General features: G+C 66.1%; 58 protein-coding genes (1 of these 58 only partly in view). 25 read left to right on the forward strand and 33 right to left on the reverse strand.

Features of this window, described 5'->3' with window-relative positions:
• Window positions 1–149 precede the first annotated feature (149 nt).
• From ACXAJT_RS00005 to ACXAJT_RS00015, 3 genes are read right to left on the reverse strand one after another with little or no spacing between them, the layout of a single operon-like run.
• Window positions 150–1,076 carry a site-specific tyrosine recombinase XerD gene (locus ACXAJT_RS00005; protein WP_475231596.1) on the reverse strand — a complete coding sequence of 309 codons (927 nt, stop codon included), beginning with the start codon at window positions 1,074–1,076 and terminating at the stop codon, window positions 150–152.
• Entirely contained in the window at window positions 1,073–2,704 is a 1,632-nt protein-coding gene (locus ACXAJT_RS00010; protein ID WP_475231599.1) for a hypothetical protein, read from the reverse strand. The genes ACXAJT_RS00005 and ACXAJT_RS00010 overlap by 4 nt, the downstream gene beginning before the upstream one ends.
• A 19-nt stretch (window positions 2,705–2,723) precedes the next feature.
• The gene (locus ACXAJT_RS00015) at window positions 2,724–2,873 is read right to left on the reverse strand and encodes a hypothetical protein (protein ID WP_193789503.1); all 150 of its coding nucleotides are present in this window, start codon (window positions 2,871–2,873) and stop codon (window positions 2,724–2,726) included.
• 94 nt (window positions 2,874–2,967) lie between these two features.
• Here ACXAJT_RS00015 and ACXAJT_RS00020 point away from each other — a divergent pair, with 94 nt between their 5' ends.
• Together ACXAJT_RS00020 and aroB are read left to right on the forward strand one after the other, a co-directional pair.
• On the forward strand, window positions 2,968–3,540 hold the full coding sequence (locus tag ACXAJT_RS00020) for a shikimate kinase (RefSeq protein WP_475231605.1): 573 nt from the start codon (window positions 2,968–2,970) through the stop codon (window positions 3,538–3,540).
• Window positions 3,540–4,670 (forward strand): 3-dehydroquinate synthase, encoded by a 1,131-nt coding sequence (gene aroB, locus ACXAJT_RS00025; protein ID WP_475231609.1) that lies wholly within the window; start codon window positions 3,540–3,542, stop codon window positions 4,668–4,670. Before ACXAJT_RS00020 ends, aroB begins: the two co-directional genes overlap by 1 nt.
• A 228-nt stretch (window positions 4,671–4,898) precedes the next feature.
• Here aroB and ACXAJT_RS00030 read toward each other — a convergent pair whose 3' ends face one another.
• Window positions 4,899–5,126, reverse strand: coding sequence for a YjiS-like domain-containing protein (locus ACXAJT_RS00030; RefSeq protein ID WP_475231612.1), 228 nt, complete (start codon window positions 5,124–5,126; stop codon window positions 4,899–4,901).
• A gap of 70 nt (window positions 5,127–5,196) precedes the next feature.
• On the opposite strand from ACXAJT_RS00030, the gene ACXAJT_RS00035 reads away from it, so the two are divergent.
• The 4 genes from ACXAJT_RS00035 to ACXAJT_RS00050 all read left to right on the forward strand — a co-directional run bounded on the left by ACXAJT_RS00035 (window position 5,197) and on the right by ACXAJT_RS00050 (window position 8,906).
• Window positions 5,197–6,624 carry an aminotransferase-like domain-containing protein gene (locus tag ACXAJT_RS00035; protein ID WP_475231614.1) on the forward strand — a complete coding sequence of 476 codons (1,428 nt, stop codon included), beginning with the start codon at window positions 5,197–5,199 and terminating at the stop codon, window positions 6,622–6,624.
• Window positions 6,625–6,803: 179 nt separating this feature from the next.
• A complete protein-coding gene (gene rplM, locus ACXAJT_RS00040) occupies window positions 6,804–7,262 on the forward strand; it encodes a 50S ribosomal protein L13 (protein WP_066100519.1) in 459 nt (152 codons plus the stop codon).
• Window positions 7,263–7,264: 2 nt separating this feature from the next.
• The gene (gene rpsI / locus ACXAJT_RS00045; protein WP_475231616.1) at window positions 7,265–7,753 is read left to right on the forward strand and encodes a 30S ribosomal protein S9; all 489 of its coding nucleotides are present in this window, start codon (window positions 7,265–7,267) and stop codon (window positions 7,751–7,753) included.
• A gap of 115 nt (window positions 7,754–7,868) precedes the next feature.
• Window positions 7,869–8,906: a glycosyltransferase family 2 protein gene (locus ACXAJT_RS00050; protein WP_475231618.1), complete on the forward strand. Its 1,038-nt coding sequence runs from the start codon at window positions 7,869–7,871 to the stop codon at window positions 8,904–8,906.
• On the opposite strand, the gene ACXAJT_RS00055 is transcribed toward ACXAJT_RS00050, so the two are convergent.
• The 5 genes from ACXAJT_RS00055 to ACXAJT_RS00075 form a co-directional block, all read right to left on the reverse strand.
• The gene (locus ACXAJT_RS00055; protein ID WP_475231620.1) at window positions 8,893–9,753 is read right to left on the reverse strand and encodes a sulfotransferase family protein; all 861 of its coding nucleotides are present in this window, start codon (window positions 9,751–9,753) and stop codon (window positions 8,893–8,895) included. The genes ACXAJT_RS00050 and ACXAJT_RS00055 overlap by 14 nt on opposite strands.
• A 95-nt stretch (window positions 9,754–9,848) precedes the next feature.
• On the reverse strand, window positions 9,849–10,466 hold the full coding sequence (locus ACXAJT_RS00060; protein ID WP_475231622.1) for a TetR/AcrR family transcriptional regulator: 618 nt from the start codon (window positions 10,464–10,466) through the stop codon (window positions 9,849–9,851).
• The gene (ppk2, locus tag ACXAJT_RS00065; protein WP_475231624.1) at window positions 10,459–11,328 is read right to left on the reverse strand and encodes a polyphosphate kinase 2; all 870 of its coding nucleotides are present in this window, start codon (window positions 11,326–11,328) and stop codon (window positions 10,459–10,461) included. The genes ACXAJT_RS00060 and ppk2 overlap by 8 nt, the downstream gene beginning before the upstream one ends.
• A 54-nt stretch (window positions 11,329–11,382) precedes the next feature.
• Window positions 11,383–12,327: an alpha/beta fold hydrolase gene (locus ACXAJT_RS00070; RefSeq protein ID WP_475231627.1), complete on the reverse strand. Its 945-nt coding sequence runs from the start codon at window positions 12,325–12,327 to the stop codon at window positions 11,383–11,385.
• Window positions 12,328–12,330: 3 nt separating this feature from the next.
• Window positions 12,331–13,290, reverse strand: coding sequence for a homoserine O-succinyltransferase (locus ACXAJT_RS00075; protein ID WP_475231629.1), 960 nt, complete (start codon window positions 13,288–13,290; stop codon window positions 12,331–12,333).
• Window positions 13,291–13,592: 302 nt separating this feature from the next.
• Between ACXAJT_RS00075 and ACXAJT_RS00080 the strand changes: the two genes are divergently transcribed.
• From ACXAJT_RS00080 to ACXAJT_RS00100, 5 genes are all read left to right on the forward strand, one after another.
• On the forward strand, window positions 13,593–14,630 hold the full coding sequence (locus tag ACXAJT_RS00080; RefSeq protein WP_475231632.1) for a zinc-binding dehydrogenase: 1,038 nt from the start codon (window positions 13,593–13,595) through the stop codon (window positions 14,628–14,630).
• Window positions 14,631–14,679: 49 nt separating this feature from the next.
• Complete coding sequence (purQ, locus tag ACXAJT_RS00085) at window positions 14,680–15,348, forward strand: phosphoribosylformylglycinamidine synthase subunit PurQ (RefSeq protein WP_475231636.1); 669 nt, start codon at window positions 14,680–14,682, stop codon at window positions 15,346–15,348.
• Between the two features lie 46 nt (window positions 15,349–15,394).
• Entirely contained in the window at window positions 15,395–17,158 is a 1,764-nt protein-coding gene (locus ACXAJT_RS00090; protein ID WP_475231638.1) for a sensor histidine kinase, read from the forward strand.
• A 63-nt stretch (window positions 17,159–17,221) separates the two neighbouring features.
• Entirely contained in the window at window positions 17,222–18,556 is a 1,335-nt protein-coding gene (locus ACXAJT_RS00095; RefSeq protein ID WP_475231641.1) for a sigma-54-dependent transcriptional regulator, read from the forward strand.
• A 171-nt stretch (window positions 18,557–18,727) separates the two neighbouring features.
• On the forward strand, window positions 18,728–20,566 hold the full coding sequence (locus ACXAJT_RS00100; protein WP_475231643.1) for a putative bifunctional diguanylate cyclase/phosphodiesterase: 1,839 nt from the start codon (window positions 18,728–18,730) through the stop codon (window positions 20,564–20,566).
• A 9-nt stretch (window positions 20,567–20,575) separates the two neighbouring features.
• On the opposite strand, the gene ACXAJT_RS00105 is transcribed toward ACXAJT_RS00100, so the two are convergent.
• Together ACXAJT_RS00105 and mnmA are read right to left on the reverse strand one after the other, a co-directional pair.
• The gene (locus ACXAJT_RS00105; protein ID WP_475231645.1) at window positions 20,576–20,908 is read right to left on the reverse strand and encodes a DnaJ family domain-containing protein; all 333 of its coding nucleotides are present in this window, start codon (window positions 20,906–20,908) and stop codon (window positions 20,576–20,578) included.
• 76 nt (window positions 20,909–20,984) lie between these two features.
• Window positions 20,985–22,127: a tRNA 2-thiouridine(34) synthase MnmA gene (gene mnmA, locus ACXAJT_RS00110; RefSeq protein ID WP_475231649.1), complete on the reverse strand. Its 1,143-nt coding sequence runs from the start codon at window positions 22,125–22,127 to the stop codon at window positions 20,985–20,987.
• Window positions 22,128–22,548: 421 nt separating this feature from the next.
• On the opposite strand from mnmA, the gene sciP reads away from it, so the two are divergent.
• From sciP to ACXAJT_RS00135, 5 genes are all read left to right on the forward strand, one after another.
• On the forward strand, window positions 22,549–22,833 hold the full coding sequence (gene sciP, locus ACXAJT_RS00115; RefSeq protein WP_475231651.1) for a CtrA inhibitor SciP: 285 nt from the start codon (window positions 22,549–22,551) through the stop codon (window positions 22,831–22,833).
• A 254-nt stretch (window positions 22,834–23,087) separates the two neighbouring features.
• Window positions 23,088–23,795, forward strand: coding sequence for a response regulator transcription factor CtrA (gene ctrA, locus ACXAJT_RS00120; RefSeq protein WP_475231653.1), 708 nt, complete (start codon window positions 23,088–23,090; stop codon window positions 23,793–23,795).
• Between the two features lie 63 nt (window positions 23,796–23,858).
• Window positions 23,859–26,297, forward strand: coding sequence for an NAD-dependent DNA ligase LigA (gene ligA, locus ACXAJT_RS00125; RefSeq protein WP_475231655.1), 2,439 nt, complete (start codon window positions 23,859–23,861; stop codon window positions 26,295–26,297).
• 22 nt (window positions 26,298–26,319) lie between these two features.
• On the forward strand, window positions 26,320–28,410 hold the full coding sequence (gene recG, locus ACXAJT_RS00130) for an ATP-dependent DNA helicase RecG (RefSeq protein WP_475231657.1): 2,091 nt from the start codon (window positions 26,320–26,322) through the stop codon (window positions 28,408–28,410).
• A 211-nt stretch (window positions 28,411–28,621) separates the two neighbouring features.
• Window positions 28,622–28,768, forward strand: coding sequence for a hypothetical protein (locus ACXAJT_RS00135; protein WP_475231659.1), 147 nt, complete (start codon window positions 28,622–28,624; stop codon window positions 28,766–28,768).
• Window positions 28,769–29,049: 281 nt separating this feature from the next.
• Here ACXAJT_RS00135 and ACXAJT_RS00140 read toward each other — a convergent pair whose 3' ends face one another.
• Window positions 29,050–29,514, reverse strand: a complete 465-nt coding sequence (locus tag ACXAJT_RS00140; protein ID WP_475231663.1) for an iron-sulfur cluster assembly scaffold protein — start codon at window positions 29,512–29,514, stop codon at window positions 29,050–29,052.
• A 69-nt stretch (window positions 29,515–29,583) separates the two neighbouring features.
• Between ACXAJT_RS00140 and hisI the strand changes: the two genes are divergently transcribed.
• Complete coding sequence (gene hisI / locus ACXAJT_RS00145; RefSeq protein WP_475231666.1) at window positions 29,584–29,943, forward strand: phosphoribosyl-AMP cyclohydrolase; 360 nt, start codon at window positions 29,584–29,586, stop codon at window positions 29,941–29,943.
• A gap of 178 nt (window positions 29,944–30,121) precedes the next feature.
• Here the strand turns inward: hisI and gluQRS are convergent, their stop codons facing one another.
• From gluQRS to ACXAJT_RS00215, 14 genes are all read right to left on the reverse strand, one after another.
• On the reverse strand, window positions 30,122–30,997 hold the full coding sequence (gluQRS, locus tag ACXAJT_RS00150) for a tRNA glutamyl-Q(34) synthetase GluQRS (protein ID WP_475231669.1): 876 nt from the start codon (window positions 30,995–30,997) through the stop codon (window positions 30,122–30,124).
• Between the two features lies 1 nt (window position 30,998).
• Window positions 30,999–31,223, reverse strand: a complete 225-nt coding sequence (locus tag ACXAJT_RS00155; protein ID WP_475231671.1) for a hypothetical protein — start codon at window positions 31,221–31,223, stop codon at window positions 30,999–31,001.
• Window positions 31,220–32,572 carry a methylenetetrahydrofolate--tRNA-(uracil(54)-C(5))-methyltransferase (FADH(2)-oxidizing) TrmFO gene (trmFO, locus tag ACXAJT_RS00160; protein ID WP_475231673.1) on the reverse strand — a complete coding sequence of 451 codons (1,353 nt, stop codon included), beginning with the start codon at window positions 32,570–32,572 and terminating at the stop codon, window positions 31,220–31,222. The genes ACXAJT_RS00155 and trmFO overlap by 4 nt, the downstream gene beginning before the upstream one ends.
• A gap of 73 nt (window positions 32,573–32,645) precedes the next feature.
• Window positions 32,646–33,860, reverse strand: a complete 1,215-nt coding sequence (gene hemA, locus ACXAJT_RS00165; protein ID WP_475231675.1) for a 5-aminolevulinate synthase — start codon at window positions 33,858–33,860, stop codon at window positions 32,646–32,648.
• 2 nt (window positions 33,861–33,862) lie between these two features.
• Window positions 33,863–34,306 carry a DUF302 domain-containing protein gene (locus tag ACXAJT_RS00170; protein WP_475231677.1) on the reverse strand — a complete coding sequence of 148 codons (444 nt, stop codon included), beginning with the start codon at window positions 34,304–34,306 and terminating at the stop codon, window positions 33,863–33,865.
• A 173-nt stretch (window positions 34,307–34,479) separates the two neighbouring features.
• Entirely contained in the window at window positions 34,480–35,718 is a 1,239-nt protein-coding gene (locus tag ACXAJT_RS00175) for a c-type cytochrome (protein ID WP_475231679.1), read from the reverse strand.
• The gene (soxC, locus tag ACXAJT_RS00180; protein WP_475231682.1) at window positions 35,702–36,958 is read right to left on the reverse strand and encodes a sulfite dehydrogenase; all 1,257 of its coding nucleotides are present in this window, start codon (window positions 36,956–36,958) and stop codon (window positions 35,702–35,704) included. The genes ACXAJT_RS00175 and soxC overlap by 17 nt, the downstream gene beginning before the upstream one ends.
• A 31-nt stretch (window positions 36,959–36,989) precedes the next feature.
• Window positions 36,990–38,687, reverse strand: a complete 1,698-nt coding sequence (gene soxB / locus ACXAJT_RS00185) for a thiosulfohydrolase SoxB (protein WP_475231684.1) — start codon at window positions 38,685–38,687, stop codon at window positions 36,990–36,992.
• 81 nt (window positions 38,688–38,768) lie between these two features.
• Window positions 38,769–39,623, reverse strand: a complete 855-nt coding sequence (soxA, locus tag ACXAJT_RS00190; protein WP_475231687.1) for a sulfur oxidation c-type cytochrome SoxA — start codon at window positions 39,621–39,623, stop codon at window positions 38,769–38,771.
• 89 nt (window positions 39,624–39,712) lie between these two features.
• Complete coding sequence (soxZ, locus tag ACXAJT_RS00195) at window positions 39,713–40,042, reverse strand: thiosulfate oxidation carrier complex protein SoxZ (RefSeq protein WP_475231690.1); 330 nt, start codon at window positions 40,040–40,042, stop codon at window positions 39,713–39,715.
• A 15-nt stretch (window positions 40,043–40,057) separates the two neighbouring features.
• The gene (gene soxY, locus ACXAJT_RS00200) at window positions 40,058–40,474 is read right to left on the reverse strand and encodes a thiosulfate oxidation carrier protein SoxY (protein WP_475231692.1); all 417 of its coding nucleotides are present in this window, start codon (window positions 40,472–40,474) and stop codon (window positions 40,058–40,060) included.
• A 13-nt stretch (window positions 40,475–40,487) separates the two neighbouring features.
• Complete coding sequence (soxX, locus tag ACXAJT_RS00205) at window positions 40,488–40,967, reverse strand: sulfur oxidation c-type cytochrome SoxX (RefSeq protein WP_475231694.1); 480 nt, start codon at window positions 40,965–40,967, stop codon at window positions 40,488–40,490.
• A gap of 168 nt (window positions 40,968–41,135) precedes the next feature.
• On the reverse strand, window positions 41,136–41,738 hold the full coding sequence (locus ACXAJT_RS00210) for a thioredoxin family protein (protein WP_475231698.1): 603 nt from the start codon (window positions 41,736–41,738) through the stop codon (window positions 41,136–41,138).
• A gap of 38 nt (window positions 41,739–41,776) precedes the next feature.
• On the reverse strand, window positions 41,777–42,511 hold the full coding sequence (locus ACXAJT_RS00215; RefSeq protein WP_475231700.1) for a cytochrome c biogenesis CcdA family protein: 735 nt from the start codon (window positions 42,509–42,511) through the stop codon (window positions 41,777–41,779).
• Window positions 42,512–42,597: 86 nt separating this feature from the next.
• On the opposite strand from ACXAJT_RS00215, the gene ACXAJT_RS00220 reads away from it, so the two are divergent.
• The 4 genes from ACXAJT_RS00220 (at window position 42,598) to ACXAJT_RS00235 (ending at window position 45,514) form a co-directional block, all read left to right on the forward strand.
• Window positions 42,598–42,957 (forward strand): hypothetical protein, encoded by a 360-nt coding sequence (locus ACXAJT_RS00220; protein WP_475231704.1) that lies wholly within the window; start codon window positions 42,598–42,600, stop codon window positions 42,955–42,957.
• 5 nt (window positions 42,958–42,962) lie between these two features.
• Window positions 42,963–43,310 carry an ArsR/SmtB family transcription factor gene (locus tag ACXAJT_RS00225; protein ID WP_475231707.1) on the forward strand — a complete coding sequence of 116 codons (348 nt, stop codon included), beginning with the start codon at window positions 42,963–42,965 and terminating at the stop codon, window positions 43,308–43,310.
• A 42-nt stretch (window positions 43,311–43,352) separates the two neighbouring features.
• On the forward strand, window positions 43,353–44,390 hold the full coding sequence (locus tag ACXAJT_RS00230; RefSeq protein WP_475231710.1) for a YeeE/YedE family protein: 1,038 nt from the start codon (window positions 43,353–43,355) through the stop codon (window positions 44,388–44,390).
• A 167-nt stretch (window positions 44,391–44,557) separates the two neighbouring features.
• Window positions 44,558–45,514, forward strand: coding sequence for an MBL fold metallo-hydrolase (locus tag ACXAJT_RS00235; protein WP_475231713.1), 957 nt, complete (start codon window positions 44,558–44,560; stop codon window positions 45,512–45,514).
• A gap of 70 nt (window positions 45,515–45,584) precedes the next feature.
• On the opposite strand, the gene ACXAJT_RS00240 is transcribed toward ACXAJT_RS00235, so the two are convergent.
• From ACXAJT_RS00240 to hpt, 4 genes are all read right to left on the reverse strand, one after another.
• Window positions 45,585–46,481 (reverse strand): c-type cytochrome, encoded by an 897-nt coding sequence (locus tag ACXAJT_RS00240; protein WP_475231715.1) that lies wholly within the window; start codon window positions 46,479–46,481, stop codon window positions 45,585–45,587.
• 3 nt (window positions 46,482–46,484) lie between these two features.
• Window positions 46,485–46,943, reverse strand: coding sequence for a c-type cytochrome (locus ACXAJT_RS00245; RefSeq protein ID WP_475231717.1), 459 nt, complete (start codon window positions 46,941–46,943; stop codon window positions 46,485–46,487).
• Window positions 46,944–47,185: 242 nt separating this feature from the next.
• Window positions 47,186–47,371 (reverse strand): hypothetical protein, encoded by a 186-nt coding sequence (locus ACXAJT_RS00250; RefSeq protein WP_475231720.1) that lies wholly within the window; start codon window positions 47,369–47,371, stop codon window positions 47,186–47,188.
• The gene (gene hpt, locus ACXAJT_RS00255) at window positions 47,368–47,934 is read right to left on the reverse strand and encodes a hypoxanthine phosphoribosyltransferase (protein ID WP_475231722.1); all 567 of its coding nucleotides are present in this window, start codon (window positions 47,932–47,934) and stop codon (window positions 47,368–47,370) included. The genes ACXAJT_RS00250 and hpt overlap by 4 nt, the downstream gene beginning before the upstream one ends.
• A gap of 70 nt (window positions 47,935–48,004) precedes the next feature.
• On the opposite strand from hpt, the gene ACXAJT_RS00260 reads away from it, so the two are divergent.
• Window positions 48,005–48,451: a type II toxin-antitoxin system RatA family toxin gene (locus tag ACXAJT_RS00260; protein ID WP_475231724.1), complete on the forward strand. Its 447-nt coding sequence runs from the start codon at window positions 48,005–48,007 to the stop codon at window positions 48,449–48,451.
• Between the two features lie 35 nt (window positions 48,452–48,486).
• Here the strand turns inward: ACXAJT_RS00260 and ACXAJT_RS00265 are convergent, their stop codons facing one another.
• Genes ACXAJT_RS00265 through ACXAJT_RS00275 form a run of 3 tightly spaced genes read right to left on the reverse strand, consistent with a single transcriptional unit; the run spans window position 48,487 to window position 50,629 of the window.
• The gene (locus ACXAJT_RS00265) at window positions 48,487–48,960 is read right to left on the reverse strand and encodes a CinA family protein (RefSeq protein WP_475231726.1); all 474 of its coding nucleotides are present in this window, start codon (window positions 48,958–48,960) and stop codon (window positions 48,487–48,489) included.
• Between the two features lie 8 nt (window positions 48,961–48,968).
• The gene (locus ACXAJT_RS00270) at window positions 48,969–49,454 is read right to left on the reverse strand and encodes a phosphatidylglycerophosphatase A family protein (RefSeq protein WP_475232735.1); all 486 of its coding nucleotides are present in this window, start codon (window positions 49,452–49,454) and stop codon (window positions 48,969–48,971) included.
• Window positions 49,455–49,459: 5 nt separating this feature from the next.
• The gene (locus tag ACXAJT_RS00275) at window positions 49,460–50,629 is read right to left on the reverse strand and encodes a bifunctional 2-C-methyl-D-erythritol 4-phosphate cytidylyltransferase/2-C-methyl-D-erythritol 2,4-cyclodiphosphate synthase (RefSeq protein ID WP_475231728.1); all 1,170 of its coding nucleotides are present in this window, start codon (window positions 50,627–50,629) and stop codon (window positions 49,460–49,462) included.
• Between the two features lie 175 nt (window positions 50,630–50,804).
• Here ACXAJT_RS00275 and dusB point away from each other — a divergent pair, with 175 nt between their 5' ends.
• The 3 genes in view from dusB to ACXAJT_RS00290 are tightly spaced (each overlapping or abutting the next) and all read left to right on the forward strand, a layout consistent with a single transcriptional unit that may run on beyond the window.
• Window positions 50,805–51,788: a tRNA dihydrouridine synthase DusB gene (gene dusB, locus ACXAJT_RS00280; protein WP_475231730.1), complete on the forward strand. Its 984-nt coding sequence runs from the start codon at window positions 50,805–50,807 to the stop codon at window positions 51,786–51,788.
• Window positions 51,785–52,876, forward strand: a complete 1,092-nt coding sequence (locus ACXAJT_RS00285) for a two-component system sensor histidine kinase NtrB (RefSeq protein ID WP_475231734.1) — start codon at window positions 51,785–51,787, stop codon at window positions 52,874–52,876. Before dusB ends, ACXAJT_RS00285 begins: the two co-directional genes overlap by 4 nt.
• Window positions 52,877–54,075, forward strand: partial view of a response regulator gene (locus tag ACXAJT_RS00290; protein WP_066100390.1) — the 5' portion only. 175 nt of this gene lie beyond the right edge of the window; the window shows 1,199 of its 1,374 coding nt (coding positions 1–1,199); the start codon lies at window positions 52,877–52,879; its stop codon lies off the right edge, out of view.

Raw genomic sequence — 54,075 nt, forward strand, 5'->3', positions numbered from 1 at the left:
GGGGGGGGGGGGGGGGGGGGGGGGGGGGGGGGGGGGGGGGGGGGGGGGGGGGGGGGGGGGGGGGGGGGGGGGGGGGGGGGGGGGGGGGGGGGTTTGTTCCCCCCCCCCCCCACCCCCGGGATATTTTGGTCTAGACGAAGCGCCGGACTTCAGTCCCGTGCCAGCGGATGGTGATCCAGCACCAGCTCGCGCAGGCGCTCTTCCAGCACATGGGTATAGATTTCGGTGGTCGCCACATCGGCGTGGCCGAGGAAGGTCTGGATGGCGCGCAGGTCGGCGCCATTGGCCAGAAGATGCGTGGCGAAAGCGTGGCGCAACGTGTGCGGCGTCACCTTTGCCGGCGAGACCCCTGCGGCCACCGCGATATCCTTGATCATCACATAAAACGCATGCCGAGTCAGGTGTCCGGCCTTGCCGCGCGACGGGAAGAGAAAGCTCGACGCGGGCTTTCCCTCGGCCTTGTGCATCGCCTCGCGCGCATCGCGTCGCTCCAGCCAGATCGCCAGCGCCTCGCGCGCGGGCGTCGACAGGGGCACCATACGCTCCTTGCCGCCCTTGCCGCGGATCAGCAGCATCCGCGGATCGCCGCGCGCCGCCGAAAGCGGCAGGGTCACAAGCTCGCTCACCCGCATGCCCGTGGCATAGAGTAACTGCATCAGGCAGCTGTTGCGCAGCTTGTCGTCGGCGCTGCGGCCGTGGGTTTCGGCGGCCTCCAGCAGCCGATCCACCTCTTCGGTGCTCAGCGTCTTGGGCAGGCGCTTGGGTCGTCCCGGACCGGCGATCTGCACCGCCGGGTTGTCGCCGCGCAGGCCTTCCTCGAAAGCAAAGCGATAGAGTTGCTTGATCGAGGAGAGCCGCCGCGCGCGGGTCGAGACCGCAAGCCCGTCGGCCTCGCAGGTGATCAGGTAATCTTCGACATCGCCGCGTTCGGCGCTGGCCAGATCGCGTTCCCGCGCCGCCAGCCAACTGGTGAAATCCGCAAGATCGCGGGCATAGGCCGAGCGGGTGTTGTCGGCGGCGCCGCGCTCCGCCGCCTGCGCCTCGAGAAAGGAGGAGACCCAATATGCGGCGCTCATAGCGGGGCACCTTCGTCGGAGAGGATCAACTGCTGGATCGCCGCGCGCCGGGCGGTGTCTTCCAGCCCGACGCGGCGCAGCGTCGCCAGCGCGCCGGTCAGATCGGCGTGGTTGCCCTGCGCGCCGGACTCGAACAGCGCGATGGCACGCAGCACCGTCTCGCCCAGTTTGTTCTGCTGCAGCAGCGCCGCAAGATCGGCGGGCACCTCGGCATCGGGGCGCCACGCCTCGGCCACGGCCTGCGCGGCGGCGCTGCGCGGCATGGCCTCGGGCGTATTGCCCTGCGCCACGGCGGTGACGGTGTCCATCAGCCCAGATTGTGGCGACATGCTGCGCGCCGCGGCCTCGTAATCGGGCGAGAGCAGGGCGGCGCGGCGGGCAAGCCCGGCGGCCCGGCCCTCAAGGTCGATGCGGCTGAGGCGCGGCGCGTAAAGCTCGGCGAACGGCACCAGCAGCCCGGCGCTGCGCATCTGCGGCCAAGCCGCGAGCAGCGCCGGGCCGATGAGGTCGGTGCGGCGCCCCTGCAGAGCGCTTTCGAGGTCTTGGATCGCCGCGACCCGGTCCCAGACACCGCCCGAGGCGGCGGGCTGCCGGTCGGTGTAGATGCCCAGCAGGCGATTGCCCGACAGCGTGCCACGCCGCGCCAGCCGTTCCGCCGCGAGGATCTGCGCGCGCCAGCCGCGGTTGCCCGACAGGTCGGCGGCGGCGAACATGCGGGGCAGCGGCTGCGTCGGCAGCGCCTCTCCGATGGTCTCGAACAGCCGGAACTCCAGCGGCGTGGGGCGGGCCGGCGGGTTGAGCGGCACCGAGGCGTCGACCAGTTCAGGGTCGAGGTGCCGCGCCAGAAGCTCGGCGTCGCGCCCGTCGATCTGTTCAAGCGCTTCCGCAGAGCCGAACACGGTGACCGCGTGCTCCCAGTTGCCGATCCGCGCGTCGCAGTAGATGCGCGTGGGAATATCGTCTGACAGGTAGGGCTGGCGCATCAGCGTGGCGCAGGGCGGGGAATCATCCCCGGCGATCAGCGCCAGATCGAGCCAGCGCTGGAAAATCTCGGGGCTGGAGGCACCGCCGGCCTGTTCCACAAGCGCCAGCGCGGCATCCACCGCGCCTTCTTCGATCAGACGGTCGATGCGCGCCACCAGCAGCGAGGGTTGGCCCTGCGGCGCGTCGGCCTCGGCCAGCAGCAGGGTGAGCATCTGCGCCGACAGCGCGGGCACGCCGGGATCGACGCGGGCGATGAGCCGGGCCAAGTCGGCCGCGTCGGAGGCGGACCAGAGCGTGCGCGGCAGCCCGGTCATCGCCGAGGACAGCAGCCCGGCGGCCTCTGCCGACGGCGCGTCGAGCGTGGTGCTTTCGACCGCCGGCGCGTTGCCGGAACTGGCGATCGGCGGCTCGTCAATCGGCAGGGCGTCGGGTGGCGACGTGCGTCCGGGAAACGCGCGCCGCGCAGAGCCGGGCGCGGGCGCCTCTGGCAGCGGATGCGGCACGCGCCGCGCGCCTTCGCTGGGCGCGGGCAGCGGCATGGCGGCGCTGACCCCCGGCACGCCGGACACACCGGGGCTGCGCTTGAGCCAGTCGATGGCGGCAAGCGGGGCCTCGGCGGCGGCGAGCGTCGGGGCGCCCAGCACCAGGGCGCACAGGAGTAGCCTAGTTCGCATCAAGCTCCACGGGCTGGCGGATTTCCGTCTGCGGCGGCGAGAAGTCGGCGCCGAAATACGGGCCGACGTAGGCGTAGGCCACCAGCGCGATCGCCGCGAGGACGAGAAGGAAGAAAAGGGGTTTGAGGAGTCGTCCCATATGCTCGTTAGTCCTGCCTCATGTTTTTTGTCACTTATACCTAGCCTTTTTGGCAACGACACGTCATTCACGGCCTCAGGAGGCAGAATTGGCGATGCATGGCCGAGAAACAAGGGGAATGCACCCGAAGTTGAAAAAGACAGTAGTGCTGGTGGGCATGATGGGAGCAGGGAAATCGGCCGTTGGCCGGGCGCTCGCTTCTGCCCTGAACGTGCCGTTTCGCGATTCGGATGCCGAGATCGAGAAAGCGGCGAACATGACGATCGCCGAGATCTTCGCCCGCGACGGCGAGGCCTTCTTTCGGCGTAAGGAAAGTCAGGTGATCGAGCGTCTGCTCGACGCCCGCCCGGCGGTGCTTTCGACCGGGGGCGGTGCCTATATGGCCGAGGCCAACCGCCGGATGATCACCGACAAGGGCGTTGCCGTCTGGCTCGACGCCGATCTCAAGGTGCTTTGGGGGCGGGTGCGCCACAAGGACACCCGGCCGTTGCTGCGCACCCCCGATCCGCTCGCCACGCTGACCGAGATCTACGAGCGCCGCGTGCCGATCTACGCGCAGGCCGATCTGGCGGTGCGCTCCGAGCAGGGGTTGGCGGTGGAGGCCATGGCGCTGAAGGTGATCGAGACGCTGAAGACGCGCCCCGACGTATTGGAGGAATGCAGCTGATGAGTGATGCGGCGCAGCCGGAAACGGTACATGTAGATTTGGGCGCGCGCGCCTATGACGTGCGCATCGGCGCCGGACTGCTGGCGCGGGCCGGTGCCGAGATCGCGCCGCTGCTGGGCAGCCGCAAACGGGTGGTGGTGGTCAGCGACGAGACCGTTGCCGCCGCGCATCTGCTGGCGCTTCGCGACGGTCTGGCCGCCGAAGGCATCGCCTGCGAGGCGCTGAGCCTGACGCCGGGCGAGGCCACCAAGTGCTGGCGCGAATTGGAACGTGTCACCGAATGGCTTCTGGCGCAGAAAGTCGAACGGCGTGACGTCGTGGTGGCGCTTGGCGGTGGGGTGATCGGCGATCTCGTCGGCTTTGCCGCCGCGATCCTGCGCCGCGGCGTGCGTTTCGTGCAGATCCCCACCTCGCTGTTGGCGCAGGTCGACAGTTCGGTGGGCGGCAAGACCGGGATCAACTCGCCGGCGGGCAAGAACCTGATCGGCGCCTTCCATCAGCCCGCGCTGGTGCTGGCCGACATCGGCGTGCTGGACACTCTGACGCCGCGCGATTTTCGCGCGGGCTATGGCGAGGTGGTGAAATACGGGTTGCTCGGCGATGCCGCCTTCTTCGACTGGCTTGAGGCGAACGCCGATGCGCTCGTGGCGCGCGAGCGTGGCGCGCTGGCGCATGCGGTGACCCGCTCGGTGCAGATGAAGGCCGAGATCGTCGTGCGCGACGAGACCGAGCAGGGCGACCGCGCGCTGCTCAACCTTGGGCACACGTTCTGCCATGCGCTGGAGGCGGCGACCGGCTATTCGGACCGATTGCTGCACGGCGAGGGCGTGGCGATCGGCTGCGCGCTGGCGTTCGAGCTTTCGGCGCGGCTCGGGCTCTGCCCGCAAGAGGACCCATCGCGGCTGCGCGCGCATCTCGCCGAGATGGGCATGAAGCGCGATCTTTCGGACATTCCCGGCGATCTGCCGCCCGCAGAGGCGCTCTACGATCTGATGGGGCAGGACAAGAAGGTGCTCGACGGGGCCATCCGCTTCATCCTCGCACGCGGGATCGGCGCGGCCTTTGTCACCGCCGATGTGCCGCGCGAGGCCGTGCTGGACGTGCTGCGCGATGGGCTATCCGCCCGCTGAATGGCGCCGCCGCGCTCGTAATGCGTATTTTTAAAGAGAAGAAGCCTGGAGATCGTCGCAGACCTCCAGGCTTCTTCTCTTTTCAAATACGCATGTCCGGCGGGGCCACCGGCGCAGCTTGGGGAGGTCGCCGAAACGGCCGGCACATGGATTTGAAGAATGGCGAAATGAAAAATGGCGCGAGGGGGTGCCTCGCGCCAGTGGAAGAGGTTCCGTCAGGTCCGGGGATCAGCCCTGCCAGAACGTGCGGCGCGCCTCCCGAAGGGCGGCGGTCCGTTCCAGTCCGACGTCGCGCAGAAGATGGTCGTCGAGATCGAGCAGCGCGCGGCGGGTTCGGCTGCGCTCGGACCATTTCGCGGTCAACACCGCAACGCGCAGCGCCATGGCCGCAAACGGCGGCAGCGGGCGCTGCGCGTCGAGATAGGCAAGAAGCGGGGCGTGGGCGGCATGTGCCATCGGTGTGTCTCCAGTTTTGTGTCGGTACAATTATCTTGATCTCATGGATATATTGATACATTGTGCCTTTATGGTGGTCGAGAAAAACATTGTTACCGATACAATTTTCGAACTGTTCGAAAAACAGCCATCGGCACCGAAATATCGCATGCTGGCCAGCGCGTTGCGCGAGGGGATCACGCAGGGGCAGCTGCCTCCGGGCACGCGCCTTCCGCCAGTGCGCGAGCTGGGATGGCGGCTGGGCATGACGCCGGGCACCGTGGCGCGGGCTTATACATTGCTCACCGACGAGGCTGTGCTGGTGGCCGAGGTCGGGCGGGGCACCTTCGTGCGCGAGGCGCAGGACATCGGGCCGGCGCTGCTGATCGAGAGCAGCCCACGCGAGGTGACGTCCAACGGAGATGCGATGGTCAGCCTGTTCACTGGGCGGATTCCAGATCTGGGGCAGGTCGCGCTGGTGCGCGAGGCGCTGGCGCGGATCTCGGCGCGGCCGTCGCCGGGGCTGATGGACTATCCCACCAGCCGTGCCTTCGCGCCGGCCCGGCATGCGGCGCTGGCGTGGTTGTCGGACGTGCCCTTGGGGCAGGTTCATCACGAGGATCTGGTGCTCAGCCACGGGGCGCAGAACGGCATCTCTCTGGTCATGCAGGCGGTGCTGCGCGGGCGGCGACCAGTGGTTCTGGTGGAGGAACTTTGCTACCCCGGCTTCCGCCGCGCCGCCGAACTGCTGCGCGCCGAGCCCGTGCCGGTGCCGATGGATGAACATGGGCTGCGCCCCGACGCGCTGGCGGATCTGGCGCGCCGGCATGAGGCGCAGCTGCTCTGCACCTCGCCGGCGGTGCACAATCCCACCACCCGCATGACCTCGCCCGCCCGGCGGCGCGAGATCGCCGCGGTGGCGCGCAGCTGCGGGCTGCATGTGCTCGAGGATGACAGCACCTTTCTGGGCGAGGCGCGCTACGAGACCTACCGCGCCATGCTGCCCGAGCAGGGTTGGTTCGTCTCGTCGATCTCCAAGACGCTGACCCCCAGCCTGCGCGTCGGTTTCGTCGCCGCGCCGCGGGCGCGGCGCGGCGATCTGCGGCGGGCTGCGGAATACGGGTTCTTTGGCCTTGCGCTGCCGCTGGCGGATCTGCTGACCGATCTGCTGAGCCGGGACGAGACCCGCGAGATTGTCCGCGCCGTGCGGGCGCGCAACGCGCTTTACGTCCGCAGCGCGGTGAATATCCTCGGCAGTCATGACATCACATGGAACGAAGAGGCGCCCTTCGTCTGGCTTCGGCTTCCGAGCGGGTGGCGGGCCGCGGCCTTCTGCATGGCGGCCGAGGCCGAAGGCGTGCAGGTGCGTGCCGCCGAGGAATTCGCCCTCCGCGACGCCTTTGCCCCGCACGCCATCCGCATCGGGATGAACGGGCAGGTGCCGCTGCCCGAGTTCGAGGACGCCATTCTGCGCTTGCGCCGCTTGCTTGACGATCCGCCCGAGCAGATCCTCGTGTGATCCGCGGATCGGAGTGAAGATTTGTGGGGTATTTTAATACCGTTTTTGCAAAGTATTGATTTTGAACGTGTAATTGAAAATCATGGTGCTTGACTGTGTCGTGGGCATGCTTATAACCCGCCCATCGGAATTCGGGGCCCTGCGCGGCTCCTTTTTGAACCAGCTCAAGGGCAACCACGATGAAAACCTTCTCTGCGACTCCGGCAGACATCGAGAAGAAATGGATCGTGATCGACGCGGAAGGCGTCGTTCTCGGCCGTCTCGCCTCGATCGTTGCCATGCGTCTGCGTGGCAAGCACAAGGCCACCTTCACCCCGCACATGGACATGGGCGACAATGTCATCGTCATCAACGCCGACAAGGTGCAGATGACCGGCAAGAAGCGTGAAGAAAACTTCTACTGGCACACCGGCCACCCGGGCGGCATCAAGTCCCGCACGAAGGCCCAGATCCTCGAGGGTGCACATCCCGAGCGTGTCGTGTTCCAGGCCGTCAAGCGCATGCTTCCGGGCAACCGCCTGTCGCGCCAGCAAATGACCAACCTGCGCATCTACGCAGGTGCGGCGCACCCGCACGAGGCGCAATCGCCTGAAGTGCTGGACGTCAAGTCGATGAACAAGAAAAACACCCGGGTGTAATCATGGCCGAACAGATCAACTCTCTGGAAGAGCTGGGCACCGCTGCAGGCATCGAAGCTGCGCCCGAAACCGTCGAAACCCCGCGCGAGCCCGTCCGTGACGAACTGGGCCGCTCCTATGCCACCGGCAAGCGGAAGGACGCGGTCGCACGCGTCTGGATCAAGCCGGGCTCGGGCAAGGTCGTGGTGAACGGCAAGGAACAGGCGAAGTACTTCGCACGTCCCGTGCTGCAGATGATCCTGCGTCAGCCCTTCACCGTTGCCGGTGTGGAAGACCAGTTCGACGTCTACGCCACCGTCAAAGGCGGCGGTCTTTCCGGTCAGGCCGGTGCGGTCAAGCACGGCATCTCGAAAGCTCTGCAGCTGTACGATCCGTCGCTGCGTGGCGCGCTGAAAGCCGCAGGCTTCCTGACCCGCGACAGCCGCGTCGTCGAGCGTAAGAAGTTCGGCCGCCGCAAGGCACGCCGCAGCTTCCAGTTCTCGAAGCGCTGATTTCGGAACTCTGCGAAACTTTGGGAAAAGCCACCTGCACAGGTGGCTTTTTTCGTATGTGGATGGAATAGATGGCCGCAGGGCTGGACGCAGTGTCGGGGGCGGGATGAAGCCGTTGGAATTCAAGGATGTCGGCGAAACGATCGAGCTGATCGGCCCAGAGCTAGATCAGGACAAGACGACGGTGTTTTCGATCTTTCGGGACGAGATGTATTTTGCACCGGCGTTCTTTGACCACTACCGCAAGCTCGGGGTCCGCCAGTTCATCATCGTCGACGACAAGTCCGAGGATGGCACAACGGCCTATCTCGACGCTCAACCCGACTGCATCCGCGTAAGCTCCGAACTGCGGTACGGCTCCGAGGTTCAGGTCCGCGATCCGCGCGGCAAGCGGCGGCCCCTGCGCGCGGGCATCTACTTCAAGGGGGCGATCCCGCAGCATCTCATGCCCGGGCGGTTCGTGACCTATGTGGACGCCGACGAGTTCATGCTGCTGCCCCCCGGCGTCAGCAGCCTCGGCGAGATCGAGGCGCGGCTGCGCCGGGACGGCGATGTTGCGGCCTTTGCCACTTTGGTCGAGTTCTTCCCGCGCGATGCGTCGGGTTTCGGTGAGCTTGACGCGCCTCAGGCGCTTGGAGATCTGCTGGACGCGTCGCCTTATTTTGAGGCTGAACCGCTGCTGAAGCTGGTGCCCGGCGAGCGCAAGCCCGAGTTCGTTGCGCAAAGCAAATCGGTGCGGTTGATGGAGGATTATGGCCTGCTTCCGAAGCCGGAGGCATCGCGCCGCTTCTGGGGGCGGCTGTTCCATCGCGCGCCGCCGAAGACCGAGACGTTTTTCCAGTCACCGCGGCACAAGACGCCGATCGTCTGCCATTCTGAAGACACGTTCATGGTCGGGACGCATAACGTGAACCGCCCGCCCAGCATGACTGTTATGCCGGTGATCGCTCACTTTGTTTTCACACCGCAGTTCGGCCGCAAGGTCGCCAAGGCTTTGGAGTGGGGCTCGCATGTGCATGGCGCGTCGAAGTACCGCTACTACGCTCAGCTGCTCGAGCAGATGCAGACCCGGCAGAGCGGGTTCCTAGGCCCGAAATCGCAGCGCTACGAGGGCCCCGAGCAATTTCTGGACTGCGGCCTTATGCGCTGGTGAGCACGAAGCGCGCCGAGGGCCAGAGCGTCGCCGCCTCGGGCAGCCGGGCCGCCACCGCCCGGTAGCTTGGGGCATAATGCGCGGCGATCTCGGCGGCGAGCGCCTCGGGGATCTGTCCGCCCGAGGCGCGGGCGTTGACCTTGGTGCTGCCGCTGCCGGCCTCGGCAGGCACGCCCGCAAACCCGGCGAGGGCCGCGATACCGGCATCCGTGAACAGCGTTTCGAACAGCGCGAAGTGACGCTCGTGCGGGGCAAAGACCACGTCGATGTTGGCCAGCGTAAGGTCATAGCGGCTGCGCGCCTCGGCCTCCTTGTTGGCGTAGAAGGCGCGCAGCGGCGCGCTGTTCTCCTGCGACAGCGGAAGACGCCCTTTTTCCATCTCCATCCGCAGGTGCGAGCGTAGCCGGTCCACCGGATCGCGCATGGAGAAGATGGCGCGGGTCTCGATACCGCGCTTGGCGAAACCGTCGCGGATGCGCGCCAGCGTCTCGGGCGGCAGCGCCGCGTAAGACGGGGTGATGTCGCCCGTACGTACGATCCCGGGCTGCTCCAGCAGCGCGGCAAAATAGTCGAAATACGCCTCTGGATCGCTCTGCAATCGCCAGCGCAGATGCTGCGCCGGCTCCTCCCCGCCAAGGCCGGTCTTGAGTTTCGCGCGCAGCTTCTGGCGCAGCGGCGGCTCGGCCACTTCGTAACGCGCGAAGACGCCGCCCAGCACGTGTTCCCAGACCTGATACTCGCCAAGCCGTCCGAAGTCGCTGCCGGCTTGGCGGTTGAGATAAGCCTGTATCCAGGTCGAGCCGCATTTCTGGCCGCCGAGGCCGAGGAAGAAGGTCTTTTGCGTCATGGTCTGGTCCTTGCGGGGGTGGCGGTCCCGTTGGGGGCTCTGCCCCCGCCGCGCCGGGCGCGGCGCCCCCGGGATATTTTTGTCTAGACGAAGGGTCAGGCGTCGGGCGGAATAAGGCCGAGGCCGCGCAGGTAGATGCCGATGCCGGTCTCCAGCAACTCGTCTGCGGGGAAGGGCGATTGCGTGCCCGGCGAATTGCGCGCGAAGAGCTCGACAACGCCGTGGCTCAGCGCCCAGACATGGGCTGAGAACATCGCCGCCGGCGGGCGCTTCTCGGGCGGGATGTGCTGCGACAGATCGTTCGCCGCCTGTTCCAGAACGCCGCGCGCGTGGCGACTGGCGGCGGCCAGTTCGGGCGAGTGGTTCACCGAAATCCCGCTCTCGAACATCGAGATGTAATGGCCGGGATGGCGGCGGGCGAACGCCAGATAGGCTCGCCCCGTGGCCTCGAAGGCGGCGAGCGCCGAAGGCTGGCCGCTGTCGTAGGCGTATTGCATCAGGTCGCCGAAGATCTCGTAGCCCTGCCGGGCAGCTTCGGCGATGAGGTCCTCGCGCCCCGAGAAATGCCGATAGACCGCAGCGGGGGTGACCCCGGCGCGCTTCGCCGCCTCCGACAGGGTGAAGCCGGTGGGGCCCTTCTCCTCGATCAGTTCGAGCGCGGCCTCGACCAGCGCCTGTCGCAGATTGCCGTGGTGGTAGCCGCGTTTACCCATCCCAGATTTCCGGGCCTCCGGCGATCTTGGCGTCGGGCACGCCGACGGCGGCCTCGTCCTTGTTGTCATAATCGAGATGGCTCAGCACATGGCGGATCGCGGCGAGGCGGGCGCGCTTCTTGTCGTCCGAGCGGATCACCGTCCAGGGCGCCGCCGACGTATGGCTGCGCGACAGGGTCTCGCGGATCGCCGCGCCGTATTCGTCCCAGAGTTTCAGCCCGTCCACGTCGATAGGCGAGAGCTTCCATTGCTTCAGCGGGTCCTGCTCGCGCGACAGAAAGCGGCGCAGTTGCTCGGCCTGACCGACGTTGAGCCAGAACTTGAAGAGCTTGATGCCCTCGTCGACCAGCATCTTCTCGAAGTCCGGCACCTGCGCAAAGAAATGCTCGCGCTGCGCCTCGGTGCAAAAGCCGAAGACATGCTCGACCACGCCGCGGTTGTACCAGCTGCGGTCGAAGAAAACGATCTCGCCGCCGGCGGGCAGATGATCGATGTAACGCTGCAGATACCATTGTGTCGCCTCGGTGTCCGAGGGTTTGGACAGCGCCACCACACGCGCGCCGCGCGGGTTGAGGTTCTCGCGGAAGCGTTTGATCGTGCCCCCTTTGCCGGCGGCGTCACGGCCCTCGAAAAGAATGGCGATGCGCGCACCGCTTTCCTTCACGTGGCGCTGCAGTTTCATCAGTTCGACCTGCAGCGCCTTCATCTGCTTGTCGTAAGCTTTGCCCTTCATCTCTTCGGAATAGGGGTAGCTTGGCGAGAGGATGTCATCCTTGTCGGCGCGGCGGATGGCCTGACGCACCTCCTTGGGAGCCTTTTTCTCGTAAAACGCGCTGATCGCGCCGTCGAAGGGCAGGGACACGGGGCTAGGTCCTTCTGATTGCTTCGTCTTGAGCACTATGGGGGCAAGTGGCGGTCAGAGCAAACCCGCGCGGGCGGCGGCGCGGGCGATGGCGGCGTCCATCTGCGCCGGGGCGACATGCTGCGGCATATGGCCGACGCGGGGCAGGGTGACAAGATTGGCACCCGGGATCTGCGCCGCCGTGGGCACCGAATGGATGTGCAGCCCCACCGTGGTGTCCGCCTCGCCGTGGACCAGTTCGACCGGCAGTTCAAGCGACGGGTAGCGCGGGGCGAGGGCGCGGATCTCTGCTTTCAGGCTGGCGCGCTGGCGGGCGTTGGCGGCAAGGCTTTCGCGGCGCAGCGTCAGCGGCGCGCCGATATGGGCCGCGTAGCCTTCGGGTACCGGGTTGGGCAGGAACACCTCGGTGATCGCGTCCTGCACGGCGCTGTCGGGGGCGAAGGCGGCAATGGCGGGATTGGCCAGCGGTGCCAGCGGTCCGGCGGTGATCTGGTAGAACAGCGGCAGCGCGCCCTCCCAAGGCTGCGAGGCGGCGCCCAGCAGCACCAGCGCCGAGACGCGCTCGGGGTGGTTCGCCGCCCAAGCAAGTGCCACCGCGCCACCATAGGACTGGCCAAGCACGATGGGGCGCTCTGCGCCAAGCTGCGCAGCGGCAGACGACAGCAGAGCGGCCTGCTCGAAGATGCTGTCGCCATCGGCGTCGGCCTCGGTGTAGCCAAGACCGGGGCGGTCGAAGGCGATCACCCGGTAGCGTGGGCTCAGCCGCTCGACCGCGTCGAAGGTCCAGTCGCGCAGATTGCCCGAGGCGCCATGGATCAGCACCAGCGGCGGGCCGCTGCCCTGCTCGACGTAGTGCACGCGGCGGGCGCCGACCTGCAGGAAGTTCCCCTCGGGCGGATAGGCGATCTCGGCGCTGCTGGCCTCGCGCCCGGCCTTGCTACCGGTCAGCCCACAGCCAGCCAGCGCCAGCAGCAGGGCGGGCAGCAGCATCTGCCACATGGCTCAGGCCCCGACCTTCGCCGCGGCGCGCCAGTCGGTGGACTCGCTGCCGATGCGCATGACGTCGAAAGGTGTGGTCATGTAGATCTCCGAGATCCAGTTGGTGAACAGCAGGTGGGCATGGCTGCGCCAGCGGTTCTGCGGCTTCTGGCTGGGATCGTCGCTGGGATAATAATTGGCCGGCACATTGATCGCTTTCCCCGCCTCGATGTCGCGGTCGTATTCGTCCTTCAGCGTGGTGCTGTCGTATTCTAGGTGGTTGAAGATATAGAGCGCGCGATGCGCCTTGTCCTCGACCAGCGCCGGACCGGTCTCGGGCGAGTCGATCAGCACAGGCAGGCCGGCGGCCTCGATCTCGTCGCGGCGCATTTCGGTCCAGCGCGAGACCGGCATCACCATGTCGTCGGAAAAGCCGCGCAGGAAGGGCGAGGCGGGTGCGAGGTTCTGGTGACGCACGCAGCCAAAGGCCTTGTGATCAAGGATGTGCTTCTTGATGCCATGGAAATAGTTGATCATCGCCATGCCGCCCCAGCAGACGCCGAAGGTGGCGTGCACATGGGTCTGGCTCCAGTCGAAGACGCGTTTGAGCTCGTCCCAGTAGGTGACCTCGGCAAACTCCAGATGCTCGATCGGCGCGCCGGTGATGATCAGCCCGTCGAATTTCTCGCCGCTCGCCTCGACCTCGGAGAAGGGCCGGTAGAAGGCCTCCATGTGCTCGGCGGCGGTATTTCTGGTCTGGTGCTCGCTCATGCGGATCAGCGAGAACTCGATCTGCAGCGGCGTCGCCCCGATCAGGCGCGCGAACTGGTTCTCGGTCTGGATCTTCTTGGGCATGAGGTTGAGCAGCGCGATGCGCAGCGGCCGGATGTCCTGACGCGAGGCGCTGTCCTCGGACATGACCATCACGCCCTCGCGCGAAAGCACGGCATAGGCGGGAAGGTCTTCGGGCAGCTTGATCGGCATGAATATCATCCTTTGGTCAGTTGCGCAGATGTATCGCCGCAGGGGCATTTGCTCAAGAGGGGCGCGCTGACGTGGCGGAGAGCCCTTGCTCAGATGGGAACCTGCGAGAAGGGGGCTCTGCCCCCGGCCGCTGCGCGGCCTCCCCCGGGATATTTGGATCTAGACGAAGGTTGGACGTTCCGTACTTCGTCTAGACCAAAATATCCCCGCCGGAGGCAGGCCGACCGGCGCCGCGCGCGCAGGGGCTTGTGTTTTGGCAAGGTCTGTCGTTCTGTGATCGCAGTTTTTGGAGGAGATCATTCATGCGTGCCGCTGTGCTGAGGGAATACAACGCCGACCTGTCGATCGAGGAGGTGCCGATGCCCGAGTGCCCCGAGGACGGGGTGGTGCTGAAGGTGCTGGCCTGCGGGGTCTGCCGCTCGGACTGGCACGGCTGGTCGGGCGAGCATCCGCGGGTCAAGCCGGGGCAGATTCAGGGGCATGAGTACTGCGGCGAGGTGGTCGAAGCAGGGCGGGGCTCGCAGTGGCAGGTGGGGGATACGTTGGTGGCGCCTTTCATCCTTGCCTGCGGCACCTGTCCGCAGTGCCGCGAGGGGCATCAGCACACGTGTTTTGACCAGCGCCTGCCGGGCTTCGTCGAGCCCGGCGCCTTTGCCGAATACGTTGCCGTGCCGCGCGACTTCAACCTTGCCCGGCTGCCCGAGGGCATGTCGCCGACGTTGGCGGCGGGACTTGGCTGCCGCGTGACCACCGCGTGGCACGCGCTCACCGGGCGCGCGGCGCTGCAGGGCGGCGAGTGGCTGGCGGTGCATGGCACCGGCGGCATCGGGCTCTCGGCGGCGATCCTCGGACGGGCGCTTGGCGCGCATGTGGTGGTGGTGGACGTGGTGCGGGAAAAGCTGGATCACGCGCTGTCGCTCGGCATGGATGCCGCGGTGAACGCTGCCGAGGAAGATGCCGCGGCGCGGATCAAAGAGATCACCGGCGGCGGCGCGCATGTCAGCGTCGAGGCATTGGGCATTCCGCAGACCGTCAATGCCTCGATCCGTTGCCTGCGCGCGCTGGGGCGGCACGTGCAGGTGGGCATGCCGGTGGGCCATCATGCGGTGCAGGAGGTCGATATGAACGCCGTCTACATGGCCAATCTGGCGCTTTACGGCACCCGCGGCATGCCCTCGCATCGCTATCCGTCGCTGCTTGGATTGATTACGCGCGGAAAGGTGGATATGAGCCCGCTTATCGCGCGCGAGATTCCCCTCAGCCAGGCCGGGGCGGAACTGGCGGCGTTCAACGGGCCGACGCCTCCGGGTGTGGCCGTGATCACCGATTTCACCCGCTGACGCGGGGGCGGCGCCGCAGCGCGCCGCGAGGCCGTTCAGGAGAGTGCCCATGAAAGCCGCCGTCATCGTCTTCCCCGGATCGAACTGCGATCGCGATCTCAAGATGGCCTTCGAGCAGGCCGGGCTGCAGGTCGAGATGGTCTGGCACAAGGACACCGCGCTGCCCGAAGGCATCGACATCGTCGGCCTGCCGGGCGGCTTCTCCTACGGTGACTACCTGCGCTGCGGTGCCATCGCCGCCAACTCGCCGATCTGCCGCGGCGTGAAGGCGCACGCCGAGCGAGGCGGCTACGTCTTCGGTGTCTGCAACGGTTTCCAGATTCTCACCGAGACCGGGCTGCTGCCGGGCGCGCTGCTGCGCAACGCCAATCTCAAGTACATCTGCCGCACGGTGGGGCTCGAGGTGGCGGAAAGCCAGTCGGTGTTCACCCGCGGCTACGAGATGGGCGCGCGCATCGGCATTCCGATCGCGCACCACGACGGCAACTACACCGCCGACGCGGCGACGCTGGACATGCTGGAAGACGAGGGCCGCGTGGCCTTCCGCTACAGCGACAACCCCAACGGGTCGGACCGTGACATCGCGGGCATCCTTTCGGAAAACCGCCGTGTTCTCGGGATGATGCCGCACCCCGAGCGGGCCTGCGATCCGGCGCAGGGCAATGAGGATGGTGCGCGTCTTTTCGCCCATTTGACCGCCGCTTTGGCCGAGGCTTGACCGGCAACGCTTGAGAAGGCGGCACGCGGCGCGTAAATTGGGCGCCATGTCGGAGCCCGCCAACGATCAAAAAGACCGCAGGCGCTCGGGCCCGCTTAGCTGGCGGGTGCGGGTTGCCTTGATCGTGCTGCTGGTGCTGGCGGTCAGCACGGTGTGGATCACCAACGTTCTGCTGACCGACCGCTCCACCGCCTCGACGCGCAACCGCGCCGAACTGCGGCTGGCGCTTTATTCCGGCAACATCCTTTCGGAACTGCGCCGCAACGCCATCGTGCCGCAGCTTCTGGCGCGCGACCCGGCGCTGATCGGCGCGCTCAACTCCAATGATTTCAGCCAGTCGACGCAGCGCCTGATCTCTTATGTGGACGAGATCGGCGCGGCCTCGCTGATGCTGCTCGACCGTGACGGGCGCACCGTGGCGGCGACCGACCGCAACCGGCTGGGCCAGAACCACCGGGGCGAGGCCTATTACGTCGACGCGCTGCGTTCGAATACCACCGTCTTCACCGTGCAGGAGCGCGAGGCGGGCGGCTACGCCTTCACCTATTCGCGCCGGGTGGAAAGCCAGAACTCCGCCATCGGGGTGATCGTGGTTGAGGTCGATCTGGCCAAGTTCGAACGGGCTTGGGCGGGGATTACCGACGCCGTCGCGGTGCTCGACTCCGAGGGGCACATCATCCTCGCCACCGAGCCGCGCTGGCGCGGGCTGACGATGGACGAGGCGCTGGCCCGGCAGCCCGCCGAGAACGCCATAGAGCGCGCCATCAAGGCCACCGCCGATTGGACCGCGCTGCCCGCTGACGCCTATTTGCGCGGCGAGGCGGTGATGCGCATCGACGGGCGTATCCCGTTCCGCGGCTGGACCATGGCGACCTTCACCACCTACGCCTCGGTGCGCGAGAAGGTGAACGCGGTGCTGGCGCTGGAGATCATGGCCTTTGCTCTGCTGGCGGCGCTGGCGTTCTACGCGCTGTCGCGCAAGACCGCGCTGCGCATGGCGCTGTTCCAGCGCGAAAGCGTCGAGTTGCGCGCGCTCAACGCCCGTCTGCAGCGCGAGATCGCCGAACGTGAGAAGGTGCAGAAGGATCTGGCCAGCGCCGAGCAGACGCTGGAGCAAAGCTCGAAGCTCGCCGCGCTTGGCGAGATGTCCGCCGCCGTCAGCCACGAGTTGAACCAGCCGCTGGCGGCGATGAAGACCTATCTTGCCGGGGCGCGGCTTCTGCTGAACCGCAACCGCCCCGAGGAGGCGATGACCGCCTTTTCGCGCATCGATGACCTGATCGAGCGCATGGGGGCGATCACCCGCCAGCTCAAAAGCTATGCCCGCAAAGGGCAGGCCAATTTCGTGCCGGTGGATATGGGGGAGGCGCTGGCCTCCTCGCTGTCGATGATGGAGCCGCAACTCAAGGCGCGGCGCGTCCGCATCAGCAAGATCCTGCCCGATGTGCCGGTGCGGGTGATGGGCGACCGGATGCGCATCGAGCAGGTTCTGGTGAACCTGCTGCGCAACGCCATCGACGCCACCAAGTCGGTGGCCAACCCCGAGATCGAGATCATCCTCGCCAGCGGCGAGACCGCGACGCTGAGCGTGCGCGACAATGGCCACGGGATCGAGGATCTCGATGCGCTGTTCGAGCCGTTCTACACCACCAAGCAGCCCGGCGACGGCACCGGCCTCGGGCTCGCGATTTCTTCGGGGATCGTCGCCGATCTGGGCGGGCGGCTCACGGCCCGGAACGGAACCGAGGGCGGGGCTGTTTTCGAGATGCAGCTGCCTATCTTGAACCAGAGCCACGCGGCGGCAGAGTGAGCCGCGCGCCATGACGAGTACGACACCGCGTAAGAAGAACACAACAAAAGGCGACCAGACCGAATGACCAAAGCCATGAAGATCGCCATCGTCGACGATGAAAAGGACATGCGCCAGTCGATCAGCCAATGGCTGGCCTTGTCGGGCTACGACACCGAAACCTATTCCAGCGCCGAAGAGGCGCTTGGCGCGGTCGGTGCCGATTATCCGGGGATCGTGATCTCGGATATCCGCATGCCCGGCATGGATGGCATCCAGCTGCTGCGCAAGCTGATGGGCAATGATTCCGCGCTGCCGGTCATCATGATCACCGGCCACGGCGACGTGCCGATGGCCGTCGAAGCGATGCGCATCGGCGCGTATGACTTCCTTGAAAAGCCCTTCAACCCCGACCGCATGTCGGAACTGGCGAAGAAGGCGACCAACGCCCGCCGCCTGACGCTCGACAACCGGGTGCTGCGCCGCGAGCTTTCGGACGGCGGCCAGCTGATGAGCAAGCTCATCGGTCAGAGCCCGGCGATGGAACGGCTGCGCGAGGATGTGCTGGATCTGGGGCAGGCCGATGGTCATGTGCTGATCGATGGCGAGACCGGCACCGGCAAGACGCTGATCGCCCACGCGCTGCACGCGGTCGGCAGCCGCGCCGGCAAGAAGTTCGTGTTGATCTCTTGCGCGGCGATGGATGAGGACGCGCTGATGCGCCGCCTGTTCGGCCCGATGCAGCCCGAGGACACCCGTCTGCCGGCGATCGAGGAAGCGCGCGGCGGGACGCTGGTGCTCGAGGACATCGAAAGCCTGTCGGACGCGTCGCAGGCGCGGCTGCTGTCGGTGATCAACGATCAGGGCACCCCGCCCGAGACCCGCATCGTGGCGATCTGCAACCTGCAGGACGAGGGCCGCACCTGCGAGACCGCGCTGCGCCCCGACCTGTACTACCGGCTCGCGGCGCTGAAGATCACCGTGCCGCCGCTGCGCCAGCGCGGCGAGGACATCCTGTCGCTGTTCACCCGCTTCTCCGAGCAGTTCTCGGACGAATACGGCTGCGACGCGCCGCAGGTTTCGGCGCAGGAGGCGGCGCAGTTGCTGCAAGCGCCATGGCCGGGCAACGTGCGCCAGCTCATCAACCTTGCCGAGCGCGCGGTGCTGCAGTCGCGCCGCGGCACGGGCACCATCGCGTCGCTGCTGATGAACGACCACGAAGACATGCAGCCGGTGATGACCACGGAGGGCAAGCCGCTGAAGGAATACGTCGAAGCCTTCGAGCGCATGCTGATCGACAATACCATGCGCCGTCACAAGGGCTCGATCTCTTCGGTGATGGACGAGCTTTGCCTGCCGCGCCGCACGCTGAACGAGAAGATGGCCAAATACGGCCTGCAGCGCTCGGATTACCTCTGACGCTGTCGGGCGTGGCCCGCGGGTCTTAACGACTTCTTAATTTTTCCGATCAAACCTGATGGAACCTCCCGACCTAGGCCGGGAGGTTTTTCCAGATCCGGCAGCGCGACGCGCTGCCTTGGTTTGATTGACGATATTTAAGGGGTTCAGACGCGCGGGAGGGGCGCAGAAATGAACAGTCTGCCGCATATTGGGCTGTTAGGCACCGAGAGCGACCTTCCGATTTCGGAACTCGACTCCCTGCTTGACCGGATCGGCGCTGCCGCGCTGCCGCTGACCGGCGCCGAGGCCTGTGTCATCGATCTTTCGCCGGACATCGTGGCGCATCGCGCGGTGCGCATGGCCGCACCCCTCAGCGGACCGCTGGCCGACTGCATGAAGGATATTGTGCGCACCGCTGCCGAGACGCGTCGTGCCAACCCGGCGACAGCGCGTGCGGGCCTGACAGAGCCCATGGCCGAACGTGTCGTGGGCGGGGTCACGTATCTTTTCCTGCACAGACGCATCACCGGCGCATGTGGCCTGCTGTTGGGGGAGCTTTTACTTGGATATGACGCGGGTCGGACAACGCCGGAGCAGGCTGAGCAGGGGGCGCATCACTTTCATGCGCTGTTGGCGGCGCTGCTGTCGGAGCGCCGCGGCAAGCTGGCCATGGCGCGGGATCTGGCCGCGCTGGATCGTCATACCGCGCAGCTGCAGCGCCGGTTGCGCAAGGACCCGCTGACCGGGCTCGAGAACGCCACCTCCTTTGGTGCTGCCGCCCGCGATGATCTTGCGGCCGGGCGCAGCGCGCAGGCGCTGGTGCTGTTCGACGTGGACCACTTCAAGGACATCAACGATCTGTACGGGCACCAGTTTGGCGATGCCTACCTGCGCGCCATCGCCGGGGCGCTTCGCGGAAGCTTGCCCGCAGAGGCTCGGATCGGCCGCATGGGCGGGGATGAGTTCGCGGCGCTGCTGCGTCTGCCAAGCGATCCCGAGCCGGTGCTGGCAAGCGTTCTGCGGCGCTGTCAGGCTGCATTGCAGCGCGTCGGCGAATCTTTGGGCAAGCCGGACTTAGGCAGCGTGAGTATCGGTGCGGCGCTGTTTCCGCGGCAGGCAGAAACCTACGACACGTTGTTCGAGCTTGCCGATACGGCGCTCTACGCGGCCAAACGGGCCGGGCGCGGCGCCGATCTGTTGTTCGATCCCCGCCGCCATCTGCGCTTCAGCCTGCGCGATCTCATGCGCAACTTCTCCGGCGCGCTGGCCGCCGGAGAGGTGCGGCCGGTGTTTCAGCCGGTGGTCGATCTCGCAACGGGGCACTGCTCCGGCTACGAGGTCTTGGCCCGCTGGCAGGGGCCAGGCGGCGAGGTTGTCGGCCCGGAGCTTTTCTCTCCGATCTTCGAAAGCCCGGTGCTGGCCGAGCAGTTGACGCGGAGCATGATCGGGCAGGCCGCCGAATGGCTCAGCCGTTTGCCGCAGCCCCACGGTACCGCGGGGCAGCCTCTGCGCATCGGGATCAACGTCACCCGGTTCGACCTGACCAACCGCGATTTCGCCGAGGACCTTGGCAGGCTTCTCGAAGATCTGGGGCTGGGCTGGCAGGTGCTGGTGATCGAAGTGCCCGAGACCGTCATGCTGGGCGAAACCGGCGGCGGAGTGTTCGAGGCGCTGCGCGATCTGCGCGCCCGTGGCGCAAAGATCGCCCTCGACGATTTCGGCACCGGCTACGGAAGCCTGCGCCATCTTGGCATCTGGCCGATCGACATCCTGAAGATCGACCGTCAGTTTGTGCAGGGCCTCAGCGCCCGCCCGCGAGATCGCGCGGTGGTCGAGGCGATCCTGAGCATGGCGCGCCGTTTCGGCTTTCGGGTGGTGGCTGAAGGCATCGAGACGCCGGGCCAGTTGAGCTACCTTCGGGCCATGGGCTGTGACGCCGGGCAGGGGCATCTCATCGCGCCGCCGCTGAGCATAGAGGAACTGGCTGACGCGCCGGCTGTCTACGCGCTCGGCGCGGTGGCGGGATGATCCGGGGGATCAATCGCGCAGAAACCGCCTGCGCGCCTCCTCGGCCATCGCCTGCCGCATCTCAAGCTCCGCCAGCCGCGCCATCGCCGCGCGCCGCGCTTGCGGGTTTCTGAGCGCGGTGAGAGCGTCGCGCTGCTGCGCCACCTGCTTTTTCAGGGTGATTTCTTCGGTCAGGGCACCAGCTTCGGGCATGATGCGAAATCCCATGGCCTCGCCGGGGACGAGATGCGCCTCGCCGCTGCGGTCGGGCAACGGGTGTCCTTCCCCCTGCAGTCCCTGCAGCTTGCCCTCGGCAAGCGACTTCAGGATCCGGCGTTCAGTCAGACGGCTCAGCCATGACACGCAAAGGCCCATCCTTTCACCGAAAGGATGGGCCTTGTCACGATGGGGCGCAGGCGCGGCGCGGCGCGGTCGATCGTCAGTAGCCGCGCCAAATCCAGCCACCGCCGAAGATGCGGCTGCTTTCGGGGGCGTAGAACACGCAGGCCTGACCGGGGCTGACGCCTTCTTCGGGGGTCAGCAACTCGACCTCGGCCTCGGTGTCCGAGATCGGGCGGATGATCGCATCGCGCGGCGGGCGGGTCGAGCGGACCTTCACCTTCAGGTGCCATTCGTCCCGGCTGGTGAACGGCTCATCGCCAAGCCAGTTGATCTCGCGCACCGGCACCTTACGGGTCGCCAGCATCTCTTTCGGGCCAACGATCACCTGCTTGTTGTCGACGTCGAGCTTGACCACATAGAGCGGCTCTTCCAGCCCGCCAATGCCAAGCCCGCGGCGCTGGCCGATGGTGTAGTGGATGACGCCCTTGTGGGTGCCGAGCTTGCGACCGTCCGCATGCACGATCTCGCCCGGTTCCGCCGCGCCAGGGCGCAGCTTTTCGATCACCGAGGCGTAGTTGCCGTCGGGCACGAAGCAGATGTCCTGACTGTCGGGCTTGTCAGCCACCGACAGGCCATACTTGGCCGCCAGTTCGCGCGTCTCTGCCTTGCTCTTGAGATGCCCCAGCGGGAAGCGCAGATACGACAGCTGCTCGGGCGTGGTCGAGAACAGGAAGTAGCTCTGGTCCCGGTTGGCGTCGGCGGCCGAGTGCAGTTCGGGGCCCTCATCGCCGGTCATGCGCTGGATGTAATGGCCGGTGGCCATGCAGTCTGCGTCAAGGTCCTTGGCGGTTTCCAGCAGGTCCTTGAACTTCACCCGCTCGTTGCAGCGGATGCAGGGCACCGGGGTGGCACCGCCAAGGTAGCTCTCAGCGAATTCGTCGATCACCGCATCCTTGAAGATGTTCTCGTAGTCCAGAACGTAGTGCGGGAAGCCCATCTGCTCGGCCACGCGGCGGGCATCGTGGATGTCGATGCCGGCGCAGCAGGCGCCTTTCTTGGCCAGGGCCGCGCCATGGTCGTAGAGCTGCAGCGTCACGCCCACCACGTCATAGCCTTCTTCGGCCAGCATGGCGGCGACGACAGAGCTGTCCACGCCGCCGGACATGGCGACGACAACCCGCGTGTCGGCGGGGGCTTTCGCAAATCCAAGCGAGTTCAGGGTCTGGGTATCGAGGGCCATCATCAATCTCCGGGAGTCCGGGGGAATATAGGAAAATGCCTCATACTAACAAGGGCGCGTTTTAGACAGCATTAAATCACGCAAGCCCAATATGCGTTACCCCCATAGCTCCTTTTCGGGATCGTTTGTCTACGGGAGCGCCTCTCTTTGGCAGCGCGCCGTTTCGGGAACGCGCGTTTCGAAAATGCGCCGTTTCGAAAATGCTCGGGGGCGGGCTGGGCCGCTGCCAAAAGGGCTGTCAGGGGCTCAACGCGGCTAGAGGCTGTGCGTCTTGGGGCCTTGAGTCTTGGGGCCTTGCATCTTGAGGCCGTGCTTCGTGGATGTGGGCACTTTGTGTGGGGGAGAGAGCCAGGGCTGGGGAGACACGAAGTTGGAGAGACGGGCCTTGCAGGCAGAACTTGAACCATCTGGGACGACGGTGATGTACCTCAAGAAGATCGATGGCCCCCGTGCCGTGACCTTGCCCGACGGTTCGATCATGACCCGCGCTGATCTGCCGCCGCCCGAAACGCGGCGCTGGGTCGCCTCGCGCAAGGCGGCGGTCGTGCGGGCGGTGCGCTACGGGTTGCTCACCGAAACGCAGGCAATGGAATACTACGCGCTAAGCAGCGAAGAGCTGGAAGAATGGGTGCGTGCCGTTTCCGCACATGGCGAAGAGGCTCTGAAAGCCACGCTGGTTCAACGCTTTCGAGATCCGGCACCGTGAGTGGATATTGCCGCTCGAGCTACGTCTCGACTGGGAAAACCCGTTTGCCGCGCTCGTCTGGCACATCACTGGATGAGCCGTGTCACGGCACGGGCCGTTCGGCTAGGAGAGCTATCCGTTTGGGTTTCGTTCTAAAGTTGAACTACTCTCGGTCTTCCCTAGACTGGCCGAGGGAACCCGAGGTCGCAGTAAAGAACGATTAACTAATTTGGGACAGGCTCGGTCCTAGGGGTAAGAGAGAAGCGGAGACAGCCATGCGAATCCTTCTGGTTGAAGATGATCCAACCACATCGAAAAGCATCGAGCTGATGCTGAACCACGCCAATCTGAATGTCTACGCCACCGATCTCGGGGAAGAGGGGATCGATCTGGCGAAGCTCTACGACTACGATCTGATCCTGCTCGACCTGAACCTGCCCGACATCCACGGCCACGAGGTGCTGCGGCAACTGCGGCTGGCGCGGATCAATACGCCGATCCTGATCCTGTCGGGGGCCGACGACACCGAAAATAAGATCAAGGGCTTCGGGTTCGGTGCCGATGACTATCTGACCAAGCCTTTCCACCGCGACGAGCTTGTGGCGCGCATCCACGCGATCATTCGCAGATCGAAAGGGCATTCGCAGTCGATCATCCGCACCGGCAAGGTGTCGGTGAACCTCGACGCCAAGACCGTGACCGTGGCAGAGCGTCCGGTGCATCTTACCGGCAAGGAATACCAGATGCTCGAGCTTCTTTCGCTGCGCAAAGGCACCACGCTCACCAAGGAGATGTTCCTCAATCATCTCTACGGCGGCATGGACGAACCAGAGCTGAAGATCATTGACGTGTTCATCTGCAAGCTGCGTAAAAAGCTCTCGGAGGCCACCGGCGATGAGAACTACATCGAGACGGTCTGGGGGCGCGGCTACGTGCTGCGCGATCCCGAGCCGCCGGTTGGCGCCATGGCAGTCAACGGCTGACTGGACGCGCCCCGCCGCGCGCCCTATCACGTCCCCCAAACGGCGTGATCGAGGGATGCGGCAATGGCCCAGCAAGTGGCGGAAAAACCGGTTGGTGATCTGACGGAAGCGGAGGCACGCGACGAGCTGGCACGGCTCGCGGAAAGTCTTTCGCAGGCGAACATTGCCTATCATACCGAGGATGCGCCCGAGATCTCGGACGCCGACTATGACGCGCTGAAACAGCGCAACCTCGCCATTGAAACGCGCTTCCCGGCGCTCAAGCGCGAAGATAGCCCCAGTGAGCAGGTCGGCGCGCCGCTGGCCGAGGGGTTCTCGAAGGTGCGTCATGCAGTGCGCATGATGTCGCTGGGCAATGCCTTTGAGGCCGATGAGGTGACGGAGTTCGACGGGCGCATCCGCCGCTACCTCGGCATGTCGCAATTTGCCGAGCTGGCCTATACAGCCGAGCCAAAGATCGACGGGCTCTCGCTCTCGTTGCGCTACGAGAAGGGCGTGCTGGTGCAGGCTGCCACCCGCGGCGATGGCGCCGAGGGGGAGAATGTCACCGGGAATGCCCGCACGATCGATGACATCCCGCAACAGCTTGACGGTGCGCCGGAGGTTTTGGAAGTGCGCGGCGAGGTCTACATGAGCCACGCCGATTTCGCAGCGCTCAATGAGCGTCAGGAAGCCCGCGGCGGCAAGACCTTCGCCAACCCGCGCAACGCCGCCGCCGGATCGCTGCGGCAGCTTGATGCCGAGATCACCCGCGCCCGCCCGCTGAAATTCTTTGCCTACGCGTGGGGCGAGTTGTCGGCGCCGCTGGCGCAGACGCAGATGGCGGCCATCGAGCGGCTGCAGGCGCTGGGCTTTGTCACCAATCCGCTGACGCAGCTCTGCGACGGCCCGGACGAGATGATCGCGCACTACCGCAAGATCGAAGAGCAACGCGCAACGCTCGGCTATGACATCGACGGTGTGGTCTACAAGGTCAACGACCTTGCGCTGCAGGGGCGGCTGGGCTTCCGGTCCACCACGCCGCGCTGGGCGATCGCCCATAAGTTCCCGGCCGAACTGGCGTGGACCCGGCTTGAGGGGATCGACATTCAAGTCGGCCGCACCGGCGCGCTTAGCCCCGTCGCACGGTTGACGCCGGTGACCGTGGGCGGCGTCGTGGTCTCCAACGCCACGCTGCACAACGAGGATTACATCGCCGGGCGCGACGCCAAAGGCGAGGTGATCCGCCCCGATGCCGAGGGCAACGCCAAGGACATCCGCAGCGGTGATTGGGTGCAGGTCTACCGCGCCGGCGACGTGATCCCCAAGGTGGCGGACGTCGATCTGACCAAACGCCCCGAGGATGCGCAGCCCTACGCGTTCCCGCAGGTCTGCCCCGAGTGCGGTTCCGAGGCGATCCGCGAAGAGGGCGACGCGGTGCGCCGCTGCACCGGCGGGCTGATCTGCCCGGCGCAGGCGGTGGAGAAGCTCAAGCACTTCGTCTCGCGCGCGGCCTTCGACATCGACGGGCTGGGCGCCAAGCAGGTCGAGCAGTTCTACTTCATCCACTGGGTCGAGGAGCCCGCCGACATCTTCACGCTGGCCGAGCGCAATGCGGCGGGCGACAAGCTCAAGCCGGGCCTCGAGCCATTCCTCGACCGCCAGTTCGCCAACGCGGGGCGCGCCGAGGAACTGCGGGAGAAATACGGCGAAGTGCTGCGCGCACTCGAGGTGCCGGTGGACGAAACCGACCCCGACGCGCTGCCGAAAGCCATTCGCTTCCTGTCCGAAAAGCCGCTGTCGCGGATCAAGGGGTGGGGCGAGAAGAGCGCGGGCAAGCTGTTCGAGGCGATCGATGCGCGCCGCCGGATCGAGCTCAACCGGGTGATCTTTGCGCTTGGCATGCGCCACGTGGGCGAGGTCGTGGCGAATGATTTGGCGCGGCATTACCTGAGCTGGGATGCGCTGATTTCCGGCGTCGATCAGGCGCTGCCCGCCGCCGAACGCTACCGCAAGGCCGAGGCCGCGGTGGAGGCGGAGCGCAAGGCCGCTGCCGCCGAGGGCCGCCGCGCCCGGATCAAGGAAACGCAGGACGCGGTCTGGGCCGAGGCGCCGCAGGTGCCGGCTGAGGCGAAATCTGCGTGGAACGATCTTGTTGGCATCGACGGCATCGGCGCGACCGTGGCGGTTTCGCTGGTCACCTCGATGAACCAAGAGGCCGAGCGCGCTTCGATCGACCGATTGGCGGCGCATCTCGACATTCAGGATGCTGAGCGGCCGGCCACCGAGGGCAGCCCCGTGGCAGGCAAGACCGTGGTGTTCACCGGCACGCTGGAAAAGATGACCCGGGCCGAGGCCAAGGCCCGCGCAGAGGCGCTGGGGGCCAAAGTGTCGGGCTCGGTGTCGAAGAAGACCGACATTCTTGTCGCCGGTCCCGGCGCTGGCAGCAAAGAGACCAAGGCGCGCGAGCTTGGCATCGAGATTATGGACGAGGACGCCTGGCTGGCGCTGATCGGGGGGTGACACCGCAGATGGGAAGCGCCGCATGAGCCAGCGCCCGGAACCGCTCTGGCCGCTGTTTGCCGAGCTCAAGACGCTGGATGGCGTCGGCCCGAAGACCGCGCAGGCCTTCGAGGCGCTGGACGTGCATGCCCCGCGCGACCTGCTGCTGACCCTGCCGCATTCGGTGATCGACCGCCGCCCGCGCGCCTCGGTGCAGGAGGCGGTGCTGTCGGGGACGGTGACGGTCGAGGTGCAGGTGCTGCGCCACATGAAGCCCGCGGTGAAGGGGCGGCCCTATCGCATTCAGGTCGAGGACGGCGAGGGGCCGTTCCAGCTGGTGTTCTTCCATGGCCGCGCCGATTATCTCACCCGCGTGTTGCCCGAAGGCTCGCGGCGGCTGGTCTCCGGCAAGGTCGAGATCTTCGACGGCATGGCGCAGATGGTCCACCCCGACCACATCCTGCCGCTCGACGAGGCGCATACGCTGCCCGATTTCGAGCCGGTCTACCCGCTGACCTCCGGGGTCACGCAAAAGCTCATGGCTCGCGCCATCCGCGATGCCATGACACGCGCGCCGCAGATGCCCGAATGGATCGACGGCCCGCTGAAGGACCGCGAGGGCTGGCCCGATTGGCACGAGGCGCTCGAGGCGGCCCATGCGCCGGACGGGATGGACGCGCTCAGCCCCTCGGCCCCGGCCCGCGCGCGCCTCGCCTATGACGAGCTGATGGCGCATCAACTGACGCTGGGGCTGGCGCGGATCAACCGCCGCCGTGGCAAGGGGCATCCCACCATGGGCGACGGCCACCTGCGCCGCCGCGTGCTTGCGGCGCTGCCGTACCGGCCCACCGGCGCGCAGTTGCGCGCCATGGACGAGATCGCCGGCGACATGGCCGACGAGAGCCGGATGAACCGTCTGCTGCAGGGGGACGTGGGCGCGGGCAAGACGCTGGTCGCCTTCATGGCGCTGCTTGTCGCGGTCGAATCCGGCGGGCAGGGCGTGATGATGGCGCCGACCGAAATCCTCGCCCGCCAGCATCTCGAGGGGCTGCAGCCGCTGGCCGAGAGCGCCGGGGTGGTTGTGGAAATCCTCACCGGCCGCGACAAGGGCGGCGAGCGCAAGGCCAAGCTCAAGGCGCTGGCAGAGGGCAACATCCACATCCTTGTGGGCACCCACGCGGTGTTCCAGGACGACGTGGTTTTCAACGCCCTGCGCCTTGCCATCGTCGATGAGCAGCATCGCTTCGGCGTGAGGCAGCGGCTGGAACTGGGCCGCAAGGGGCAGGGCGCCGACGTGCTGGTGATGACCGCAACACCGATCCCGCGCAGCCTGGCGCTGGCGCAATACGGCGACATGGATGTCTCGGTGCTCGACGAGAAGCCGCCGGGGCGCAAGCCGGTGCAGACCGCGCTGGTCTCCACCGAGCGCATGGGCGAGGTGGTCGAACATCTGCGCAAGGCGGTGGCCGAGGGGCGGCAGGCCTATTGGGTCTGCCCGCTGGTCGAGGAGAGCGAGGTGTCTGACCTCACCGCCGCTGAGGAACGCTTCAAGCGGCTGCGCGCGCAGCTGGGCGACGAGGTGGCGGGGCTGGTGCATGGTCAGATGCCGCCCGCCGAAAAGGACGCGGCCATGGCGCGCTTCGTTGCGGGCGAGACCAAGGTGCTGGTGGCCACCACGGTGATCGAGGTGGGGGTGAACGTGCCCAACGCCTCGATCATGGTGATCGAACGGGCCGAGATCTTCGGGCTGGCGCAGCTGCATCAGCTGCGCGGCCGGGTCGGACGTGGCGAGGCGGCCTCGACCTGTCTGCTGATGTACCAGCCGCCGCTGAGCGAGACCGGCTCGAAGCGTCTGACCACGCTGCGCGAGACCGAGGACGGGTTTCGCATCTCCGAGGTCGATCTGCAGATGCGTGGCGCGGGCGATCTGATCGGCACCGCGCAGTCCGGCCTGCCGCGCTTCAAGGTCGCGGACCTCGAGGCGCAGTCGGGGCTGATGGCCATGGCGCAGAGCGATGCGCGCAAGCTGCTGGCCGAGGACCCGGCGCTGCAGTCAGAGCGCGGCCGCGCCGCGCGGCTGCTGCTGTGGCTGATGCGGCAGGATGAGGCGATCGGGCTGATTTCCGTCGGCTGAGCGTCTTGCTGCACGTTCTCTAACCCCTTTTAAAAAATTAACTTTCCCTCTCTCGCGCCGCCGGGCGGCGCATGAGAAGCATGTGTGTTCCTATCCGAGTTCTCCGATGTTCCCACAATGTTCTTAAAAAGTTCTTTACACGACTCGGCCGCTATGAGAACAAAAGAGCAACAGAGAACATGATGAGAACACGCTCATAGGGAGAGCCGAGATGATTGCCATGATCCGCACCACCGTGACCCGCGCCCAGTACAAATCTCAGCAACCGATGTCGCGCGCATCGCTGGTGGCGGACATGATCGGTGCACTGTCCCTCGTCGTCATCCTCGTGGGCGCGCTGCACCTGCCGCTGCTCTGAATTTTGGATTTCTGCCTGCGGTCTTGTGCCGGGCGGCCGACGCATCCCTGTCCCTCGATGCGTGCGCCTGTTTCCCCATCCGGGTCGCCTGATCCCCGGACGCGCTGAAAACGGTCTTTCCGGCCCACCAAGACACGCCACTGCCGCCGCCTTCCTCCCAGGGAACGCGGCGGTTTTTTTGTTTGGGTGTGTCGGGGAAGTCTGAGTGTCAGGGCGCCGGCTTGTCCCGGCGCCGCTGTTCCCGGCGCCGCCGTCTCAGGGGGTCGCAGGCGTGGGCGGGGTCAGGCGCGCTGCTTGGCAGCGACCTCGTTGGCCGCTTCCGTCGCGGCGTCCAGCGCCAGCATGATCGAGGCGTGCCGGTTCTTATAGGCGCTGGCGGGGCGCAGCACCTCAAGCCCGTCGAACGGTGCGGGCGGGGTTGGCCCATCGTCCTTGAGCATGGCGCGCAGCGCGTCCCGCGCCTGCGCCAGATCTTCGGGCGTCGCGCCGATGATCGCATCGCCCACCACCGAGGCCGCCGCCTGACCCAGTGCGCAGGCCTTTACGTCCTGCCCGTAGTCGCTGACCTTGCCGTCCTGCAGCGACAGATCCACGGTCACGGTCGAGCCGCAGAGCGGCGAGCGCTTCTTCACCGTGGCGTCGGGATGGTCCAGCCGTTCGGTCCGCGGGATATCTGCCGCCAGCGCAAGGATGCGCGTCGAGTAAAGCTTGATCAGGTCGGTTTCTGCGGAAGTGTCTGCGGACATGGGTTTCCCTTTCGGCTCGCCCCCCATAGATAGGGCGCGTGCGCGGCGGCTGCAAAAAGGAATTTCATCATGAGCTTCGATCCTGCGACTTTGGTCTATGACGCCAACGGTCTGATCCCCTGCATCGCGCAGCAGGAGGGCACGGGCGAGGTGCTGATGATGGCGTGGATGAATGCGGAGTCGGTGGCACGCACGCTGCAGACCGGCCGCGTCACCTATTGGTCGCGCTCGCGCCAGAGCTTCTGGGTGAAGGGCGAAAGCTCGGGCCATGTTCAAAAGCTGGTCGAACTGCGCGTGGATTGCGACCGCGATTGCCTGCTCGCTGTGGTCGATCAGACCGGCCCCGCCTGCCACACCAACCGCCGCAGCTGCTTTTACACCGCGCTGCGCGGCGGCGAGGAAGTGGAGATCATGACACCGGTGGGCTAGGGCTGAGACGCGCCGGCATGAGTATTTTTGGAAAGATGAAAGACCCAGGTCCTTCTTCTCTTTCCAAATACGCTGGGGTGAGGCGCGCAGCGCCGAGGGGCGGAGCCCCTGAAACGCCCCTGAAACGCCAAAGCTGGGGGCCCCTGAGGAGCCCTATGACTCTCTTCAGCGGAGCCGCTTAGCGCTCCAGCCCCACCATCCGTCTGATGTCATCGGGCGTTGCGCCGCTGTCGCGGTAGGTGGCGATGGCCCGCGCGTCATCGCGTTTTGCCAGCCGCTTGCCCTGCGCGTCGCGGATCAAATCGTGGTGGTGGTAGACCGGCGTCACCAGCCCGAGCAGGTGCTGCAGCACCACGTGGATCGCGGTCGCCTCGAAGAGATCGCGCCCGCGCAAGACATGAGTGATGCCCTGCGCCGCGTCGTCCAGCACCACCGACAGATGGTAGGACCCGGGAAAGTCGCGGCGCGAGAGCACCACGTCGCCGATGCCGTGGATCAGCACCTCGGGCGCAACGACGATAGGGCCGGTCTCTCCGGCGGGACCGGCGCCGGTTTCTTCGAAGCTCAGCGGCGCGTCGATCTGCGCCAGCGCCTTGTGCATGTTCAGCCGCAGCGCTTCGCCGCGTGGGCGCGGCAAGGCGCCATAGCCGGGCGCCAGAAGATTGCGGCAGGTGCCGGGGTAGACAAGGCCGTCCGGGCCATAGGCGGGCTCTGCGCCCTCCTGTGGCGCCGAGGCGGCGGCCTGAATGTCGCGGCGGCTGCAATGGCAGGGGTAGATCAGTTCGCGCGCCCAGAGATCGTCCAGCGCCGCCTCATAGGCGGGCAGACGGTCCGACTGGCGCATCGGCGGTTCGTCCCATGTCAGTCCCAGCCAGCGCAGGTCATCGTAGATCTGCGCCTCCCAGTGGGGCCGGGAGCGGGTGCTGTCGATGTCTTCGATGCGCAGGAGGAAAGCGCCGCCCGCCGCCCGGGCCATGCCCTCGGCCAGCAGCGCCGAATAGGCGTGGCCGAGGTGCAGAGGCCCGGTGGGCGAGGGGGCGAAACGCGTACGCAAATCAGTCGTCGTCGCGGCGATAGGCCTTCTCGATGCGGCGGGTGCGGCGCTCCTCGCCGGACTGGTAGATCAGCACCCATGCCAGCAGGATGAACATCGGATGCGTCAGCCCGCCCGAGAAGATGATCGCCGGCACCCAGATCAGAAAGACCACGATCGACAGGATCGGTCGCCCGGTCAGCAGGATCGACAGCGGCGGCAGCAGCAGGGCGAGCACGTAGTTCATGCCGGCACCTCCTGCGCGGCCAGCCACTCCTGCCAGACACCCTTGGCGCGGTCGGTATAGGCCTTGTAGCGGTCCTTGCGGCCGCGGCGACCGCCGCGCAGCCCTTCAAGCGGGCGGAACAGGCCGAAGTTGACGTTCATCGGCTGGAAGGTCTTCGCCTCAGCGCCGCCGGTGATGTGGTGGATGAGCGCGCCATGGGCGCTGTCCTGCGGCACATCGGCGACCGGCTGGCCGAGGATCTCGGCGGCGGCCATGCGGCCCGCGACGAGCCCCATCGAGGCGCTTTCCACATAGCCTTCGACGCCGGTGATCTGCCCGGCGAAGCGCAGGTTCGGGCGGCTCTTGAAGCGCATCTGCGAATCCAGCAGCGTCGGTGAGTTGAGGAAAGTGTTGCGATGAATGCCCCCCAGACGCGCGAAGCTGGCGTTCTGCAGCCCCGGAATGCGGCGGAACACCTCGGTCTGCGCGCCGTATTTCATTTTCGTCTGGAAGCCGACGATGTTGTAGAGCGTGCCGAGCGCGTTGTCGCGGCGCAGCTGCACAACGGCATAGGCCTTTTCCTCGGGCTTGTGCGGGTTGGTCAGGCCGACCGGCTTCATCGGCCCGTGGCGCAGCGTCTCGCGCCCGCGTTCGGCCATCACCTCGATCGGCAGGCAGCCGTCGAAGTAGCCGGCGGTCTCGCCCTCGTGGAACTCGGTCTTATCGGCGGCCAGAAGCGCATCGATGAAGCCTTCGTACTGCTCCTTGGTCATCGGGCAGTTGATATAGGCCTTTTGCTCTTCTTCGGTCTCGCCCTTGTCGTAGCGGCTCTGCAGCCACGCGGTGTCCATGTCGATCGTGTCGAAATAAACGATGGGCGCGATGGCGTCGAAGAAGGCCAGCGCCTCGGTCCCGGTCTCTGCCTGCAGCGCCTTGCCGAGCGCGCCGGAGGTCAGCGGGCCGGTGGCGAAGATCCAGTGACCGTCGTCGGGCAGTTCGGTGATCTCTTCGTCGCTCACCGAAACGTTGGGCAGGGCGCGCAGTTTTTCGGTGACGGTTTCCGAGAACGGATCGCGGTCCACCGCCAGCGCGCCGCCCGCGGGCAGCCGGTGGGCATCGGCGCTGTGCATGATCAGCGAGCCCGCCTGCCGCATCTCCCAGTGCAGGAGCCCGACGGCGTTCTGCTCATCATCATCCGAGCGGAAGGAATTGGAACAGACCATTTCGGCCAGATTGCCGGTGCGATGGGCGAAGGTTTCCACCTTGGGCCGCATCTCGTGAATGACCACGTCGACACCCAGCCGCGCCGCCTGCCATGCGGCCTCGGACCCGGCCATGCCGCCGCCCACGATATGAAGAGTTTTGCTCATGCGGGGCAGATAGGCGATCCGCGCCCCGGTGTTAAGGGGGCGCGGCGTGCCGGAGGGGGAAAATTGCCGCCGCCTATTGGGCGGCCATGGGCCGGCGGGCGAGCTGGCATTCGGTCCACAGCGCCTCGAGCGCCTCGGTGAGATGGGCGACTTGCGCCGCGGTGTGCACCGGCGATGGGGTGATGCGCAGCCGCTCGGTGCCGCGCGGAACGGTGGGATAGTTGATCGGCTGGATATAGATGCCGTGCTCTTGCAGCAGCCGGTCCGAGATGTAGCGGCATTTCTGCGGGCAGCCGACCATCACCGGAATGATGTGACTTGGGTTCTGCAGATGCGGAATGCCGATCCGGTCGAGCTCGGCCCGGACCTGAACCACGGCGGCGCGCTGCGCCTTGCGCTCGGCGTCCGAGTGTTTGAGATGCGCCACGGCGGCGCGGGCACCAGCGGCCACGGCAGGCGGCAGCGCGGTGGTGAAAATAAAGCCCGACGCGAAGCTGCGGATAAAATCGCAGGTGGCGGCGGAGGCGGCGATATAGCCGCCCATCACGCCATAGGCCTTGCCCAGCGTGCCTTGGATCACGTCGATGCGGTGCATCAGCCCCTCGCGCTCGGCCACGCCGCCGCCGCGCGGCCCATAGAGGCCGACCGCATGCACCTCGTCGAGATAGGTCATGGCGTTGTAGCGCTCGGCCAGATCGCAGATCTCGGCAATGGGGGCGATGTCGCCATCCATGGAATAGACGCTCTCGAAAGCGATGAGTTTCGGCTGGTCGTGCGGCAGCACGGCGAGGTGGCGCTCGAGGTCTTGCAGATCGTTGTGCTTCCAGATGATCCGCTGCGCCTTGGAGTGGCGGATGCCCTCGATCATCGAGGCGTGGTTGAGCGCGTCCGACAGGATCACCAGATCGGGGATGCGCGCCCCCAGCGTTCCGAGCGCCGCCCAGTTCGACACATAGCCCGAGGTGAACAGCAGCGCCGCGTCCTTGCCGTGCAGATCGGCAAGTTCGGCCTCCAGCAAGACATGCGCATGCGTGGTGCCAGAGATATTGCGGGTGCCACCGGCCCCGGCACCGCAGGCGTCGAGCGCACCGTGCATCGCGTCCAGCACCGCGGGGTGCTGGCCCATGCCGAGATAGTCGTTCGAGCACCAGACGGTGACTTCGCGCCCCTCGCCATGATGGGTTGCGGCGGGAAAGTCGCCGCGATGACGTTCAAGCTCGGCGAAATGGCGGTAGTTGCCGTCCTCTTTCAGCCGTTTGAGGTGGTCGCGAAATAGGGCCTCATACATGCTCAGAACTCCGTGGCCGTGGTGGCGATGCGTTCGAGCAGATCGTTGACCGGCGTCATGCTGTCGCGCGCGTAGCTGCGGTAGCCGATGATGGTGACGCCCTCGCGCGCGGCGGCGTAGATCGCATAGGGGCAGAAGGCGATGTTCGCCGGGTCGGCCTCCATCACCTCGCGCGAGGTGGTTGCGGAACAAAACAGGTACACGTCGGCGCCGTCGAAGAGTTGCACGTCAGAGCCGACGTCCTCGGCGGTGCGTGCCAGCATATCGCCGACGTGGCTGACGTGGTCGACCACCAGACCTTCGTCGATGATGGCATTCTCGAGCGCGAAGGTTGCATCCTCAAAGCTGCCGTTGAAGTCGTGGGTGACGATCTCCTGCGCCAGCGCGGGCAGGGGGAGCAGCAGGGGCAGGGCGCTCGCGGCGAGTAGGGCAAGGGGTTTCAGCATGGTCTCCTCCTCTTCATCGACCTGCCGCCATTCTCTGGTCCGCTTTGCGGAGACGCGGCAGTTGTGGGTCAGCATACCATGGCTTTGTGCTCTGGGCTCTCGACCGGGGCTGTCCGAGCGCATCCATGGATGCTGGGGATGCCGGCCCGCGCACTGCACGGGCCGGCTCTGGCTTATTGGTCGAAGGTCGACAGGTAGGCGATGACCGCGTCGATCTCGTCTTGCTTGCGCAGCCCGGCGAAGGACATCTTCGTGCCCTTCATCGCGTCGCGTGGCTTGATAAGAAACTCGGTCAGCTTGTCGTGCGTCCAAGTCTCGCCCGCCGCATGCGCGGCATCGAACGTCTTTGAGTAGCGAAACCCGTCCACATGACCGACGGTGGCGCCGACGACGCCGTTGAGCACCGGGCCGGACTTGTTCTTGGCGTCCTCACCGACCGCGTGACAGGCTTGGCACTTGCGGAAGACCTTCTCGCCTGCGGCCACCAGTTCCGGATCGGGCCCGGCGGCAGCGGGATCGGGCTCTGCGGCGCTGGGATCGGGCATCTGTACCGCGGCCTCAGCCTCGGCAGAGGTGTCCGCAGCGGCCATCTCGACCTGCTCCGCGGCCTCGGCCGGCGCGCTGGCATCGCTGGCCGAGGCCTCTTCGTCCTCTCCCTTGTCGGGGGTCACGTCGAGCACCGTGGCTTTCATGGTGATCTCGACGGTTTCTTTGCAGCCCGACATGCAAGGTTCGGTCCGCCACTCCGGGTATTCGGTTTCGGCCCGGTCATCGACGATAAAGCCATCGGCGTTGGGCAGAACCACCTGAGAGAAGTTCTCGTCCGAGAGCACGAAGTCATCTTCGACGATGTAGTTGGAGTAGAGCATGTAGGCGGTGATCGCATAGACCTCGTCGGGGGACAGCGACTGTGCGTTGCCGAAGGGCATAGAGCGGTGCACATAGTCCCAGACCGTCGACAGATATGGCCAGTAGCTGCCCACGGTCTTCACCGGGTCCTTGTTGGCGAGCGTATCCTCGCCGCCCGCCAGCTTCGGCCAGTTGCCCGCTCCTTCGGCAAACTCGCCGTGGCAGGAGGCGCAGTTGTCGGAAAACAGCATCTCGCCATCCTCGACAGAACCGCTGCCCGGCGGCAGGCCGGTGCCATCGGGCGAGACATCGAGATCCCATGCGGCAATCTCTTCGGGCAGCGCAGGGCGACCGATGCCCAGCTTGCCCTGCACCGGCGCCTCGTCCGCATGGGCGGCGGCGACAATCGTGCCCGAAGCGTCGGGCGCCTTGGCCACCGGGATCATCTGACGCGGGGTGTCGGGCATCTCGGCGACGAAGCGGTCGGCCATGTTCACGGCGGTGGTCAGAACCAGCGCAATGCCCACCGACACGCCGCCGTAGAGCTTAAGAGACTTCGACATTCTCGGCCTCCCCCGTGGGTTTCACCCACCAAGTCTGAATGCAGTTGTTGTGGTAGACGGAGTTCTCGCCCCGGACTTCGCGCAGTTGGGTCTTTGTGGGCTGCACATAGCCGGTCTCGTCCATGGCGCGCGATTGCAGGAACATCTCCTCGCCGCTCCACTCCGTATCAAGGTAGAAGCGGGTAAGCGCCTTGTTCTGTCCCTCGCGGGCGAGCCGCGCGGTCTGCCAGCTCTTGCCGCCATCGGTAGAGACGTCGACGCGGGTGATCCTGCCGTGCCCGGACCACGCAAGCCCGGTGATCACTAAGGGGCCATGGTCGTGCTTGATCGGTGCCTGAGGGCTGGGGGAGGTGATGACCGATTTAGCATCCATCACCCACGTCCACTTGCGCGAGGTGCCATCGGCCAGCGTGTCAGTGTACTTCGAGGTTTCCTCGCGGCTTTCCACGGGGCCGTCCATCACCTCGATGCGGCGCAGCCATTTCACCCACATGTTGCCTTCCCAGCCGGGCACCACAAGGCGCACGGGATAGCCATGCTCCTTGCGCAGCGCCTCACCGTTGGCCTTGAAGGCGACAAGCACGTCGTCGAGCGCCTTCTCCATGGGGATCGAGCGGCCGTTGGAGGAGGCATCGGCGCCCTCGACATAGACCCATTTGTCGGTGGTTGCGGGCAGACCGGCCTCTTGCAGCAGGGTGCGCAACGGCACGCCGGTGTATTCCATGTTGTGAATCATGCCATGGGTGAACTGCGCGCCATTAAGCTGAGCGCCCGCCCATTCCATGCCGGTGTTCGCGGCGCATTCGCAGAAATACACGTGGTTCTCACGCGGGAAACGCTCGAGATCCTCATAGGTGAAGACCAGCGGCGTATCGACCAGACCGTTGATCATCAGCCGGTAGTCCTGCTTGCGCAGTTCGATCGCGCCCGAGTGGTGCCGCTCGAAGGCGCAGCCCTGCGGGGTGATCGTGCCATCGAGCGCATGGATCGGCGTGAAGTTGATCGAGCTTATCGGATCGGCGGTGAGCCACGGCACGTTGCGACGCACCACATCCTCCTCGAAGCGGATCGGCAGCCCATAGGGCGTGGCATCGACGCCGTCGCCAAAGCCCTGCGCCCAAGGCTGCACGTCGGTGATCAGCGGGTCGGGGCCATCGGCGGCGCGCGCCGCCCCTGCGGTGACTGCCACGGTGGCGGCCCCTTGCAGAAAGGCACGGCGCGAAGCTTTGGGTTCGCTCATTCTCTCCTCCTTGAAGTCTCTCGCGTCGCCATCAGGCGCCCACCACGTCAACAGAATGGTTCTCGTCGAGCGTGACGCGCCCGAGGCTGCGGATATGGCTTTCCACCACGTCCCAGATCGGCGGGCCCTCGGTGCCCTCGTTGACGCTGGCCCAGCCCGCGACGACGTAGGATTTTGCCGGGTCGATCGCCTCGCCGGTCTTCAGCAGAGTCATCTCCGAAATGCGCTCGCCGACCGGGGCGGTGACATCGATGCGATAGCCAAGCCCGCCGACGCGGACCATGTCGCCGCCCTGCTGGTAGTAAGGATCGGGGTTGAAGATGTTGTCGGCCACGTCCTCCAGAACGATCTTCAGGAACTCGCCGGTCATCTCCGAGCGGTAGGCCTCGGGGTAGGTCATCGAGGTGACGTTCCAGATGTCTTCGCGGGTGATCGGATCGCCCGCCACCAGCGACGGGCCCCAGCGTACGCCGGGCGACATGGCGATCTGCGCGTCGCGCTGGGCGAGTAGCGCGTCGCAGATCAGGTCGTCCCAGGTGCCGTTGAAATTGCCGCGGCGGTAGAGCGTCGTGTCGGTGTGGCCGATCACCTCGGAAAGCTGATCGGCATAGGGCGCGCGCTGGGCGTCGATCAGCGCGGTCATCTCGGGGTCGGGGGCGATCACATCCGAGAAGATCGGGATCAGCTTGTGCCGAAAGCCCATCATCCGCCCGTCGCGCACATCAAGATCGACGCGGCTGACGAACTTGCCGTTGGAGCCGGAGGCGATGATGATCGTCTCGCCCACCAGCACCGGCTCGGGCAGCGCGTCGTGAGTGTGTCCCGACAGCAGCACGTCGATGCCGGTGACGGTCTCGGCCATCTTCTTGTCGACGTCGAAACCGTTGTGGCTCAGCACCACCACCAGTTCGGCGCCGCCCGCGCGCACCTCGTCGACCATCTCCTGCATGCGCGCGTCGCGGATGCCGAAGGAATACTCGGGGAACATCCACGAAGGGTTGGCAATCGGCATGTAGGGGAAGGCCTGACCGATCACGGCGATCTTCACGCCGCCGCGCTCGAAGATCTTGTAGGGCTGGAACAGCTCGGCGGGCTCGTCCCATTCGGCGTCAAAGATGTTCTGGCCAAGCGCGGCGAAGGGCAGCCCCTCGACGATCTCGCGCACCCGGTCCGAGCCCAAGGTGAACTCCCAGTGGAAGGTCATCGCGTCGGGCTCAAGCAGGTTCATCACGTTGACGCAATCCTGCCCGGCGGTCTGATAGCAGGTGTAGCTGCCGTGCCATGTGTCGCCGCCGTCCAGCAGCAGCGCGTCGGGCCGTTCGGAGCGGATCTGTTTCACCACGGTGGCCACCCGGTCCATGCCGCCGACACGGCCATAGGCCTGCGCCAGCGCCGAGAAGTCGCCAGAGGACAGCGCGTAATGCGAGGGCGAGCCGTCATCGATGCCGTACATCTTGCGGAAGTCGGCTCCGGTGAGATGGGGCACCTCGCCGCGGTTCGGACCGACACCGATGTTGACCGACGGCTCGCGGAAGTAGATCGGTTTGAGCTGTGCGTGAATGTCGGTGATATGGATCAGCGAGACATTCCCGAAGGCGGGCATGGCCAGAAGGTCGTCCTGCGTCAACTGCTGCTGCGCCGCGAGCCGCGCCCAGTTGCCAAAGCCGGAGCCGCCATAAGCCGCCGCCGCCGCCATGGAGACCTGAAGGAAGTCGCGTCTGGAGATCATCGGGCTTTCCTTTACGCATTTGAATGCGTGAATTTATTAGAGGCGAGAAACCCCGCACGACCCTGTCGCGCGGGGCGGGGATCAGTTGCGGACCGACGGGCCTTCGACCGACAGGCCGTTGCCGCGCGAGGCGACGTAAAGCTCGAGCGCGACGAACTCGGGGCTGCCGGGGGCATAGGTTTCCGCGCGGGTGTCGCGCACGCAGCCCTTGAACCGAGAGTGCACCCCATTGAGCTTGGCGTTCTTCAGCCGGTAGGTCGGGAAGCCGTTGATCTGGCCTTGGCTCAGGTGATCGGCGCGGATGTAATTGCCGTAGTTCTGCTCGTGGCAGGACGCGCAGCTCAGCTCAAGCTGGCCGGTGCGGGTGTAGTACAGCTCCTTGCCAAGCTCCCACGCGGACTCGGCCAGGCCGTCGATGGCCACGTCGACCGGCATGCCGCGCGAGACCGACGCAAGCAGCGCCTCCATCTCGATCGCCTTGCCGCTGTCGTACTTCCAAGGCTCGGCGCCCATGCGCTCGGTGCGGCAGCCGTTGACCTGCATCTGCAGGGTGCGCACCTCTTCCGTCTCGTCGTTCCACTTGGGGTAGCTGGCCTTGACGCCGGCCATCTCTTCGGGCTCGCCGTGGCACGAGGCGCAACTGTTGCCTTCACTGCCTTCGACCGTCGCCCATTGCTCGCGCGCATTGTCGACGAAGATCATGCCGGGGTTGTCGAAATCGTCCATCTCGAGCGCCTGCGTCTCGTCAGACCGGAAATGCCAACCCGACATCACCTCGTCCATCGCGTCCGAGAGAAACTCGGGGGCGGGGGCCTTGGTGGTGATCTCGATCTCGCCGTTGATGACAAGCGTGTCGTCATCGGGCCCGCCGGCCTGCACCACCAGCGGTGCGGCCAGCAGGGCGAGCGCGGTCAGCGCGGTCGCCTTGCGTAACATCGTGTCTCCTCCCTCAAGTTGGCCTGTCCCCGCGGGGACAGGCAGGGCATCGGGCGGCTCCGGCTCCTCCTCGGGCCGCCCGGCGCGGGTCATTCGATGGCGATCGCCTTGGTCTCGGTGTAGGTCGAGCCGTCGTCGTCGTGCCATGTGAAGGTGAACTCGCCCGCCTCGGGCACCGTGGCCTCGAATTCAAAGTACGGGTTGGTCGAGATCGCCGGTTCCAGCGTCACGTCGATGACGGTCTCGCCGTTGAAATCGCAGGTGAAGCGATTGATGATCGAGCGCGGGATGGTGTTGCCGTCGCTGTCCTTGCGCTGGCCGCTTTCCATCGGGTGGCTGATCAGCGTCTTGATGATGATCGCCTCGCCCGCCGCGGCGGTCTTCGGGACTTTGACGCGGGGTCTGACTCCGGATGCCATGTGTGTTGCTCCTCCTTATCCGCCGCAGCCGCCGATGGTGACCTTCACGGTCTTGGCGGCGCGGGCAAAGCTTCCGTCCTCCATCTTCGCGATGGCGATCACCTCCTGCGTGCCGGCCAGCCGGATACGGGTGGAGGCCATGCGCGAGGCCGCCAGCGGGCCAAAGGCGAAGGTGGCGACGGCGGGCGTCGGGTTGCCCGCCGCCAGCACGAGGATCTCGGACGCGCCGGGGGCATCGACGGTGATCGGCACGGTATTGCCGTTCTCGGCGATCTCGGGCGCGGTCAGATCGATGCCGCTGCCTGCGGTTTCGGCGCCGCCGGTGAACTCGGCGATCATGTCGTCAACCGAGGCGTTGGCGCGGTAGGGCATGATCCCCAGCGCCATCGCGCCAAGGACAAGGCCCAGTGTGTCTCGTCGTGTCAGGTCCATGCTGTCTCCTCTCTCAGCTGTCCTGCAGGGTCATCAGAAAGGCCACCACGTCCTCGATCTCCTGTGCGGAGAGGATCGGGGGCAGGTCGCCTTCGGCGGCCTTGCCGGTGTAGCCGTCGCCGGGCCGGATGAAGCCGCTGCTTTTGTAGAATGCGGGCATCACAGTGCCCTCGAACATCATCTTCGCGTTCGCCACGATGCCGCGCAGTTCCGCCGCAGAGCGGTACCCGCCAACACCGTCGAGCATCGGGCCGACCTCGCCGTGGAACGGCGCGTCCTTGAGCGCGGTGATCTCGTGGCAGGCGACGCAATTGCCCTTCGACCGCGTGGTCATCACCACAGCCCCGTTTTCCGGGTCTCCGGGGGTGCCGGTCAGCGAGCTTTCGATTTCGCCGTAGTCTGTGAAACTCACGTCACCGGGGGCTGTGGGATCTGCCAGAGCGGCAGTCGCAACGATCCCGATGACGGACGCGAGTGCGACCGTGGTTCTCATGTTTCCTCCCCTTCCATAAATTGAATGCTACGGCACACCGGCGGCCATACGCAACAACAAATTCATAGGCGTGAATTTTAAGATGTGACTCATCCGCCTCTTAACCGAGCGCGCCGCAATGCAGAAAATTCAAACTCTTGGCCGTGATGTTTAGCGGAGTTCTCGCGCCTAATCAGAGGCTTGCGGCCGCCGCTCATTGATCATCCGGGCGTGGTACTTCTGGAAGGGCTCGTCACCATCATAGCCTTTTTCCAGCACCCAAGTGAGCAGATCTCCGGTGGTTCCGGCAGAGAAGGCGCCGGGCAGGGTCGCCACCGCGGCCTCATGTGCCGGGGCGTCGCCGACCTGCTCGGGCAGGAACATCAGCGTTGGAGTGAACAGCAGGTTCCAGCGTCGCACCATGTCCTTCTCGGGCAGGGCGGTGCCATCAAAATCGGTCACCTCGATATCGCCGAACATGTTGATCTGCACGACGAAGTAATCCTCGCTCAGCATCTGCGCGATGTTCGGCTGCGGAAACACCTCGGCGTGCATCTTGGTGCAGTAGATGCAGCCGCGCTGCTCGACCAGAATCATCAGCCGTTTGCCCTCGGCATTGGCCTCAGCAAGATCGTCGGACAGGTCCTTGAAGGTGTCATGCATCCAAGGCGCCTTGTGCAGCCCGTCATCGCCGAGCTCGGCGGCGTGGGCGGGCAGGGCAAGTCCGCAGGCAAGCAGGGCTGCGCACACGCCAGCGGCTACGGCAGCGGTTATGGGGCGGGGTGGTCTCATCGGTCTCCTCCTTCCGATGTGGTCCCGGCGTCGGACTGTCAGCCGATGCGGGTGAACCAAGGGACATATTCGATCATCCATGCGGCGATCAGGTTCAGGCTGTCGGTGGCGATCAGCACGCCGAACAGGATCAGCAGCAGGCCCATCGCCTTTTCGACGCGGCCAAGGTGGCGGCGGAAGCGCGCCATGAAGCGCAGAAACGGCCCGATGAAGGCGGCGGCCAGTACGAAGGGCAGGGTCATCCCGGCGCCATAGGTGAACAGCAGCAGAGCGCCATGCTGGGCGGTGTCCTGCCCGGCGGCGGTGAACAGGATCGCCGCCAGCACCGGGCCGACGCAGGGCGTCCAGCCGAAGGCAAAGGCCAGCCCGATCACATAGGCCCCGACAAGCCCGGTGGCGTTCTGCGCGTCCGCCCGCACCTGCCGGTACAGAAAACCGATCTTGAGAATGCCCAGAAAATGCAGGCCCATCAGAATGATGACCCCCGCCGCGAGCCAGCGCAGCACGCCGAACCACTCGCGCACCAACTGGCCAAAGAGCGTCGCTGTCGCACCAAGCCCGACGAATACGGTGATCACTCCCAGCGCGAAAAGCAGCGCGCCGGTGATCGCTCGGCGCCGGAGCCCGTCGGGCACGGTGCCGGTCTCGGCCACCACATGCACGCCCTGTCCGGCGAGGTAGGACAGGTAAAAAGGCACCATTGGCAGGATGCAGGGCGACAGAAAAGACAGCAGCCCCGCCGCAAAAGCGCCCAGAAAAGTCACATCGAACATCTGGCGGCATGCCTCCCAAAGTACATATTCGCATATAACGTTACGTATGTGATATGCTCTTGGTCAATCATGCTGGAAAGGTTTCGATGCGGTATCTCGTAATCCTCTCTCTTTTGCTGCTGCCCCTGCGGGTCTCGGCCGAGACGCTGCTGATGATGGTGCGGCAGGACGGCTGCGCCTATTGCGAGGCGTGGGAGGCGCAGATCGGTCCGATCTACCCCAAGACGCCCGAGGCGCGGCAAGCGCCGCTGCGCCGGGTCGACACGGGCGCGATCCCGGATGACGTTGCGCTCGACCGTCCGGTGGTCTTCACGCCGACCTTCGTATTGCTGCACGACGGGATGGAAACCGGGCGAATCGAAGGCTATCCTGGTGAAGACTTTTTCTGGGCCCTGTTGGCCCGCCTCCTAGAGGACCTCCCATCCTCCCCGACGATAGACGGATGACGCCGATGTCGAATGCAGCCCGCCTCCCGGTTTTCGAGGACGGCATGACCGAACCGGAAATGGACCGGATCATGGAAAAGGCCGAAGAGGCCTCCAACCTTCTCAAGGCGATGAGCCATGGCGGCCGGATGATGATCCTGTGCCATCTCGCCTCCGGCGAAAAGTCGGTGACCGAGCTCGAAGACCTGCTCGCGGCGCGCCAGTCGGCGGTGTCGCAGCAACTTTCGCGGCTGCGGCTCGAAGGGCTGGTCACGCCGCGCCGCGAGGGCAAGACGATCTACTACTCCTTGACGGACGATCGGCCGAAGAAGATCATGGAGGTCATATACGACCTGTTCTGTCGAGAGGAGTGACCGGGGGCGCCTGCCGTCGGTCGGAAGGGAGCGGCGGACGGCATGTTGGACTTTGGTGACGGCGCCGCGGTCGCGGCGCTTGCTGGACTGTCGGGGGGCATCGTCCTCGGGCTTGCGGCCCGGCTTGGGCGGTTCTGCACCCTCGGCGCGATCGAGGACGCGCTCTATTCCTCGGATACCCGGCGCCTGCGCATGTGGGGCGTGGCCATCGGCACGGCCATCCTGAGCGCCCATGCGGCGCTCGCCGCGGGCTGGATCGACCCCGATCAGACCTTCTATCTCTCGCGCCAGTGGTCGCTGCCCGCCACCGTGCTGGGCGGGCTGATCTTCGGCTATGGCATGGCGCTGTCGGGCAACTGTGGCTACGGCGCGCTGGCCCGTCTCGGCGGCGGAGACCTGCGCTCGCTGGTGATCGTCGTGGTCATGGGGCTTACCGCCTATATCACAATCTCCGGGCCTCTGGCGCTGCTGCGGGTGACGGTCTTTCCCGAAGCCCCGGCAGAGGGCCCGCAGGCGCTGTTCCAACTGACCGGCGCGCCGCTGCTGACCGGCGGTCTTGTTGGTCTTGGTCTCATCGCTCTGTCGCTCAGCGGTGGAGGGATGCTCCGGGCGCCCCGGTTCTGCGCGTGGGGGGCGGTGGTCGGACTTGCCGTCGTCTCGGGCTGGCTCGGCACGCAATGGGCCGCCACGGAGAGCTTCGGCGCGCTGGCCGTCGAAAGCCATTCCTTCGCCCGGCCCTTGGGCGAGAGCTTGCTGTGGCTGATGACCGCCTCGGCCGCCGCGCCCGGCTTTGCCGTCGGGTCGGTCACCGGCGTTCTGCTGGGCGCCTTCCTTGGCTCGTGGCGCAAGGGGCACTTTCGCTGGGAGGCCTGCGAGGACCCGCGCGAGTTGAAGCGGCAGATCCTCGGTGCGGCGTTGATGGGGCCCGGCGCGGTGCTGGCCGCGGGCTGCAGCGTCGGGCAGGGTTTGAGCGCGTTTTCGCTGCTGACCTTCAGCGCGCCGGTGGCGCTACTGTCGATCTTTGCCGGTGCGGCCCTGGGCCTGCGGCAGCTCATATTGGGATTTGCCCCGGCTGAGTGAGCGGGGGAGGCCCCTCCAGCGCGGCGAGGTGTTGCGGGCGCTGCGACATGCGTATTTTTGAAGAGAAGAAGTTACGGGCGCCGTGCCATTGGGCCGAAGGGAAGTCTGCTCTTCACGCGCGGCACTTCGAATCATAGGATGCGAATATGTGAATTGGAGGAGACCACATGTTCCGCTCACCAGACCGCCCCTTGTCGCTGCCCCGTCGGCAGCACGGCGCGCTGTCGCGCCGGCAACTGCTGCGCGGCGGTGCCGCCGCCTGCCTCGCGCCCTTGCTGCCGCATCGGCTCGTCGCCGAAACCGCCATCGGGGCGGGCCGCCTGACCACGGTGAGCGATGGCAATCTCGTGTTGCCGGGTGCGTTTCTGTTTGCTGGCATGCCCGAGGCCGAGCTGGCGCAGATCCTCGCGGCGCATCACATCGATCGGGCCCGCGTGACGCCCGAATGCAATGTGACGCTGTGGCAGGACGAGACGCAGACGGTGCTATTCGACGTCGGGTCGGGGCCGGCTTTCATGGACAGCGCCGGCACGCTTCTGGACAATCTCGAGGCGGCGGGGGTGGCGCCCGAAGAGATCACCGCGGTGGTCTTCACCCATGGCCATCCCGATCACCTCTGGGGTCTGCTCGACGATTTTGACGAGCTGGTGTTCCCGCAAGCGCGCTATTTCATGGGCGCGGCGGAATGGGACTACTGGTGGGACCCCAAGACGGCAAACACCATCGGCACCGAGCGGCAGGCCTTCGCGGTGGGCGCCCGGCGCCGGATGGAGGTGATCGCAGACCGTGTGGAGACCTTCGCCGACGGCGCGGAGATCCTGCCCGGGATCGCCGCCGTGCTGACCCCGGGCCACACGCCGGGCCACATGAGCTTTGAGCTGCGCTCCGGCAGCGAGGCGGGCATGGTGATCGGCGATGCCATCGGCAATGATCACGTGGCCTTCGCCCGTCCGGGCTGGCAGGCCAACTCGGATCAAGACCCGGAGCGTGGCGCGCAGACCCGCAGCGCGCTGATCGATCGTCTGGCGCAGGACCAGATGCTGCTGATCGGCTTTCACCTTGCGCATGGCGGCATCGGCCGGGCAGAGAAGGCGGCGGATGGCTATCGCTTCATCCCGGCGTAGCGCCCGCAGCTTCTTCTCTTCACAAATACGCACAGATCGGCGCGCGCCAAACGGTGCCGCGCCGGAGGGCTCACTCCATCCGCCCGCCCTCGGGCAGCGCCTTCACATAGGCGGCCACTGCCGCGCGGTCCTCTGCCGTCAGCTTGGCGAAATTTTCCACCACCTCGACCATATGGCCCCCGGCGCTGTCGTAATCGGGGGTGAAGCCGGTCTCGAGGTAATAGGCGATGGAGGACGCATCCCAGGTCAGCGCGTCGGGCGTCAGCGCCGGGATCGTGCCGTCGCCTGTGGGCGCGGGCGCGCCGGTCATCCACGCGCCGCGTTTCAGTCCGCCAAGGCCGTCGCGCGGGGTGTGGCATTCGCCGCAATGGGCAAGCGCCTCGACCAGATAGCGCCCGCGGCGCAGCGCGTCGCTGTCAGCGTCGGCCATCACCCAAGCCGGATCGAGGTAAACCTGCTTCCACAGTCCGAGGCCACGCCGGATATTGAAAGGAAAGCCCACGTCATGCGGCTGGCTTGGCTGCTGCGACGCGGGCAAGGTCTGGATGTAGCTCCAAAGATCGACCACGTCCTGGGGCTGCATCCGGATGTAGGAGCCATAGGGGAAAGCGGGGTAGTAGTGCTGCCCCTCGGGCGAGACGCCGCGCAGCAGCGCGTTGGCGAAATCGTGCAGCGACCATGCGCCAATGCCGTGATCCGGGTCGGGCGATATGTTCGGCGCTATGAATGTCCCGAAGTCCGAGCCGAAACTTTGCCCGCCCGCGAGCACCAGCTTATCCTCGCTTTCGGGGGCGTGGTGGCACGAGGCGCAGCCCGCGGCGGTGAAGATCGTTTCGCCACGCGCCGGATCGCCGGGGGTGTCGCCGGCAAACTCGGCCTCGGGCAAGGTTTCGGGCGCGCTGATCAACCAAAGGGCCCCGGCGGCGACAAGCGCCGCCAGAGCCACGAACCCCAAGAGCCGTCGCATGGCTTACTCGGGCGCCCGGTAATCGTCGTGGCACGCCTTGCAGGCGCCGCCGAGCTGCCCCATCGCCGGCCCGAGGGCATCCTGCCCGGTCGCCGCGACCTGCTGCATGTTCGCAGCCGCCTCGCCGAAGCCACCCCATTTCGACGCGAAGTCGTCCCAGTTGTCCCAGATCTCGGCTTTGGCGCGGGTGCCGTCGATGTCCATCTCGGAGGTGCCCTCGGGGAACAGCGGCGCCTCGTGGATCATCGACACGCCGACCAGCGAGTCGGCGGCCAGTTGCGCGGCGTCGGCGTCATACTCGGATTTGCCCTGCGCCATGTCGCCAAGGATGCCGAGATTGATCGCCATGATGCGGAACTGGCCTTGGCGCGCCTTCACAGCTGCGGGCGCGTCCTGCGCGGTGGCGGCGACGGCGCTGCCGAGCGTGGCGAGCGCCGCAAGAGCGGCAATCGTGGTCTTCATCGAAAACTCCCTTTCCTCCCGAAAGCGGGCTGTCCTTCAAATCACTTGCGGCTTGAAGGGTAGCGGAGCGCGAGGGCCGATCAAGTCTTGTCGTGTCGCGCCGATTGACCGGGCGCGCGGCGCACATCTGGCAGGATTGGGTGAAAGCGTCCTGTATAAATCGTTATGAAACAATTAACTAAGGTATGATCGTAATGTTCTGAAAGAACCCGATTTCCCTAAGGTAACTTTCTCGCGTAATCTCAGGGGCTGACCCGCATCGGCACGCGTGTCCGTTCAGAGGTCAGCGCATCGGGCCAGCCGATCCAGCGTTCCACGGCGTAGAGCGCGAGACAGGCGGCGATGACCGCCAGCACCAGTTTCACGCGTTTGGACGAGGGCGGATGGCGCACCCACTGCGCCATCCGTATGAGCCAGATCGGGTTCATGCGCCGCCTTGCGCTGCGGCGTCGTCTTCGGGGAAACGCACCTTGCCGATGAACGGCAGGTTCCTGTTCCTTTGCGCGAAGTCGATGCCGTAACCCACGATAAATTCGTCAGGAATCTCAAAGCCGATCCAATCCGCCGTGAGCGGAACCTCGCGCCGCGCGGGCTTGTCGAGCAGCGCGATGGTGCGCAGCTTGCGCGGCTTGCGGCTCTGCATCAGCTGGATCACGTGGCTGAGGGTGAAGCCGGTGTCGACGATGTCTTCGACCACCAGCACATCGCGCCCTTCGATCGGCGAGCGCAGGTCTTTGAGGATGCGCACCTCGCGGCTCGATTCCATGCCGTCGCCGTAGGAGGAGGCTTCGAGAAAATCCACTTCGACCGCCAGATCGAGGTCGCGCACCAGATCCGCGATGAACACGAAGCTGCCGCGCAGCAGGCCCACGACAACCAGCTTGTCCGTATCGGAAAATTCAGCCTCGATCTCGCGTGCCAAATCTTCGATCCGGGCGGCGATCGCCTTGGCCGAAATCATCTGCTCTACCACATATGGCTTCTCTGCCATGGTTCTCCCCTTGAAAATCCGCGCGCAGCATAGGAAATGTGCGGACATTGTCACGCGTTAAAGGGGCGACATGCCGACCCACTCCGAGACGAAGCGCCTGCCATACACGGCGCAGCAGATGTACGACCTCGTCGCCGATGTCGAGAGTTATCCGAAGTTTCTGCCGTGGACGGCAGCGGCGCGCATTCGCTCGCGCGACGACATGGGCGATCACGAGGTGATGCTGGCCGATCTGGTGATCAGCTTCAAAGTGTTCCGCGAACGCTTTGGCAGTCGCGTGACGCTGTGGCCCGAGCCGATGAAGATCGACACCGAATATCTTGATGGCCCGTTCAAGCACATGATCTCGAAATGGCACTTCGAAGACGCGGCCGATGGCGGCGTCGACGTGCATTTCTTCGTGGATTTCGAGTTCAAGAGCCGGTTGCTGCAGAGCGCGGCGGGCATGTTCTTCTACGAGGCCATGCAGCGCATCGTACGCGCCTTTGAACGGCGGGCGGCAGAGCTTTACGGCTGAGCCGCCCGGCGATCAGGACTGAGCGACCCGGCGCCTCATGGCAGGGCGTCCAGCAGCAGCTGCAGTGCATGGCGGGTGGCCGCAGCGCGCACCCCGCCGCGTCCAAGCGCGCCGAACTCCACCGTCTCGGTGCTGACGCCTGCGGCGCTGGCAAGGCCGAAGCACACGCGCCCCTCTGGCTTATGCTCGGACCCGCCGGGCCCGGCGATCCCCGAGATCGCCACCGCCAGATCGGCTCCGGCGGCGCTGCGCGCGCCTTGGGCCATCTCGGCGGCCACCGCTTCGGAGACGGCACCATGCGCCTCTAGCGTCGCCGCCGCGACGCCCAGCATGTCCTGCTTAGCGGCGTTCGAGTAGGTGACGAACCCCCGGTCAAAGATGTTCGACGAACCGGCAATGTCGGTGAGCGCCGCGGCGACCATGCCGCCGGTGCAGCTTTCGGCGGCGGTGACGCGCAGGCCGGCGGCCATGGCGCGAGTCAGGATGTCCTTGGCAAGATCTTCAGTCATCGCGCGCCTCACATCAGAAAGCCGTGCGCAAGGCCGGCGAGCACGATGGTGACGATGGCGGCGAAGATCCCGGCGATCACGTCGTCGAGCATCACGCCCATGGCGTCGCCGCGACGGTCGGCCCAGCCCACCAGCGACGGCTTCCAGATGTCGAACAGGCGAAACAGCACAAAGGCCGAGACCCAGCCCGGCCAGAGGCGCCAGAAGTCCACGCCCATCATCATCGCGCCGTAGCCAACCGGGAAAAGTGCGATCCACTGGCCGACCACCTCGTCGATGACGATCCACGACGGGTCTTCGTCGGCGCCATCGGCCGTCAGTTTCTGCGTGGCGACATAGCCCAGGACAAAGGCCAGCAGCGTCGCGGCCAGCAGCAGCCAGAAGCCGCCCAGCACCAGCAGCAGATAGGCCGCGGGCAGGGCGGCCAGTGAGCCCCATGTGCCCGGCGCGGGCCGCAGCAGCCCGGCGTAGAAGAAGGTTGCGATCAGTCTCAGTCCGGTCATGGCTTCACCAGCGTAGCGGTTGCGATTGCGGCGATGCCTTCCTCGCGGCCGGTAAAGCCGAGCCGTTCGGAGGTGGTCGCCTTGACCGAGACGCGGTCCTGCGAAAGTTCCATGATGCGGCCCATCTCGGCCATCATGGCCGCGGCGTGGGGGCCGATCTTGGGGCGCTCGCAGATCAGCGTCAGGTCGATGTTGGAAATGGTGTACCCCTTGGAGCGCGCCAGATCGACCGCGTGGCGCAGGAAGATCTCGGAGGCGGCGCCTTTCCACTGCGGATCGCTGGGCGGGAAGTGGCGACCGATGTCACCCTCGGCCAGCGCACCGTAGAGCGCATCGGTGACCGCATGCATGCCCACATCGGCGTCGGAGTGGCCCTGCAGACCGCGCCCGTGCGGCACCTTCACGCCGCAGAGCACCACATGGTCTCCTTCGCCGAAACGGTGCACGTCGTAGCCATTGCCGAGGCGGATATCCATGGCGGTCTCCTGCTGGGGGATGTCGTGTGGCCTGTCCTTGGCGGACAGAAGGTAGGTCTCGGCCCGGGCGAAATCTTCGGGGCCGGTGATCTTGAGATTGCGCTCCTCGCCGGGAACGATGGTGACGTCGAGCCCGGCGGCACGGGCCACCTCGACATCATCCGCCGCGCCGCCGGGGTGCGCGGCGTGCGCGGCGCGGATGGCGGCATAGTGAAAGCCCTGCGGGGTCTGGGCGCGGAAGAGGCCGCTGCGGTCCTGCGTGCCGGTCACGCGCGCCTCTGCGCCGGTCCAGAGCGCGTCGGTCACCGCAAGCGCCGGCGCAGCGCCCGGCGCGCTGTCGAGAGCCTCTATAACGGCCTCGATGATCTGCGCCGAGACGCAGGGGCGGGCGACGTCGTGGATCAGCACCTTTTGCGGTGGATCGTCCGCCAGCGCCTCGAGCCCCGCACGGACGGAACCGGCCCGATCCGCCGCACCGTTCACCAGCGTGACGGGCAGCCCCGCGCAGACCGACTCGGCGCGAGCGCGATCATCGGGGTGCACCACCAGAACGATTGCGCAGCGCGGGGCAAAGGCCTCGAGCGTCCAGCGTGCGACGGGGCGTGCCGCCACGTCGCGCCACTGCTTCGGCAGCCCGCCACCGGCGCGCGTGCCACGCCCTGCGGCGACGATGATTGCGGCTGTTTCCATGGTCTTGACCTCCGGCGCCCCTCTCTAGGCGCTGCCGGGGGGCGGTGCAATCTCCGGCGGTGAGGTGATTAGTTTTTAGGCACTCTCGTCTTGCGTGCGTATCTAACGCCCCCAAATGATTGAACACGCGACGGGAGCACGTTAACTCCCAAGCAACTGCACAAGGAATAGGCGCTTGAACTTCTCGCTGGGTGACAGACTCATCGATCCCCCGGTCCTGCTGGCTCCGCTGGCGGGAATCACCGATCTACCGTTCCGCACGCTGGTGTCGCGCTTTGGCGCGGGCCTCGTGGTGTCGGAGATGATTGCCAGCGGCGAGTTTCTCACCGCGCGGCCGGGGACCCGCGAAAAGGCCGAACTGGGCGCCGGAATTCAGAACACCTCGGTGCAACTGGCGGGCCGCGCGCCCGAACCCATGGCCGAGACCGCGCGCCATGTGGCGGGAATGGGCGCCAAGGTCATCGACATCAACATGGGCTGCCCGGCCAAGAAGGTCACTGGCGGCTGGTCGGGCTCGGCGCTGATGCGCGAGCCGGACCACGCGCTGCGGATGATCGAGGCGGTGGTGGAGGCGGTCGATCTGCCGGTGACGCTGAAGACCCGGCTTGGCTGGGACGGCGATTGCCTCAACGCCGCCGAGATCGCCAAGCGCGCCGAGGCGGCCGGGGTGCAGATGATCGTCATCCACGGCCGCACACGCTGCCAGTTCTACAAGGGCTCTGCCGATTGGGCGGCGATCCGCGAGGTTGTCGAGGCGGTGTCGATCCCTGTGATCGCCAACGGCGACATCATCGATAGCGCCACGGCGCGCGCGGCTTTGAAGGCCTCTGGCGCCGCTGGCGTGATGGTCGGACGCGGCGCGCAGGGCGCCCCTTGGCGGCTGGCGCAGATCGCCGCGGAGCTTTACGGGACAGCGGCACCAGAGGTGCCGGAAGGAAAGGCATTTTATCAAATGGTTGCAGAGCATTATGAGGCAATGCTGAGTTTCTACGGAAAGGACTTGGGTGGCCGCGTCTCGCGCAAGCACTTGGGCTGGTACATGGATCATGCGGCGCCCGAACCGGGCCTGCGCAAGCGCATCCTGACCGAGCGCGACCCTTCCGAGACGCTGCGCCTGTTGAACGAGGCGCTGGACGCCGATCTGAAGGTCGCCGCATGAGCACGAACAATGAATTGCTGATGCAGCTGTGGTCGTCATTGCCGGTTCCGGCGATCCTGCTGGACGCCGAAGAGCGCATCGCAGACATGAACCCGGCTGCCGAAGGCTTCATGAACAACTCGGCGAAGTGGCTTGTCGGCCAGCCGATCTGGGATCGCCTCGCCGTGGACGCGCCGCTGGAGGAAAGCCTTGGCCGCGCCCGCGAGAACGGCACGCCGCTTTTCGTAAACGATGTGGATGTGGGGACGGGAAATCGCGCGCCGCTGGTGTGCAACCTGCAACTGGCGCCGGTGCAGAACTACCCCGGCTGGTTCATCATGCTGATCAGCCCGCGCGAACTGGCCGGGCGGATGACGCAGAGCCATTCGGTCAAGTCGGCAGCCAAATCGGCCATCGGCATGGCCGAGATGCTGGCGCATGAGATCAAGAACCCGCTGGCCGGGATCACCGGCGCGGCGCAACTGCTGTCGATGAACCTCAGCAAAGAAGACCTCGAACTGACCGATCTCATCGTCGCCGAGACGCGCCGCATCGTGAAGCTGCTGGAGCAGGTGGAGCAGTTCGGCAATCTCTCGGCGCCCGAAAAGAAGCCGGTCAACCTGCACGACGTGCTGGACCGGGCGCGCCGCTCAACGCAACTGGGCGTCGGCGCGCACATGAAATTCGTCGAGGATTATGACCCCTCGCTGCCTCTTGCCCATGGCGACCCGGACCAGCTTTTGCAGGTCGTGCTGAACCTTTTGAAGAACGCCGCCGAGGCGGCCGACCCGAAAGAGGGCGGCACCATCCGCCTGCATACCTTCTACGAGCACAGCTTCCGCATGCGTCGCCCCGACGGCTCGACCCAGAAGCTGCCGCTGCAGATCGAAGTGATCGACGACGGCCCCGGTCTGCCCGAGGACATCAAGGGCGACGTGTTCGATCCCTTCGTGTCGGGCAAGGAGAACGGAACCGGGCTGGGCCTTGCGCTGGTGTCGAAGATCATTTCCGACCACGACGGCTGGATCTCGGTGGACTCGGTCCCCGGCCGCACGGTCTTTCGCATTTCACTGCCGCGCGCCCCGCGCGAGATTGAGGAGAACAGGTAAATGGACGGGACCGTACTTGTCGCTGACGACGACCGCACAATCCGCACGGTGCTGACCCAGGCGCTCACCCGCGCCGGCTGCAAGGTGCACGCGACCTCGTCGCTGACCACGCTGATGCGCTGGGTCGGTGAGGGCAAGGGCGACGTGGTCATCTCCGATGTCGTCATGCCCGATGGCAACGGGCTGGAAATGCTGCCCAAGATCCATCAGGATCGGCCCGATCTGCCGGTCATCGTGATCTCGGCGCAGAACACCATCATGACGGCGATTCAGGCGGCCGAGGCAGAGGCCTATGACTATCTGCCCAAGCCTTTCGATCTGCCCGATCTGATGAAGCGCACCGCCAAGGCGCTCGACAACCGCAACCGCACGCCGAAGCGCGAAGAGGTGGCGACGATCGGTGCCGATGGCCCGGACGAGCTGCCGCTGGTCGGCAAGACCCCGGCGATGCAGGCGCTTTACCGGCTTGTGGCCAAGGTGATGAACACCGATCTGCCGGTGCTGATTTCGGGTGAGAGCGGCACGGGAAAGTCGCTGATCGCGCGCGCCATCCATGACTTCTCGGACCGCCGCACGCTGCCGTTCATCACCGTCACCGGCGCCGATCTGTCGGACCTTGAAGGGCCGGCGCGGGTGCTGGCGCGGGTCAAGGGCGGCACGCTGCTGATCGACGAGATCACCGACATCCCCGACGAAATTCAGGCGCGTGTGGTGCGCATGATGGATATCCCCGGCGAGCATGTGCCGCGCTTCATGGCGACCAGCCAAGGCGATCTGGCGCAGGCGATGGAAGAGGGCGCGGTGCGTCAGGATCTCTACTACCGCCTGTCGGGCGCGACGATCAACGTGCCGAGCCTGCGCGAACGGGTCGAGGATATCGCGCTGCTCACCGATCACTTCCTGCAGCGCGCCGAGCGCGAGGGCGCCTCGAAACGCTGGCTGTCGAAGGACGCTGCTGAACTGTTCCGCGCCTACAGCTGGCCGGGCAACGTGCGGCAACTGGAAAACTCGGTCCGCCGCCTGTCGCTGACCAGCCGCGCCGAGGAAATCAGCCGCGCCGAGGTCGAGGCGGTGCTGGGCAACCAGCCCGACACCGGGCCGATCCTACGCGGCGGCGACAGCGAGAAGCTCAGCACCTCGGTGGCCCGCCATTTGCGCCGCTACTTCGATCTGCACGGCAATATGTTGCCGGCACCGGG

It is taken from the genome of Salipiger sp. ABF4_146, assembly GCF_056161345.1.

Coding starts and splice junctions, on each gene's coding strand:
- ACXAJT_RS00005 (WP_475231596.1), bottom strand. CDS start 1,076: ATGAGCGCCGCATATTGGGTCTCCTCCTTTCTCGAGGCGCAGGCGGCG.
- ACXAJT_RS00015 (WP_193789503.1), bottom strand. CDS start 2,873: ATGGGACGACTCCTCAAACCCCTTTTCTTCCTTCTCGTCCTCGCGGCG.
- ACXAJT_RS00020 (WP_475231605.1), top strand. CDS start 2,968: ATGCATGGCCGAGAAACAAGGGGAATGCACCCGAAGTTGAAAAAGACA.
- aroB (WP_475231609.1), top strand. CDS start 3,540: ATGAGTGATGCGGCGCAGCCGGAAACGGTACATGTAGATTTGGGCGCG.
- ACXAJT_RS00030 (WP_475231612.1), bottom strand. CDS start 5,126: ATGGCACATGCCGCCCACGCCCCGCTTCTTGCCTATCTCGACGCGCAG.
- ACXAJT_RS00035 (WP_475231614.1), top strand. CDS start 5,197: ATGGTGGTCGAGAAAAACATTGTTACCGATACAATTTTCGAACTGTTC.
- rplM (WP_066100519.1), top strand. CDS start 6,804: ATGAAAACCTTCTCTGCGACTCCGGCAGACATCGAGAAGAAATGGATC.
- rpsI (WP_475231616.1), top strand. CDS start 7,265: ATGGCCGAACAGATCAACTCTCTGGAAGAGCTGGGCACCGCTGCAGGC.
- ACXAJT_RS00055 (WP_475231620.1), bottom strand. CDS start 9,753: ATGACGCAAAAGACCTTCTTCCTCGGCCTCGGCGGCCAGAAATGCGGC.
- ACXAJT_RS00060 (WP_475231622.1), bottom strand. CDS start 10,466: ATGGGTAAACGCGGCTACCACCACGGCAATCTGCGACAGGCGCTGGTC.
- ACXAJT_RS00070 (WP_475231627.1), bottom strand. CDS start 12,327: ATGTGGCAGATGCTGCTGCCCGCCCTGCTGCTGGCGCTGGCTGGCTGT.
- ACXAJT_RS00075 (WP_475231629.1), bottom strand. CDS start 13,290: ATGCCGATCAAGCTGCCCGAAGACCTTCCCGCCTATGCCGTGCTTTCG.
- ACXAJT_RS00080 (WP_475231632.1), top strand. CDS start 13,593: ATGCGTGCCGCTGTGCTGAGGGAATACAACGCCGACCTGTCGATCGAG.
- purQ (WP_475231636.1), top strand. CDS start 14,680: ATGAAAGCCGCCGTCATCGTCTTCCCCGGATCGAACTGCGATCGCGAT.
- ACXAJT_RS00090 (WP_475231638.1), top strand. CDS start 15,395: ATGTCGGAGCCCGCCAACGATCAAAAAGACCGCAGGCGCTCGGGCCCG.
- ACXAJT_RS00095 (WP_475231641.1), top strand. CDS start 17,222: ATGACCAAAGCCATGAAGATCGCCATCGTCGACGATGAAAAGGACATG.
- ACXAJT_RS00100 (WP_475231643.1), top strand. CDS start 18,728: ATGAACAGTCTGCCGCATATTGGGCTGTTAGGCACCGAGAGCGACCTT.
- mnmA (WP_475231649.1), bottom strand. CDS start 22,127: ATGGCCCTCGATACCCAGACCCTGAACTCGCTTGGATTTGCGAAAGCC.
- sciP (WP_475231651.1), top strand. CDS start 22,549: ATGTACCTCAAGAAGATCGATGGCCCCCGTGCCGTGACCTTGCCCGAC.
- ctrA (WP_475231653.1), top strand. CDS start 23,088: ATGCGAATCCTTCTGGTTGAAGATGATCCAACCACATCGAAAAGCATC.
- ligA (WP_475231655.1), top strand. CDS start 23,859: ATGGCCCAGCAAGTGGCGGAAAAACCGGTTGGTGATCTGACGGAAGCG.
- recG (WP_475231657.1), top strand. CDS start 26,320: ATGAGCCAGCGCCCGGAACCGCTCTGGCCGCTGTTTGCCGAGCTCAAG.
- ACXAJT_RS00135 (WP_475231659.1), top strand. CDS start 28,622: ATGATTGCCATGATCCGCACCACCGTGACCCGCGCCCAGTACAAATCT.
- ACXAJT_RS00140 (WP_475231663.1), bottom strand. CDS start 29,514: ATGTCCGCAGACACTTCCGCAGAAACCGACCTGATCAAGCTTTACTCG.
- hisI (WP_475231666.1), top strand. CDS start 29,584: ATGAGCTTCGATCCTGCGACTTTGGTCTATGACGCCAACGGTCTGATC.
- ACXAJT_RS00155 (WP_475231671.1), bottom strand. CDS start 31,223: ATGAACTACGTGCTCGCCCTGCTGCTGCCGCCGCTGTCGATCCTGCTG.
- trmFO (WP_475231673.1), bottom strand. CDS start 32,572: ATGAGCAAAACTCTTCATATCGTGGGCGGCGGCATGGCCGGGTCCGAG.
- hemA (WP_475231675.1), bottom strand. CDS start 33,860: ATGTATGAGGCCCTATTTCGCGACCACCTCAAACGGCTGAAAGAGGAC.
- ACXAJT_RS00170 (WP_475231677.1), bottom strand. CDS start 34,306: ATGCTGAAACCCCTTGCCCTACTCGCCGCGAGCGCCCTGCCCCTGCTG.
- ACXAJT_RS00175 (WP_475231679.1), bottom strand. CDS start 35,718: ATGTCGAAGTCTCTTAAGCTCTACGGCGGCGTGTCGGTGGGCATTGCG.
- soxC (WP_475231682.1), bottom strand. CDS start 36,958: ATGAGCGAACCCAAAGCTTCGCGCCGTGCCTTTCTGCAAGGGGCCGCC.
- soxB (WP_475231684.1), bottom strand. CDS start 38,687: ATGATCTCCAGACGCGACTTCCTTCAGGTCTCCATGGCGGCGGCGGCG.
- soxA (WP_475231687.1), bottom strand. CDS start 39,623: ATGTTACGCAAGGCGACCGCGCTGACCGCGCTCGCCCTGCTGGCCGCA.
- soxZ (WP_475231690.1), bottom strand. CDS start 40,042: ATGGCATCCGGAGTCAGACCCCGCGTCAAAGTCCCGAAGACCGCCGCG.
- soxY (WP_475231692.1), bottom strand. CDS start 40,474: ATGGACCTGACACGACGAGACACACTGGGCCTTGTCCTTGGCGCGATG.
- soxX (WP_475231694.1), bottom strand. CDS start 40,967: ATGAGAACCACGGTCGCACTCGCGTCCGTCATCGGGATCGTTGCGACT.
- ACXAJT_RS00210 (WP_475231698.1), bottom strand. CDS start 41,738: ATGAGACCACCCCGCCCCATAACCGCTGCCGTAGCCGCTGGCGTGTGC.
- ACXAJT_RS00215 (WP_475231700.1), bottom strand. CDS start 42,511: ATGTTCGATGTGACTTTTCTGGGCGCTTTTGCGGCGGGGCTGCTGTCT.
- ACXAJT_RS00220 (WP_475231704.1), top strand. CDS start 42,598: ATGCGGTATCTCGTAATCCTCTCTCTTTTGCTGCTGCCCCTGCGGGTC.
- ACXAJT_RS00225 (WP_475231707.1), top strand. CDS start 42,963: ATGTCGAATGCAGCCCGCCTCCCGGTTTTCGAGGACGGCATGACCGAA.
- ACXAJT_RS00230 (WP_475231710.1), top strand. CDS start 43,353: ATGTTGGACTTTGGTGACGGCGCCGCGGTCGCGGCGCTTGCTGGACTG.
- ACXAJT_RS00235 (WP_475231713.1), top strand. CDS start 44,558: ATGTTCCGCTCACCAGACCGCCCCTTGTCGCTGCCCCGTCGGCAGCAC.
- ACXAJT_RS00240 (WP_475231715.1), bottom strand. CDS start 46,481: ATGCGACGGCTCTTGGGGTTCGTGGCTCTGGCGGCGCTTGTCGCCGCC.
- ACXAJT_RS00245 (WP_475231717.1), bottom strand. CDS start 46,943: ATGAAGACCACGATTGCCGCTCTTGCGGCGCTCGCCACGCTCGGCAGC.
- ACXAJT_RS00250 (WP_475231720.1), bottom strand. CDS start 47,371: ATGAACCCGATCTGGCTCATACGGATGGCGCAGTGGGTGCGCCATCCG.
- hpt (WP_475231722.1), bottom strand. CDS start 47,934: ATGGCAGAGAAGCCATATGTGGTAGAGCAGATGATTTCGGCCAAGGCG.
- ACXAJT_RS00260 (WP_475231724.1), top strand. CDS start 48,005: ATGCCGACCCACTCCGAGACGAAGCGCCTGCCATACACGGCGCAGCAG.
- ACXAJT_RS00265 (WP_475231726.1), bottom strand. CDS start 48,960: ATGACTGAAGATCTTGCCAAGGACATCCTGACTCGCGCCATGGCCGCC.
- ACXAJT_RS00275 (WP_475231728.1), bottom strand. CDS start 50,629: ATGGAAACAGCCGCAATCATCGTCGCCGCAGGGCGTGGCACGCGCGCC.
- ACXAJT_RS00285 (WP_475231734.1), top strand. CDS start 51,785: ATGAGCACGAACAATGAATTGCTGATGCAGCTGTGGTCGTCATTGCCG.